General features: G+C 57.7%; 53 protein-coding genes, 1 tRNA gene, 1 pseudogene and 1 riboswitch (1 of these 56 only partly in view). Of the genes and pseudogenes, 27 read left to right on the top strand and 28 right to left on the bottom strand.

From position 1 onward, the window contains the following. Positions 1–282: 282 nt before the first annotated feature. Together ompA and OKC41_RS16475 are read right to left on the bottom strand one after the other, a co-directional pair. On the bottom strand, positions 283–1,302 hold the full coding sequence (ompA, locus tag OKC41_RS16470; RefSeq protein ID WP_010673501.1) for a porin OmpA: 1,020 nt from the start codon (positions 1,300–1,302) through the stop codon (positions 283–285). A 305-nt stretch (positions 1,303–1,607) separates the two neighbouring features. Then, positions 1,608–2,195, bottom strand: a complete 588-nt coding sequence (locus OKC41_RS16475; RefSeq protein WP_113069862.1) for a hypothetical protein — start codon at positions 2,193–2,195, stop codon at positions 1,608–1,610. Between the two features lie 258 nt (positions 2,196–2,453). Here OKC41_RS16475 and OKC41_RS16480 point away from each other — a divergent pair, with 258 nt between their 5' ends. Further along, a complete protein-coding gene (locus OKC41_RS16480) occupies positions 2,454–2,720 on the top strand; it encodes a DNA-binding transcriptional regulator (protein WP_010673503.1) in 267 nt (88 codons plus the stop codon). Positions 2,721–2,915: 195 nt separating this feature from the next. Continuing rightward, positions 2,916–4,277 carry a sodium-dependent transporter gene (locus OKC41_RS16485; RefSeq protein WP_270672165.1) on the top strand — a complete coding sequence of 454 codons (1,362 nt, stop codon included), beginning with the start codon at positions 2,916–2,918 and terminating at the stop codon, positions 4,275–4,277. Positions 4,278–4,342: 65 nt separating this feature from the next. Here the strand turns inward: OKC41_RS16485 and rssA are convergent, their stop codons facing one another. Together rssA and OKC41_RS16495 are read right to left on the bottom strand one after the other, a co-directional pair. Then, positions 4,343–5,212, bottom strand: a complete 870-nt coding sequence (gene rssA, locus OKC41_RS16490; RefSeq protein ID WP_029313973.1) for a patatin-like phospholipase RssA — start codon at positions 5,210–5,212, stop codon at positions 4,343–4,345. A gap of 34 nt (positions 5,213–5,246) precedes the next feature. Beyond that, complete coding sequence (locus tag OKC41_RS16495; RefSeq protein ID WP_201894436.1) at positions 5,247–6,803, bottom strand: sensor domain-containing diguanylate cyclase; 1,557 nt, start codon at positions 6,801–6,803, stop codon at positions 5,247–5,249. 210 nt (positions 6,804–7,013) lie between these two features. On the opposite strand from OKC41_RS16495, the gene OKC41_RS16500 reads away from it, so the two are divergent. From OKC41_RS16500 to OKC41_RS16510, 3 genes are all read left to right on the top strand, one after another. After that, positions 7,014–8,060: an efflux RND transporter periplasmic adaptor subunit gene (locus OKC41_RS16500; protein WP_201894435.1), complete on the top strand. Its 1,047-nt coding sequence runs from the start codon at positions 7,014–7,016 to the stop codon at positions 8,058–8,060. Beyond that, positions 8,060–11,206, top strand: coding sequence for an efflux RND transporter permease subunit (locus OKC41_RS16505; protein ID WP_270672166.1), 3,147 nt, complete (start codon positions 8,060–8,062; stop codon positions 11,204–11,206). Before OKC41_RS16500 ends, OKC41_RS16505 begins: the two co-directional genes overlap by 1 nt. Before the next feature lie 196 nt (positions 11,207–11,402). Further along, positions 11,403–13,808, top strand: coding sequence for a YgiQ family radical SAM protein (locus OKC41_RS16510; RefSeq protein WP_270672167.1), 2,406 nt, complete (start codon positions 11,403–11,405; stop codon positions 13,806–13,808). A gap of 91 nt (positions 13,809–13,899) precedes the next feature. Here the strand turns inward: OKC41_RS16510 and OKC41_RS16515 are convergent, their stop codons facing one another. Beyond that, a complete protein-coding gene (locus OKC41_RS16515; RefSeq protein WP_270672168.1) occupies positions 13,900–16,023 on the bottom strand; it encodes a P-loop NTPase fold protein in 2,124 nt (707 codons plus the stop codon). A 431-nt stretch (positions 16,024–16,454) separates the two neighbouring features. On the opposite strand from OKC41_RS16515, the gene OKC41_RS16520 reads away from it, so the two are divergent. Then, a complete protein-coding gene (locus OKC41_RS16520; RefSeq protein WP_270672169.1) occupies positions 16,455–16,682 on the top strand; it encodes a hypothetical protein in 228 nt (75 codons plus the stop codon). A 1-nt stretch (position 16,683) separates the two neighbouring features. Here the strand turns inward: OKC41_RS16520 and OKC41_RS16525 are convergent. Then, positions 16,684–16,959 (bottom strand): annotated as a pseudogene (locus OKC41_RS16525) (helix-turn-helix transcriptional regulator); the annotation flags it as partial. 115 nt (positions 16,960–17,074) lie between these two features. Here OKC41_RS16525 and OKC41_RS16530 point away from each other — a divergent pair. From OKC41_RS16530 to aqpZ, 5 genes are all read left to right on the top strand, one after another. After that, the gene (locus tag OKC41_RS16530; protein WP_201894430.1) at positions 17,075–18,025 is read left to right on the top strand and encodes a transposase; all 951 of its coding nucleotides are present in this window, start codon (positions 17,075–17,077) and stop codon (positions 18,023–18,025) included. Positions 18,026–18,488: 463 nt separating this feature from the next. After that, a complete protein-coding gene (locus tag OKC41_RS16535) occupies positions 18,489–18,716 on the top strand; it encodes a hypothetical protein (protein ID WP_201894429.1) in 228 nt (75 codons plus the stop codon). Between the two features lie 283 nt (positions 18,717–18,999). Beyond that, positions 19,000–19,908 carry a Gfo/Idh/MocA family protein gene (locus OKC41_RS16540; protein WP_201894428.1) on the top strand — a complete coding sequence of 303 codons (909 nt, stop codon included), beginning with the start codon at positions 19,000–19,002 and terminating at the stop codon, positions 19,906–19,908. 233 nt (positions 19,909–20,141) lie between these two features. Further along, positions 20,142–20,663 (top strand): crossover junction endodeoxyribonuclease RuvC, encoded by a 522-nt coding sequence (ruvC, locus tag OKC41_RS16545; RefSeq protein ID WP_010673515.1) that lies wholly within the window; start codon positions 20,142–20,144, stop codon positions 20,661–20,663. Positions 20,664–20,956: 293 nt separating this feature from the next. After that, the gene (gene aqpZ, locus OKC41_RS16550) at positions 20,957–21,643 is read left to right on the top strand and encodes an aquaporin Z (protein WP_201894427.1); all 687 of its coding nucleotides are present in this window, start codon (positions 20,957–20,959) and stop codon (positions 21,641–21,643) included. A gap of 105 nt (positions 21,644–21,748) precedes the next feature. Here aqpZ and OKC41_RS16555 read toward each other — a convergent pair whose 3' ends face one another. Then, on the bottom strand, positions 21,749–22,489 hold the full coding sequence (locus OKC41_RS16555; RefSeq protein ID WP_201894554.1) for a lytic transglycosylase domain-containing protein: 741 nt from the start codon (positions 22,487–22,489) through the stop codon (positions 21,749–21,751). 324 nt (positions 22,490–22,813) lie between these two features. On the opposite strand from OKC41_RS16555, the gene OKC41_RS16560 reads away from it, so the two are divergent. Further along, positions 22,814–23,272, top strand: a complete 459-nt coding sequence (locus OKC41_RS16560; protein WP_201894426.1) for a GNAT family N-acetyltransferase — start codon at positions 22,814–22,816, stop codon at positions 23,270–23,272. Positions 23,273–23,276: 4 nt separating this feature from the next. On the opposite strand, the gene OKC41_RS16565 is transcribed toward OKC41_RS16560, so the two are convergent. After that, positions 23,277–23,819 (bottom strand): DUF1439 domain-containing protein, encoded by a 543-nt coding sequence (locus OKC41_RS16565; RefSeq protein WP_234921337.1) that lies wholly within the window; start codon positions 23,817–23,819, stop codon positions 23,277–23,279. Between the two features lie 96 nt (positions 23,820–23,915). Between OKC41_RS16565 and cls the strand changes: the two genes are divergently transcribed. Together cls and OKC41_RS16575 are read left to right on the top strand one after the other, a co-directional pair. Then, a complete protein-coding gene (cls, locus tag OKC41_RS16570; RefSeq protein WP_010673520.1) occupies positions 23,916–25,397 on the top strand; it encodes a cardiolipin synthase in 1,482 nt (493 codons plus the stop codon). Positions 25,398–25,506: 109 nt separating this feature from the next. Further along, positions 25,507–26,775 (top strand): DUF945 family protein, encoded by a 1,269-nt coding sequence (locus OKC41_RS16575; RefSeq protein WP_201894425.1) that lies wholly within the window; start codon positions 25,507–25,509, stop codon positions 26,773–26,775. 59 nt (positions 26,776–26,834) lie between these two features. Here OKC41_RS16575 and purU read toward each other — a convergent pair whose 3' ends face one another. Further along, a complete protein-coding gene (purU, locus tag OKC41_RS16580; protein ID WP_029313992.1) occupies positions 26,835–27,671 on the bottom strand; it encodes a formyltetrahydrofolate deformylase in 837 nt (278 codons plus the stop codon). A 209-nt stretch (positions 27,672–27,880) separates the two neighbouring features. Beyond that, positions 27,881–28,038: riboswitch (FMN riboswitch) on the top strand. Between the two features lie 104 nt (positions 28,039–28,142). Here purU and ribB point away from each other — a divergent pair. Together ribB and OKC41_RS16590 are read left to right on the top strand one after the other, a co-directional pair. Beyond that, the gene (gene ribB, locus OKC41_RS16585; protein ID WP_010673523.1) at positions 28,143–28,796 is read left to right on the top strand and encodes a 3,4-dihydroxy-2-butanone-4-phosphate synthase; all 654 of its coding nucleotides are present in this window, start codon (positions 28,143–28,145) and stop codon (positions 28,794–28,796) included. Positions 28,797–29,021: 225 nt separating this feature from the next. Continuing rightward, positions 29,022–29,264, top strand: a complete 243-nt coding sequence (locus OKC41_RS16590) for an Lpp/OprI family alanine-zipper lipoprotein (protein ID WP_010634682.1) — start codon at positions 29,022–29,024, stop codon at positions 29,262–29,264. A 139-nt stretch (positions 29,265–29,403) separates the two neighbouring features. Here the strand turns inward: OKC41_RS16590 and OKC41_RS16595 are convergent, their stop codons facing one another. Both OKC41_RS16595 and OKC41_RS16600 read right to left on the bottom strand, forming a co-directional pair. After that, the gene (locus OKC41_RS16595; RefSeq protein ID WP_041214740.1) at positions 29,404–30,252 is read right to left on the bottom strand and encodes a tetratricopeptide repeat protein; all 849 of its coding nucleotides are present in this window, start codon (positions 30,250–30,252) and stop codon (positions 29,404–29,406) included. Next, positions 30,249–30,971, bottom strand: coding sequence for a 4'-phosphopantetheinyl transferase superfamily protein (locus OKC41_RS16600; RefSeq protein ID WP_201894424.1), 723 nt, complete (start codon positions 30,969–30,971; stop codon positions 30,249–30,251). The genes OKC41_RS16595 and OKC41_RS16600 overlap by 4 nt, the downstream gene beginning before the upstream one ends. A 276-nt stretch (positions 30,972–31,247) precedes the next feature. On the opposite strand from OKC41_RS16600, the gene OKC41_RS16605 reads away from it, so the two are divergent. The 3 genes from OKC41_RS16605 (at position 31,248) to OKC41_RS16615 (ending at position 33,797) form a co-directional block, all read left to right on the top strand. After that, positions 31,248–31,736: a C40 family peptidase gene (locus tag OKC41_RS16605; RefSeq protein WP_039039319.1), complete on the top strand. Its 489-nt coding sequence runs from the start codon at positions 31,248–31,250 to the stop codon at positions 31,734–31,736. A 151-nt stretch (positions 31,737–31,887) separates the two neighbouring features. Beyond that, positions 31,888–32,835, top strand: a complete 948-nt coding sequence (gene rlmF / locus OKC41_RS16610; RefSeq protein ID WP_043152443.1) for a 23S rRNA (adenine(1618)-N(6))-methyltransferase RlmF — start codon at positions 31,888–31,890, stop codon at positions 32,833–32,835. A gap of 236 nt (positions 32,836–33,071) precedes the next feature. Continuing rightward, the gene (locus OKC41_RS16615; RefSeq protein ID WP_010673529.1) at positions 33,072–33,797 is read left to right on the top strand and encodes a MaoC family dehydratase; all 726 of its coding nucleotides are present in this window, start codon (positions 33,072–33,074) and stop codon (positions 33,795–33,797) included. 63 nt (positions 33,798–33,860) lie between these two features. Here the strand turns inward: OKC41_RS16615 and OKC41_RS16620 are convergent, their stop codons facing one another. Together OKC41_RS16620 and OKC41_RS16625 are read right to left on the bottom strand one after the other, a co-directional pair. Further along, entirely contained in the window at positions 33,861–34,844 is a 984-nt protein-coding gene (locus OKC41_RS16620; protein ID WP_201894552.1) for a DUF481 domain-containing protein, read from the bottom strand. A 22-nt stretch (positions 34,845–34,866) separates the two neighbouring features. Further along, positions 34,867–35,784 (bottom strand): L,D-transpeptidase family protein, encoded by a 918-nt coding sequence (locus tag OKC41_RS16625; RefSeq protein ID WP_042878776.1) that lies wholly within the window; start codon positions 35,782–35,784, stop codon positions 34,867–34,869. Between the two features lie 340 nt (positions 35,785–36,124). On the opposite strand from OKC41_RS16625, the gene OKC41_RS16630 reads away from it, so the two are divergent. The 8 genes from OKC41_RS16630 to OKC41_RS16665 all read left to right on the top strand — a co-directional run bounded on the left by OKC41_RS16630 (position 36,125) and on the right by OKC41_RS16665 (position 49,069). Then, positions 36,125–36,214, top strand: a tRNA-Ser gene (locus tag OKC41_RS16630). 222 nt (positions 36,215–36,436) lie between these two features. Continuing rightward, the gene (locus OKC41_RS16635; protein WP_270672171.1) at positions 36,437–36,871 is read left to right on the top strand and encodes a hypothetical protein; all 435 of its coding nucleotides are present in this window, start codon (positions 36,437–36,439) and stop codon (positions 36,869–36,871) included. Positions 36,872–37,056: 185 nt separating this feature from the next. After that, positions 37,057–39,504 (top strand): type I restriction-modification system subunit M, encoded by a 2,448-nt coding sequence (locus OKC41_RS16640; RefSeq protein WP_270672172.1) that lies wholly within the window; start codon positions 37,057–37,059, stop codon positions 39,502–39,504. Continuing rightward, positions 39,504–40,829 carry a restriction endonuclease subunit S gene (locus OKC41_RS16645; protein WP_270672173.1) on the top strand — a complete coding sequence of 442 codons (1,326 nt, stop codon included), beginning with the start codon at positions 39,504–39,506 and terminating at the stop codon, positions 40,827–40,829. The genes OKC41_RS16640 and OKC41_RS16645 overlap by 1 nt, the downstream gene beginning before the upstream one ends. 437 nt (positions 40,830–41,266) lie before the next feature. Then, entirely contained in the window at positions 41,267–43,936 is a 2,670-nt protein-coding gene (locus OKC41_RS16650) for a TrlF family AAA-like ATPase (protein ID WP_270672174.1), read from the top strand. A 48-nt stretch (positions 43,937–43,984) separates the two neighbouring features. Then, positions 43,985–45,205, top strand: coding sequence for an RNA-binding domain-containing protein (locus tag OKC41_RS16655; RefSeq protein ID WP_270672175.1), 1,221 nt, complete (start codon positions 43,985–43,987; stop codon positions 45,203–45,205). Positions 45,206–45,227: 22 nt separating this feature from the next. Continuing rightward, a complete protein-coding gene (locus OKC41_RS16660; protein ID WP_270672176.1) occupies positions 45,228–48,356 on the top strand; it encodes an HsdR family type I site-specific deoxyribonuclease in 3,129 nt (1,042 codons plus the stop codon). Continuing rightward, positions 48,356–49,069 (top strand): M48 family metallopeptidase, encoded by a 714-nt coding sequence (locus OKC41_RS16665; protein WP_005331303.1) that lies wholly within the window; start codon positions 48,356–48,358, stop codon positions 49,067–49,069. Before OKC41_RS16660 ends, OKC41_RS16665 begins: the two co-directional genes overlap by 1 nt. Positions 49,070–49,087: 18 nt before the next feature. On the opposite strand, the gene OKC41_RS16670 is transcribed toward OKC41_RS16665, so the two are convergent. The 15 genes from OKC41_RS16670 to OKC41_RS16740 all read right to left on the bottom strand — a co-directional run. After that, a complete protein-coding gene (locus OKC41_RS16670; protein WP_171269279.1) occupies positions 49,088–50,026 on the bottom strand; it encodes a restriction endonuclease in 939 nt (312 codons plus the stop codon). A 204-nt stretch (positions 50,027–50,230) separates the two neighbouring features. Continuing rightward, the gene (locus OKC41_RS16675; RefSeq protein ID WP_270672177.1) at positions 50,231–50,635 is read right to left on the bottom strand and encodes a type IV toxin-antitoxin system YeeU family antitoxin; all 405 of its coding nucleotides are present in this window, start codon (positions 50,633–50,635) and stop codon (positions 50,231–50,233) included. A 176-nt stretch (positions 50,636–50,811) separates the two neighbouring features. Then, positions 50,812–50,952 (bottom strand): hypothetical protein, encoded by a 141-nt coding sequence (locus tag OKC41_RS16680; RefSeq protein WP_270672178.1) that lies wholly within the window; start codon positions 50,950–50,952, stop codon positions 50,812–50,814. Between the two features lie 85 nt (positions 50,953–51,037). Next, the gene (locus tag OKC41_RS16685; RefSeq protein ID WP_021137998.1) at positions 51,038–51,394 is read right to left on the bottom strand and encodes a hypothetical protein; all 357 of its coding nucleotides are present in this window, start codon (positions 51,392–51,394) and stop codon (positions 51,038–51,040) included. Position 51,395: 1 nt separating this feature from the next. Beyond that, positions 51,396–51,938, bottom strand: coding sequence for a hypothetical protein (locus tag OKC41_RS16690; protein WP_270672179.1), 543 nt, complete (start codon positions 51,936–51,938; stop codon positions 51,396–51,398). 78 nt (positions 51,939–52,016) lie between these two features. After that, a complete protein-coding gene (locus OKC41_RS16695; RefSeq protein ID WP_270672180.1) occupies positions 52,017–52,379 on the bottom strand; it encodes a hypothetical protein in 363 nt (120 codons plus the stop codon). Next, positions 52,376–52,591 carry a hypothetical protein gene (locus tag OKC41_RS16700; RefSeq protein ID WP_021137995.1) on the bottom strand — a complete coding sequence of 72 codons (216 nt, stop codon included), beginning with the start codon at positions 52,589–52,591 and terminating at the stop codon, positions 52,376–52,378. Before OKC41_RS16700 ends, OKC41_RS16695 begins: the two co-directional genes overlap by 4 nt. Further along, a complete protein-coding gene (locus tag OKC41_RS16705; RefSeq protein ID WP_021137994.1) occupies positions 52,588–53,097 on the bottom strand; it encodes a hypothetical protein in 510 nt (169 codons plus the stop codon). The genes OKC41_RS16700 and OKC41_RS16705 overlap by 4 nt, the downstream gene beginning before the upstream one ends. A gap of 167 nt (positions 53,098–53,264) precedes the next feature. Next, positions 53,265–53,603 (bottom strand): hypothetical protein, encoded by a 339-nt coding sequence (locus OKC41_RS16710; RefSeq protein ID WP_238138594.1) that lies wholly within the window; start codon positions 53,601–53,603, stop codon positions 53,265–53,267. 24 nt (positions 53,604–53,627) lie between these two features. Then, positions 53,628–53,819, bottom strand: a complete 192-nt coding sequence (locus OKC41_RS16715; RefSeq protein ID WP_021137992.1) for a hypothetical protein — start codon at positions 53,817–53,819, stop codon at positions 53,628–53,630. Next, the gene (gene radC, locus OKC41_RS16720; protein WP_021137991.1) at positions 53,816–54,313 is read right to left on the bottom strand and encodes a DNA repair protein RadC; all 498 of its coding nucleotides are present in this window, start codon (positions 54,311–54,313) and stop codon (positions 53,816–53,818) included. Before radC ends, OKC41_RS16715 begins: the two co-directional genes overlap by 4 nt. Before the next feature lie 90 nt (positions 54,314–54,403). After that, positions 54,404–54,712: a hypothetical protein gene (locus tag OKC41_RS16725; protein ID WP_021137990.1), complete on the bottom strand. Its 309-nt coding sequence runs from the start codon at positions 54,710–54,712 to the stop codon at positions 54,404–54,406. Positions 54,713–54,956: 244 nt separating this feature from the next. After that, positions 54,957–55,115: a hypothetical protein gene (locus OKC41_RS16730; protein ID WP_270672181.1), complete on the bottom strand. Its 159-nt coding sequence runs from the start codon at positions 55,113–55,115 to the stop codon at positions 54,957–54,959. A 9-nt stretch (positions 55,116–55,124) separates the two neighbouring features. Beyond that, positions 55,125–55,550: a DUF2787 domain-containing protein gene (locus OKC41_RS16735; protein WP_270672182.1), complete on the bottom strand. Its 426-nt coding sequence runs from the start codon at positions 55,548–55,550 to the stop codon at positions 55,125–55,127. 37 nt (positions 55,551–55,587) lie between these two features. Then, positions 55,588–56,049: the 3' portion of a lecithin retinol acyltransferase family protein gene (locus OKC41_RS16740; protein WP_270672183.1), read on the bottom strand. 99 nt of this gene lie beyond the right edge of the window; only the last 462 of its 561 coding nucleotides appear in the window; its start codon lies off the right edge, out of view; the stop codon is at positions 55,588–55,590.

Here is a 56,049-nt window from a genome sequence, read left to right on the forward strand (position 1 = left end):
ATCGATTGGATCGGACATACTGAGTACAGTGAAACCAGAATAGAGCAATTAGATCACATCTTTAATCTGATTGGTATTACAAGCGTTGCTACTGTATTCTTTTGAATCAGCGTGATCAAGTTTCTGCACAGATATGCAGCGCCGACACCGGTGTCGCGGGGCCGCAATACGGGGGTAAAGGGGAGAAAAGGTGAGACAGAGAGTGTCGCTGGGGGGAGGAGAGAGACAGCAAAAGGGGATGCCGTGGCATCCCCTTTTTTACGTTACCTGAGCGAAGTCAGATTACTTTTGAACTTCTTGTACGCCGGATACGCGAACTTCTACGCGACGGTCCGGAGCCAGGCAGGAGATCAGCTGAGCCTTGGCCTTGACGCCGTCACACTTGGTGCCGGTGACCGGGTTGGCTTCGCCGCGACCTTCGATGGCAACCTTGCTGGCAGCCATACCCTTGCTGACCAGGAAGTTGGCAACGGTGCGGGCACGAGCTTCAGACAGCTTCTGGTTGTAAGCGTCGGAACCGATACGGTCGGTGTAACCAACAACAACGGCGTTGCCGTCTTTCGGCTGGAACTCAACGATTTGCTGGTACAGAGCGTTCAGGGCTTGCACGCCTTCGGCCTTCAGGCTGTCTTTGCCAAAGGCGAACAGCACGTCGGAGTTCAGGGCGAAGTTCTTCTCAACGATTTGCGGAGCCGGGGCCGGTGCTTCTTCAACAACCGGGGCCGGTGCAGGCGCTACGTAGGAAGTACGGAACGGGTGGTAAACGGCTTCCAGGGTCGCAACGCTCTGGTTGGACTTGTAGCGTACGTTGTCGGCGTGCAGGTCAGCCACGTCCCACATGTAGCGGTAGCGAGCTTGCAGATCCAGCGCGTCGTTGACCTTGTAGGTCACACCGGCACCGGCCAGCGGGGATACTTTGGTATCGCTGGTGCCCAGACCGTCGGTGTGGCCCCAGTAGGCGCCAGCTTCACCGAACAGGGAGAAATCGTTGCCCAGCGGCAGACGAGCGATACCGGACAGGGTGGCACCCTGGCTCTCGTAACGGTTGCCGTCGGTGTTGCCACGGCCGGTGTACTGGTAGCCCAGCTCGGAACCGAAGTATTCGTTGAAGTTGTAACCAACGAAGGCATTGGCAGCAGCCGCATCTTCTTCGCCAACGTTCACGCCTTCGATCTTGTTCAGACCGTTGAAGTGAGTTGCACCAACACCGGCGCCGAAGTAGATGTCGTCAGCGGCGTGAGCTGCAGTTGCACCCATGGTGGCCATAGCGATGGCGATCAGGGAAGGAGCCATTTTCATCATAAAATAATCCTCGTTGAGATGGCACGTTGTTCACGTGCTTCGCACTTTGTAATTTATGTAAGCTGCTGGCTCTGTCGACCAACGACGTTGGTGCGAACAGGGATCCTAGATCCATCCAGGAGGCACGTATCTGGGTGCACAAGTGCGCGGGTTGCACTGTCGACAATGCATACTCCGCCACGAACAGCCGACGTCATTCCGATGACGTGGCGCACTTTATGCCCATTTCAAAACATGATCAAGCTCACAGATAAGGGATGGGGCAAATTGTGTCGTAGGGATAACTGGCTGTTTCTTGGGATTTATTAGTGATCCAAGTAGGCGCGATGCAGTTTCTTCTCAAGCTTCATATAAGCCTCAGCCCAAGCGTGCCGCGGGGTGGCGTCACCCGCCCTGACCGAGAGGACAGCAAGATAGTCCGCCTCAGTTGCTTCGCACAGCAAGGGTGTGAAACTGAGCAAGAAGTGACGGGCGAGGTAGGGATCGAGAGGCCAGATGTTGAGGATGGCCCGCGCCACGGGCTGGACAGCGGTGTAGCAGATGAAGTGCCGATGACCAGCTTCCAGCCATTGGGCCATCTCGGCGAGGCTTTCTTCCGGCACGATGCCGCCATCGCCTTTCTCCCTGGCCAGCGTCATCGTGTGACCATTGCCCAGCGCCAGGGTGCCGTTTTCTGCCACGACGCCGTCGTGGCTGCGCAGGGGAAGCGTCGCCTGGCCTTCAAGATAGAGGCTGCAGCTGTCCGGGAGGGCCGCCAGCACGGTGGCGGCGTCCCCCTGCATGGCAATGGGCAGCCAGAACGCCTCGGCCCGGGTCTGCAGACCCTGGGCGAGCTGACGGGGGAGGGAGTCCGGGTCGGAATGAAGACGGGAAATGATGCCGGGAAATGCCATGTTGATGACTCTCTTGGAAATAACCGGCGAATTATACGAGGGATGGCCGGGCAACAAGAAAGGTTTCTTTTCGAGACTGTTTACCTGAGGCGACGCAGCGATTACCATCCCCGAGGTTTGTGAAGGGTTGTCGTCGAAAGACGCTGATTATAGATAGAGGCTCGACCATAACGAGTCCGTTCAAAACTGATACACTTGACTACGAGTCGTCGCGAAAAATAAAGGTGGAGTCAATCCGCCGAACGGAGTATGGAACACATGAATTCAAATATCGTAACTGTTGGCAAGAAGATCCGTCAGATCCGCGAAGCGGTAGGCCTGAGCCGTCCCAAGTTTGCCGATCTGCTGGGCGTCCCCCCAACCACCCTGAAGAACTATGAACTGGGTTACCGTGAAGTCGGAGGCGCCTTCCTGGTTGCCCTGGCCCACCACCCCGATCTGCACAAGTTCACCCTCTGGCTGCTGGCTGACAAGAAAGTCGCCGAAATCGGCCAGATCGGTCCGGACGATATTGCCAAGGCTTGATTCAGTTCAACCTTGATAAAAATGCCGCCCTCGAGGCGGCATTTTTTATTTGTCAAAATGGATGATTATTTAATTAAATAATGCGTTGTGTGCGGTCAACGGCGATTTTCACTAAATCATCTTGTCGGGCTGGATTAATCCACGGAACACTCCGACCCTTTTAATTCAGGCGGTGATCCACACAGCGAGACAACGATGAGCCAATCCATTACCAAAGCCAGAGATGGGTTTACCAGCACCTTTGGCGTGCTGGCCGCGACCCTGGGGTCTGCCGTCGGGCTCGGCAATATCTGGAAGTTTCCCTATCTGACCGGTGAGAACGGTGGCGCCGGTTTTCTGCTGGTCTATGTCATCGCCACCCTGCTGGTGGGATTGCCGGTGATGATCTCCGAGATCATGCTGGGGCGCGAGGCCAGGACGGATGCGGTCAGCGGGCTCATCGAGCTGGCTCCGAAGGGGCAACCCTGGTGGCTGATCGCCGCCATGGGGGTGAGCGCGGCCTTCCTCATCATGTCGTTCTACTCCGAGGTGGCGGCCTGGGTGTTTGCCTACATCTTCAAGGCGGCCAGCGGCGAGATCCTCTCCACCGATCCCGCCGTCACGGGGGCTGCCTTCAATTCGCTCATCACGGATCCCTTGCAGAGTCTGCTCTGGCAGTGGCTGGTGCTGGCCCTGATGGGGGGGATCTTGCTGATGGGGGTCTCCAGGGGGATCGAAGCGGTCACCAAGCGGTTGATGCCACTGCTCTTCATCCTGCTGCTGGTGATAGGCGTGCGCAGCCTGACTCTGCCCGGAGCGAGCGAAGGACTGCATTTCCTGTTCTCGCCGGATTTCTCCAAGGTGACCGCAGGCGTCGTGCTGACGGCCATGGGGCTGGCGTTCTTCAAGCTCTCCATCGGGATGGGCTGCATGATGACCTATGGCAGCTATTTTCGCGATGATCAGCACATCCCTCTCACCACGGTACGGGTGATGTGCGCGGATCTCTTCGTCTCCATGCTGGCGGGGATCGCCATCTTCCCGGCGGTGTTTGCCTTTGGCTTCGAGCCGAGCGCAGGCCCCTCCCTGCTGTTCATCACCATACCCGCGGTGTTTGCCAGCATCCCGTTTGGACACCTCTTCATGGTGCTCTTCTTCGTGCTCTCCGCCATCGCAGCCACCGGGGCCATGCTCTCCATCCTGGAGGTGCCGGTCTCGGTGCTCTCCGAGCGCTTTCACATGAGCCGCACAAGGGCGACCCTGATCAACCTGCTGGTGCTGGGGGCGGTCGGCTCGACCTGTGCGCTCTCGAGCAGCACGCTGGCGGATGTGCAGGTTGTCGGGAAAACCTTCTTCGATCTGTTCGACTTCGTCTCTTCCAACGTGCTGATGCCCCTTGGCGGCATCTTCCTCTGCCTCTTTGTGGGCTGGGTATGGGGATTCGAGCGGATGACGACGGCGCTGACCAATGGAGGCAAGCTGGCGCTGCCCATCCTCAGCCCCCTGTTTTTCATCATCCGCTATGTGTCGCCGCTGCTGATCCTGGTGGTGATGCTCAAGGGGCTGGGGCTGTTCTGAGCCGCGTCGCCCGAAACAAAAAAGCGCCTATTGGCGCTCTTTTTGTCTTTTACCCCGATATGCCTTCATATCAGGCAGAGTCGTGACAGCTCCTCCTTGAGCTGCTCCAGGTTGCGCTCGACACAGGCTTCCCCCTCGTTGATGGCGTCGCTCGCGCGGTGAAAATCCATGATGGAGAGGTTGCCAAGGCGCGGGCAGAGCTGGATCTCGGGGGGATCCCCGGCCATCCGGGCACGGGTGATGCGCTCCTGCATGATGTTGATGGAGCCCGTCATCACCCCCCACATGCCGGGGGTACTGGGTTCGCGCTCGCCCCGGTTCAACCACTGGCTGAGCAGCCCCCCCTGCACGGGCTCGTCCGGTTCGTCGGTCCAGGGCTGGTGCATGTCGGTGTTGAGGTTGACGGCGATCACCACCTCGGCTCCCATGGCGCGGGCCAGGGAGATGGGGACCGGGTTGACCACGGCCCCGTCTACCAGCCAGCGATCCTCCACCCGGGTCGGGGTGAGCAGGCCGGGCATGCCGCAAGAGGCGCGCACACACTGGCGAAGCGGCCCTTCCTGCAACCAGATCTCGCGGCCGGTATCGAGTTCGGTGGCGACGCAGGCAAAGGGCAGCGGCAGGCTTTCGATGGCGGGATCCCCCAGATGGCCGGCGGCGATGCCAAATACCTTGTCACCGCGAAACAGGCCACCGGAGAGGGCAGGATCGAGCAGCCCCATGACCTGCAGGCGGCTGAAGCCGCGCACCCAGCTCTCCAGCTTGTCCAGTTCACCAGCGGCATAGGCGGCGCCGACAAAGCTGCCGATGGAGCAGCCAGCCACCAGATCCGGCTTGACGCCCAGTCGCTCCAGGGCACGGATGATGCCGATGTGGGCCCATCCTCGGGCCGCACCGCTGCCCAGGGCCAATCCCAGACGGGGTTTTCGTGACACAGTTGCGTCTCCTGACATGAAGTGGGAGTCCAGCTTACTCCGGCTTCTCCTGTCCGTCATCCCGCCACGCTTCGCTGCGATTGCGGCCGTCGGCCTTGGCCTGATAGAGGGCGATATCGGCGCGGCGGATCACCTCCTGCAAGGAGATGGCCGGTGATTGACGACAGTGGCCCAGGCTGACGGTCACCTTCAGCTCGGCCGCGATGGCGCTCCAGGGATGCTCTGCTATGCACAGGCGAAGCCGCTCGGCCAAGGGGGCCAGAGGGATCGCTTCATCGGCGACGAGCAGCAGGAACTCCTCGCCGCCCCAGCGGATCAGGTGGCACTCCCGTGTCAGCAGGGACTGGCAGAGCTGCACCAGACGGATGAGGACCTGATCGCCCACCCCGTGGCCGAAACGGTCGTTGACCTGTTTGAAGTGATCGCAGTCAAACATGATGGCGCCGATGCGTTGGCGGCCTGCCAGGGCCTGGCGGTGTTCGAAGGCATCGAAGTAGTGGCGGTTGAAGGCGCCGGTCAGGGCATCGTGGCGCGACAGGTAGTTGAGGCGCCGGTTGAGGCGCTGGGCACGCAGGCTGGAGACGGTCGCCACCACCAGACAGAGAATGGTGATGAGCGCCGTCGCCGATTGCCACAACAGCGTCTGCAGCAGAGGCAGCAGCGGGATGCGATGGATGAGGGAGAGCGGTGTCTCCGGGATGGGGTAGACGATCTGCAAGGCGCCCTGTTGCCACTCATATTCCGCTGACTGCGCCCTCCTGACCGGGGGCGGCGCGGTACCGGACTGACTGCTGGCGAGGATCTGCTGATGGGCGTTGAGCAGGAACAGGGTGCCAATCCGGGGGGCGAGGCGGTGCAGGGTCTGCGCCAGCGTGACGGTCTGGATGTCGATGCTGAGCAGGCCAATGATCTGGCCGCCCTGGGTAATGGGCTGGGAGAGGGTGATCATCTGCCCCCGTCCGGCAAAATCCTGGTAGGGGCGCGAGAGCATGGCGTGCTCCAGGTGGGGATGCCCGGCCATCGCCTCCTGCCAGTAGGCCTTGCTGTAAATCACGGGATCGAAGCGAAACTGGCTGGATGGCACCCAGGGATAGAGGTAGATGAAATTGTCCGTACCGGTGAAGTAGATCCAGGCCACGTCCCTGTCCAGCAGCTTGCTGGCCGTGGCGAGCAGGGGGGAGAGGCTGAGGGCGAGATGTATTCTGGCTTGCCGCTCGCTGCCGTCATGGGGCAGCGGGCCCTGCCCGGTCAGGTTGCCGATGAGGGCGGGGGGCAGATCGACGGGGATGCGATCCAGGTTGATGCCGTGCTCCCCGTCGGATTGCAGCGCCTGATAGAGCTGGCGAGAGAGCACGGACTGGGGATTGCTGCGCAGGCGCTCCTCCGCCTGGCCGCGCATGGCCTCAAGGAAGGTCTCCATCCGCTGGTGCTGGCTGCTGAGCTGAGTCGCGGCGTTGATGGTGTCACGCTTGTTGATCTCGGTAACCTGGCGAAACGCATGTTGCAGGGCGAGCAGCAACAGCAGCAGGCCGAGGCCCAGCAGCAGCCACTGCAATCGGTATTTGGCAAAGGCGGGGGAGGGAATGGACATGGGCGTACCGGAAGATGGCGAGAGTCGGCATCAGTGTAAGGCAGAACCCTGACGTGCGTGCTGACAAGATGCGTTTTTGATGATCTTCTCACCGGACTGTTACGTTTTGTCACATTTATACATAGTCACGGCATAGTCAGGGGGTAACATGGTGCCATCCTTGATGAAGCTATCTCTTCTTCCTCTCTCTTTGACTGCATGGATCTTGTGATGAAAACGCGCGTGTGGCTTTTCCCTCTTCTTCTATTGCTGGCGGCGGGCGCCTGGCATCTGCGGCAGGCTGAACCCGCCAGCAAGCCTGCACCAAGAGAGATCAATATCAGGGCCGAAACCGTCAGGCAGAGTCTGGCCGAGCCCTCCATCAAGCTGGTGAGCAAGCTTGCGGCCAATCGCTCCGTGGCCATCAGTCCCGAGGTGACCGGCCGCATTGCCACCATCGCGGTGAGCTCTGGCCAGCAGGTCAAACAGGGGCAGACCCTGATCGCCCTGGATGCGGGCAAGCAGCAGGCGGAGCTGGCCGAGCAGAGCGCCAGCGTGCGCGACGAGGCCCGCAAGCTGCGGGACATGCGCAAGCTGGTGGCGCGAGGTGCCGTCACCACCTCGGAGCTGGAAGGGCAGGAGGCGACTGTTGCCCAGGCCCAGGCCCGGGTCGATGCGGCCCGTTACGAGCTCTCCCTGCGCACCCTGGCCGCCCCCTTCGACGGCACCGTCAGCCTCATCGATCTCAGCGAAGGAGCCCTGGTCAACAGCGGCGACGTGCTCTTGCATCTGGACGAGCTGGCAAAACTGCGGCTCGATCTGGCGGTGCCCGAGCGCTACCTCTCCCTGCTGCGCCCCGGCATGGCGGTGACGGCAACCAGCTCGGCCTGGCCGGATCAATCCTTTTCCGGCGTGCTGGAGACCCTCGACAGCCGGATCTCCAGCGACACCCAGAACATCAAGGCCCGCGTCATCCTGCCCAACACCGGCGGTCAGCTGCGCCCCGGCATGCTGATGAACGTGGATCTCTCTCTGCCACCCCAGAAGATGACCCTGATCCCCGCCCAGTCGGTGGAGTATGCCGGCGAGCAGCGCTTCGTCTATCGCCTGGAGGCGGACGGACGGGTGAAGCGGGTGCCGGTGGAGCTTGGCGACACCCATGGCGAGGCCGTCTGGGTGCTCAAGGGGTTGAACGTCGGCGATCGCATCGCGGTGGAGGGGCTGGTCAATCTGCGCGACGGCGCCCAGGTACGTGATCTGGGCGAGGTGAAAGGCTGATGTGGCTCTCCGATATCTCAGTACGCCGTCCCCTGGTGGCGGTGGTCATCAGTGCCCTGCTCACCGTGTTCGGCCTGGTGGCCTTCAGCAAACTCACCGTGCGGGAGATGCCGGATGTGCAGACTCCGTCCGTCTCCATCACCACCACCTATGAGGGGGCGGCCCCCGAGGTGATGGAGAGCCAGGTCACCAAGCCCATCGAGGATCAGCTCTCCGGCATCAGCGGCATCAAGAACATCAACTCGGTGACCCGCAAGGGGCGCTCCTCCATCACGGTGGAGTTCAAGCTCGGCTGGAACATGCTGGAGGGCACCTCCGACGTGCGTGACGCCATCTCCCGGGCCAGACCCAAGCTGCCAGACGGGGCGGACGAGCCCATGGTGACCAAGGACAACGGCAACGGGGATGTGGCCATCTGGCTCAACTTCAGCAGCACCCAGATGGACCGTACCGCCATGACGGATTACGCCAATCGCATGCTGGTGGACCCCTTGAGCCTGGTGGACGGGGTAAGCGAGGTCTCCCTCTCCGGGGACCTGACCCAGGTGATGTACGTGCGGCTGCGCCCCGCCGACATGGCGGCCCGCGGCATCACGGTGGCCGACGTGCAGGATGCCCTCAAGCGGGAGAACATCGAGCTGCCGGGCGGCGAGATCCGCAACAACACCATGACCATGGCGGTGCAGATCGCACGGCTCTATCACAGTGCGGAAGATTTTCGCACCCTGCCGGTGAAAACCGCCACCAATGGTCAGAGCATCTATCTGGCGGACATTGCGGATGTGGAGGTGGGGGCCAAGAACGAAGACAGCGCCTATCAGCGCAACGGCCGCGAGAGCCTGGGGATTGGCATCGTCGCCCAGTCCACCGCCAACCCCCTGGCGGTGGCCCAGGGCATCGAGAAGAAGCTCGTGGAGATGCAGCGCTTCCTGCCAGAGGGGGCCACCCTTGAGGTCGACTACGACTCCACCATCTTCATCAAGCAGGCCATCGACGAGGTGTATGAGACACTCGCCATCTGCGCCCTGCTGGTGGTGGCCGTGCTCTATCTCTTCCTCGGGCAGGGGCGCACCACGCTCATCCCTGCCATCACGGTCCCCGTTTCCCTGATTTCGGCCTTCATCGGTGCCTGGTATCTGGGCTTTTCCATCAACCTCATCACCTTGCTGGCCCTCATCCTCGCCATCGGCCTGGTGGTGGATGACGCCATCGTGGTGGTGGAGAACATCCACCACCACCTGCAACGGGGCGAGTCCCCCTTGATGGCGGCCTGGCACGGCACCCGGGAGGTGGGCTTTGCCGTCATCGCCACCACCGCCGTGCTGGTGATGGTGTTCGTGCCCATCGCCTTCATGGATGGCATGGTGGGGCGCCTCTTCACCGAGTTCGCCATCCTGCTCTCCTTGGCCGTGCTCTTCTCCTCCCTGGTGGCGCTCACCCTGACCCCGGCCATGGGCTCCTGGCTGATGCGTGCCGTGGACAAGCCCAACGCCCTGACCGCCACCCTGGACAAGGGACTTGGCTGGGTGGAGGAGCGTTATCGCCGCGTGCTGGGGGCCGTGCTGCGCCGCGCCGTCTGGATGCCCCTGGTGTTGCTGCTCTGCCTTGGCGGCATTGGCGTCCTCTTTGGCAAGCTGCCCGCGAGCCTCACCCCGACCGAGGACAGGGGCGTGCTCTATGTGTTCGTGAAAGGGGCGGAGGGCACCAGCATCGAGCGGATGAAGCGCAACATGCAGCAGGTGGAGGCCGCCATCCTGCCGCTGCTCGGCAAGGGGGTGGTGCAGGCCATGAGCTTCAGCACCCCGGCCTTCGGGCGCGGCGGCGATCAGACCGGCATGGCCATCATCCAGCTCAGTGACTGGGCGGTGCGGGACGAAACGGCCACCGAGTTTGGCCGCTCCCTGAGCGGTCGCCTCGCCGGCATCCCCGACGTGATGATCCGCACCTTCCAGCCGGGGTTCAGAGGTGGCTCCACCGCGGCGGTGCAGTTCGTGCTGCAAGGCTCCGATTACGGCGAGCTCAACCAGCAGGGGCTGGCACTCAAGGAGGCGGCGGCCCGGAGCGGGCTGATGCAGAGCCCGGATCTCGACTATGCCGAGAAGACCCCGGAGCTGCAGGTGACCATAGAGCGGGAACGAGCCACCCAGCTCGGCATTCCGGTCTCCACCATCGCAAGCTCCCTGCAGGCCCTGCTCGGCGGCGTCAGCCAGACCACCTATGTGGACAGGGGCGAAGAGTATGATGTCTACCTGCGCGCCAACCAGACCCAGTTCAACGGCATCTCCGACATCAGCCGCATCTATTTGAAGGCCGCGAGCGGCGAGATGGTGAGCCTCTCCACCCTGGCGACCGTCACCCAGGTGGCGAGTCCCCAGCGCCTCAACCACTATCAGCGCCAGAAGGCGGTCACCCTCACCGCGGACGTGGCCCCCGGCCACACCCTGGGGGAAGCGCTTGACTTCCTGGATGGCTGGGCCGCAGATCACCTGCCCACCGGCATGTCGGTGGATTACGCCGGCGAGTCCAAGGACTATCGCGACAACCAGGGGGAGATGGCACTGGTGTTCGGCCTGGCCCTGCTGGTGGTCTATCTGGTGCTGGTGGCCCAGTTCGAGAGCCTGCTGACCCCGGCGGTGGTGATGATGACGGTGCCGCTCGGCATCTTCGGCGGCCTGCTCGGCCTCTGGCTCACGGGGCAGGAGCTCAGCATCTACAGCCAGATAGGCATGATCATGCTCATCGGCATGGTGACCAAGAACGGCATCCTCATCGTGGAGTTCATCAACCAGCTGCGCCAGCGGGGTGAAGGGTTCGAGGAGGCGATCATCAAGGGGTCGGTGCGCCGCCTGCGCCCCATCTTGATGACCTCGCTCACCGCCATCATCGGCGCCGTGCCCCTGATGCTCTCCATGGGGGCGGGGTACGAGAGCCGGATGGCCGTGGGGACCGTGGTCTTCTTCGGGTTGTCGCTCGCGACCCTGGTGACCCTGCTGGTGGTGCCCGCCATCTATCACCTGATCGCCAGACGCGCGGGGATGACGGGGGCGCGGGACCGACTGGTGGACGAGGTACTGGCCACGGCAACCTCGGCCAGCCCCTCCCCGGTGCCGGGGGCCCCCGAGGGGCGGGACAAACCGGCGGCCTAGCGTGCCGACCCGGATGACAGCAAGCAGGGCGCCAATGGGCGCCCTGCTTGTTGATGAGATCTGAGTCTGTCACGCCGACCTGTCGCGCCCGCTCGAAGGCGCCCCTTCCCCTCGCGTTCTGTAGGGGCAAAAAGCCGTCGCCCCCGCCTTGCTCTGCCGGTATAATGCGCGACCCGAATTGTTCCAGGTGGTCAAAATGCAGCCGGTTACCAACCTATTCTCCTATCCCCGTTACTGGGCCGAGTGCTACGGCACGGCGCCCTTCCTGCCCATGTCCCGCGCGGAGATGGACAAGCTCGGCTGGGACAGCTGCGACATCGTGCTGGTGACAGGCGACGCCTACGTGGATCACCCGAGCTTCGGCATGGCGGTGATCGGCCGCATGCTCGAATCCCAGGGTTTTCGGGTCGGCATCATCGCCCAGCCGGACTGGTCATCGAAGGATGACTTCATGCGCCTGGGCAAGCCCAACCTCTTCTACGGGGTGACGGCGGGCAACATGGACTCCATGATCAACCGCTATACCGCCGACAAGAAGCTGCGCCACGACGACGCCTACACCCCGGGGGATGTGGGCGGCAAGCGGCCGGACCGCGCCACCCTGGTCTATACCCAGCGCTGCAAAGAGGCCTATAAAGAGGTGCCGGTGGTCATCGGCGGCATCGAGGCATCCCTGCGCCGTATCGCCCACTACGACTACTGGTCCGAGACCATCCGTCGCTCCATCCTGATCGACGCCAAGGCCGACATCCTCATCTACGGCAACGCCGAGCGCCCCCTGGTGGAAGTGGCTCACCGCATCGCAGGCGGCGAGACCATCGAGACCATGCAGGACATTCGCGGCACCGCCGTGATCCGCAAGGAGCCACTGCCGGGCTGGCGCGGGGTGGATTCGAGCAAGCTCGACCAGATTGGCCGCATCGATCCCATCCCCAACCCCTATATGGAAGGGGCGCCCTGCAGCGATGACGAGGGTACCGCGCCGGTGGAGCAGGAAGCCAAGCCCATCCTGGTACAACCCCCTAAGCAAAAGCCGTGGGAGAAGACCTACGTCAAGCTGCCGGCGTTCGAGCGGGTGAAGGAGGACAAGGTGCTCTACGCCCATGCGTCGCGCATCCTGCACCACGAAACCAACCCGGGCTGCGCCCGCGCGCTCTCGCAGGCCCACGGCGATCGCATCATCTGGGTCAACCCGCCCGCCTTCCCGCTCGAAACCGACGAGATGGACGGGGTGTTTGGCCTGCCGTACCAGCGGGTGCCGCACCCGGCCTATGGCAACGCGAAGATCCCGGCCTACGACATGATCAAGACCTCGGTCAACATCATGCGCGGCTGCTTTGGCGGCTGCTCCTTCTGCTCCATCACCGAGCACGAAGGGCGCATCATCCAGAGCCGCTCGGAAGAGTCGATTCTCAAAGAAATCGAAGAGATCCGCGACAAGGTGCCGGGCTTTACCGGCGTCATCTCGGATCTGGGCGGCCCCACCGCCAACATGTACAAGCTCCGCTGCAAGAGCCCCAAGGCCGAGCAGACCTGTCGGCGCGCCTCCTGCGTCTGGCCGACCATCTGCCCGCACATGGACACCGACCACAGCCCGACCATCAACCTCTATCGCAAGGCGCGCGACCTCAAGGGCATCAAGAAGATCCTGATCGCCTCCGGGGTGCGTTACGACATCGCGGTGGAAGATCCGCGCTACATCAAGGAGCTGGCCAAGTACCACGTGGGCGGCTACCTCAAGATTGCGCCGGAACACACCGAAGAGGGCCCGCTCTCCAAGATGATGAAGCCGGGCATGGGCAGCTACTACAGCTTCAAGGAGCTGTTCGACAAGTATTCCAAAGAGGCGGGCAAGCAGCAGTACCTGATCCCCTACTTCATCTCCGCCCACCCGGGCACCACGGATGAAGACATGGTGAACATGGCGCTCTGGATCAAGTCCAACCGCTTCAAGCTCGATCAGGTGCAGAACTTCTACCCGTCGCCGCTGGCCAACGCCACCACCATGTATTACACCGAGAAAAACCCCCTCAACAAGGTGAGCCGCCAGGGCGGGGACGTGTTCGTGGTGAAAGGGGAGCGTCGCCGTCGCCTGCACAAGGCGCTGCTGCGCTATCACGATCCGGCTGGCTGGCCGATGATCCGCGAAGCCCTGCTGGAGATGGGCAAGGGCCACCTGATCGGCAACGGCCCCGACTGCCTGGTGCCGCCGGAAGGCCGTGGCGAAGCCAAGGCCGAGCGCAGCCGCAGCAAGGGCCTGAAACCTGCCTTGACCCGCCACAGTGCCATCACCCATCAGCGCAGTAACGGGGCTGGCAACAAGGCTGCCCGCAGCGAGGCTGGCGCAGCCAATGCCCCGGCGGCCAGCAGAAATGGTGGCAAGGCGGGCAATGGCAAGCCGGTGGGCTCCCAGCTCCAGAAAGGGGCTGGCAACGGCAAGCCTGTCGCGCAGGGGGCTGGGCAGGGTAAACCTGCCGGAAAACCCGCCCATAAGGGTAAAACCCCGACCCGCGCCGGCTCTGCCAAGCCGGGTGCCAAACCTGCCACCCAGGGCGGCAAGCCCGCGGCAAAAGGGAATGGTGCCAAGCGACCGGCTCGGTGAGTTTTCCTGACTGGAAAGTGATAGAAATAAAAAGGCGACCGGATGGTTGCCTTTTTATATGAGAGAGGTTCTAACAGTGGAGTTTATTTTGTTACCACATTTCTCCCAAACTACCATCTCTTAAATAGTATTTTTTCCCATCAATAATACTCTTTATGACTGCTTGAATATGAATAGGTTGTGTTTCTAAGTTTATATTCATTGCATGTTCTTTTAATTTTTCGATATTGATCATGTCATAAAAGTCATCTTTCTCAATTTTTACATAGGGTCCATTAGTAGAGTCACTACCTGAGTTACCTATAATTTCAGAAACTCTAATAATACCATCATAAGAATTTAAAGTATCAATTATATAATGAGCTGCTTTTGTTTTAGAGGACCGTTTTAGTTCAAAGAAAATATGAGATTCCAAGTGATTATTAATGAATTTTTTAGTTGAAAGGGCGTGAATAGCTACAGATTGAAATATTTCTTCCATCTCTTTTAGTTCAGCCTCACTGATCCATTTTGTTTCATGGTATTCTCCATTATATTGCTCTCTCGCTTTATACAGCACATCCCCACCGAGCGGAGCATTATTTTCTCGTTCGATCAGTTTTTTTATGAGTGAATACTTATTTTCATAATCAGAGATAATTTTATTTGTAAGCCAGTTTATCTGGCGATAAATGTCTTTTGATAGAAATCCATAATTACTTTCAAGAGATGTTTTAAGTTTTTCTGAATTTAGAAAACAGTCATAAATACTAATTAGAATGTCAAAACTATCTTTTTTACATTTTTCTGAATAATTCATCATCATTTCAAAGAAACGTTCATCTGCATCGTCTCTAAGTAATTCATTGATGAATTCAATCCTATCAACATCTCCATTTATGAATTTTAGTATATCCTTGTCAGATATATATCCTATTGGAGTTTTATAATGGAATGCTACATATAATCGCTGTGGAGATGACACCCGTCCAGCAGCATCACCATCTGAAACACTATAATGTGAGTATCTATCGCCATTAATTAAAGGAAATATATCGCCTATTAGTCCAGATATCAGTGTTTGATCGCTTGCATTAAAATTTCCAAGTAAATTATCCCTCTCACTTTCAAATCTCTTTGCTACATCACTTTCTTTATCCATCATCAAACCATCGTTTTCAAATCTCTTTCCTATGTATGCTTCAGGTGTACATTTTATATGCTCGTAAATAGAATTTGCTTTAGTTGCGATAATGGATAAAGAAAATAAGTCTGCAAAACATACTTGGCCCTCAATCTGTTCTAATACAAATCGCAAATGATTAAAACATCTTTTTAGTTCTCTTGGATTTTTAATGAGATGTTTGAAATACATGTGATAAATCCAACTTAGCCTCTCTTGGTCTTGCTCGAAATGCTTGGTTAGATTTATCTGATTGAGATTTTCAAGTTCAAGGCTAGCTAATTCATTCATTCCTTTTTCAGATATTACAGGCAGGGGGACTCTGAGTTGAATAATTTTATTTATATACTCATGAGAATTAATTATATCATTCTTATCTAGCACAGAAGTTAGGTATTTAGGATCAAAGGCTAACAAAAACGATGTACTTGGGAAATCTGCGACTGCTTTGACTAGTCGGAGAACTTGAAATGTTTCTACTGGCGTTAGCCGATCAATATCATCGATAATAACAACGATTGGTCTATCGATCTTTGAAATTGCTTTGATGACACTGTGCTTTTTGCCAAGTAAATCAAGCTTCTTTAGTTCTGCAATTTTTTTCGTTGCATTCCCGAACTTTGAAAAAACATCTCCAATTATTGATGCCCAAGGTTCAGCTCCAGGGACCAGTTTGGCAACATTGAATAAGCTAGAATAAGCAATCAATTCCTTGGATGCTTTTAATGTGTCTTCTGATGCATCTCTAATATTTAATTGGGCAGAAAATTGCAATAAAAAATCCTGAATTAAGGACTCAGGTTTCCCTGCTAGCCATGGATTATATTCAACTATTATTGGGAAACTATCTTTTTCATTTAGGGCACCTTTTACAAGATTTATTACGGATGTTTTCCCATACCCCCATTCACCCTCTAGGGAAACAGTCAGGCTACTTTCTCCATGATTTAATAATAAGATGTTTGCAAGGTTGTTTGCGAAATCAGCCCTGTTCAATAAGTCTGGATCATTATAACCACCATGAATAGGCTGATCGTTGTGATATTTTCCCATGTTTTCGCCTGTATCGGATTGTTGTGACTAGCAATTGAATAATTAAAGCAATAAATCTTGTGGCGGAAATCTGGGGCACCCATCTTTCTGAGCAAAGCTTAACGCCCCCGAATCTCACGCTACCGCCCGTGGATGACAGATTCCAAAATGCTCCATTGACCGGTGAGGGCTGTAACCCATCGCAGTTCAACAGGCTCTGGATGGACATGGTAAGCCAAACGAAACTGCCTGGGCGAGTTTTAAAATGATGTATCCATCAGATTCTCATCGTTTTTTGAACTGGATCAGCAAATGGATTTGAAAGGGCATATGTGGCTATTTTTATCGCTCCAAAAGATGGCAGTGCCCATCGGGGAAGGCTTTGTTATCTTGCCGAGTAGATCGGCTGGGGCGATAGGTACCCCTTATCTCATCTCAACAGGAGCAATCAGATGGCGTTAAAGGTGCGATCCCGCAGGGAGAAGGTGGGCAGCGGCCTTGGGCTGCTGCTCGGGATCATCGGCTTCAATCTGCTGGTGCCTTTTTTCTTTGAAAAGCAGGCGGGCTTTGATGGCAACCAGATGTTCTGGGCCGCCGTGACGGCGCTGCTCTGCTCCGAGCTGGGGGCAAGGATAGGCAAGTGGCTGGATCGCCGGGAGCAAACGAGAGCCGACGACTGACTCAGGAGGCGGCCGACAGATCTCGGGTTGCTCTGAACTGGCTGGGAGTCAGGCCGGTGATGCGCTGAAACTCGCGATTGAAGTTGGATTTGGTTTGAAAACCGGCGCTCATCAAAATCTGGGTGATACTCTCATCCGTGTTCAGCAGGGCCTGCCTGGCATGGGCAATCCGATATTCGTTGATGATCCTGGGGATGCTCTGCTGGCGCACCAGATTGACGGCACTGGAGATCTGCTTGGCGGGAATGCCCAGTTTGCGTGAGAGACGGGCCAGGGTGATGCCCAATGTGGGACATCTACCGCTTGATGACAGAAAATCTGGGACACCCACTTTTTTGACAGCGGCGTAGCCCTGTACTTGGCTTGAGGTGTCACTGCCCAGGGGGTGAGCCATGACCATTGCCCGTTCACGTCAAATCAGTTTGCAGGATACGCCTTACTATCATGTGGTCAGTCGCTGTGTGCGGCGGGCGTTTCTGTGCGGGGAAGATGCCCACTCCGGCCAGAGTTACGAGCATCGGCGCCAGTGGGTGGTGGACAAGTTGGGCCAATTGTCGCGACTGTTTGCCATCGGTGTGTGTGCCTATGCGGTGATGAGCAATCACTATCACCTGGTGCTCAAGGTCGAGTCGGATACCGCTGCCAATTGGAGCGAGCGAGAGGTGGCCGAGCGTTGGTCGGCGCTGTTCCAGTGGCCGCTGCTGGTACGACGCTGGTATCAGGGGGAATCCCTGATTGAGCCTGAACTCGCTGTGGTGCAACAACTGATAGGACAGTGGCGGGAGCGCCTGCATCCCATCAGCTGGTTTGTGCGGTTGCTCAACGAAAACCTGGCTCGGCAGGCCAATAGGGAAGATGGTTGCAAGGGCCATTTTGGGGAAGGGCGCTTCAAGAGCCAGGCCCTGCTCACCGAATCAGCCCTGCTGGCCTGCATGGCCTATGTTGATCTCAATCCGATACGGGCGGCGATTGCCGACCGGCCTGAGCAGAGCGACTACACCAGCCTCAAGCAGCGTCTCGATGGCGAGCAGTCCGCCGCCCCATTGTCGCCGTTGTTGTTGCCATTTGCGCACGACGCGCGACCCGATAGCCTGCCATATGCCTTTGCGGATTACCTGATGCTGGTGGACTGGACAGGTCGCGCCATCCGAGTGGACAAACGGGGCCATATCCCAGTTTGTCTTGCCCCCATCCTGGCGCGGCTGGGGGTGGACGAGGTGCGCTGGCTCAAGCAAGTGACGCTGTTTCGGCGCCAGGGCATCAGAGTGGTGGGTGACAAAGAGCATTGTCAGCAGTTTGCTTGGCACTGTGGCCAGCGACGGTGTCATCAACCATCCCTTTGAGTGATGAATGCTCGCATCATAACAACGTCCGGTATCGCGCCATCACCCCGCCGGTGTGATCGCATCTGAATTGGCGTCATCGATGCCAAGACATTCTCTTTAATCCCCCGAGTTTCACAAATGCCATCGCAAATGCTGGATGACAAGTTGTGCTGGGCGCTGGATGAGGGCTTTCTCCAAAAGATGGCTGTCCTGATAAGGCTGCAGATAAGAAGAGAAGGGTTAAGGAAGATGTACTATCGGCCCTTTGTTATCAGGCCGTTTTTTCACAACGCTGCGCCACCGTGGGTGTTGCTTGAGCAGGTGATTTTTGCATCAGTGAAACAGAGTGGGTGATATGGTTCCTCCAATGGAACAATTCGTACACAAAGATGGCTGTCCCAAATGAAGAAAGGCTTTGTTATCTTGCTGGATACGTTGGCAAGGGCGAGTCACGTGGAACGTTCAAGTCAGGAGCAATCAGATGGCGATAACAACGCGATCCCGAAGAGAGAAGGTAGGCAGCGGGCTCGGGCTGGTGATGGGGCTCATCGCCTTTAACCTGATCGTGCTCCTGCTTCCGGTTGCAACAGAGATGTCGGATATGACCCGGATGATAGGAGCCATGGTCAGCGCCATGCTTTGCGCCGAGCTGGGCGCCAGGATTGGCAAGTGGCGGGATGCCAAAGAGCAGGCCGGATCGGCAGAGTAACTCGACGTGAGAAGAGTGCCAATCGCCTGAGTGCGGCGGTGTGTGCGGGTGTAACAGGCAGGGCGACAGTTGTCTCCCTGCCTGTTTTGCTATCGCGGTTTGCCGCTCAAGCGCCGCGCCGCCGGGGGTCGCTTCGATGGAGGAAGGTGGCCAGGGTGTCGTGGGGCGATGCCGCATTGCATCAGAAGGCACCTGGAGCGAGATGGCGCCAAGGCTAGATCTGCGAGGGAAATCCTGAGATCGTGCAGGCAGTTATCTGGTTATCCCCTTGATAGGAGTGCCCATGCGCATTGCCCTGATTGGCCTTGGCGATATCGCCCGGAAGGCCTATCTGCCGCTGCTGGCAAACGACGAGCGAATCACCCCGCTGCTCTGTACCCGGAGTCCCTCGGTGCTCGGCAAACTGGCGCGCCAGTACCGGATTGGCGAGTGTTTTACCGAGGTCGATGCGCTGCTGGCGAGCCGACCTGATGCGGTGATGATCCACGCTGCCACCGCCGTGCACGGCAAACTGGCGGAGCTGTGCCTGCGTGCCGGCATTCCCACCTTTGTGGACAAGCCGCTGTGTGACAACGCAGGAGAGGTGGAGGCGCTCGCCAATCTCGCCATCGCCAGGGACTGCCCGCTGTTTGTGGGCTTCAACCGTCGCTATCTGCCCGCCATGGCCGCCGCACGTGGCCAGCCGCTGACCGAGCTCCATTGGCAAAAGCACAGGCACGCCCTGCCAGGGGCGCCTCGCCAGTTCCTTTTCGACGACTGTATCCATGTGCTCGACAGCCTCTGCTGTTATGGCGGCGAGCCGGACGGGGAGCTGCATGCGGTGCTCCGACGCAGCAGTGAGCAGCCCGAACTGCTGGCCGGGGTGAGCGTCGCCTGGCAGAGCGGGCAGATGGCAGTGAGCGGCAGCATGAATCGCAGCGCCGGCATGACCGAGGAGCGCATCGATGCCTATGGCGACAACCTCTCATTGCATATCGAGAATTGCACCCGTGGCCTGCTTGCGCGAGACAACACAGTGCAGACCTTGGCACCGGGCGACTGGCAGCCCGTGCTGGCGAGCCGAGGCTTTGTCGCCATGCTCGAGCACTGGTATGGGCAGATTGACGCCGGGCGGGCAGACGGGGCGCTGGTCGAGAGCTACCTGAAAAGCCATCGACTGGCGGAGCGCCTCGTCGCCCTGGCAAAGGGATGACCCGGAGGCAAGGGGCTGGTGACTCCGGCAGGCATCACTGGCCAGAGAAGCGGCAGAGCACTGTATGAGATGGTGGCTCCTTGCGCAGTCAGCCGGGAAAGGTGCCAGCGAGCGAGCCAAGCGAAGGCGGGTTTGTTATCTTGGCGGCCATCAAGCGCTGCAGGGCAAGAGATCGCAATGAAGAAGGTGTCGAAGATGAGATGGCTGACCGCAGTGGGCGGGGTATTCCGTTCATGAGCATCATTCTGGGGATCGATCCCGGTTCGCGCATCACCGGTTACGGGGTCATTCGCATCGTCGCGGGCAAGGCGGAATATCTGGGATCGGGCTGCATCCGTACCGATCTGGGGGAGCTGCCGTCTCGCCTGAAGCAGGTCTATGACGGGGTGAGCGAGATCATTACCCAGTTCAAGCCGGACGAGTTCGCCATCGAGCGGGTCTTCATGGCGCGCAACGCGGACTCGGCCCTGAAGCTCGGCCAGGCCAGGGGAAGCGCCATCGTCGCGGCGGTCAATGCCCTGCTGCCGGTCAGCGAGTACTCGGCCACCCAGATCAAGCAGGCGGTGGTGGGCACCGGTGGCGCCGCCAAGGAGCAGGTGCAGCACATGGTGACCCATCTGCTCAAGCTCTCTGCCACCCCGCAGGCGGATGCGGCGGATGCCCTCGGGGTGGCGCTCTGCCACTTCCACACCCGTCAGAGCCTCATTCGCATGGCCGGGCGGGCCAGCGGATCGGTGCGCGGCCGTTATCGCTGATCCCCGGGGGAGGGCTTCTGGTGTTGGCAGGGGAGCGCGGGGAGCTGCTGGCAAAATCGCTGGTCGGGTCACAATCTGTCGCATCCCTTGATGGGACTCCCATGGAGAAGTGCACCGAGCGGGTGAATATCTTTCTACTTTATCAATAACTTGTGACTTTCATCACATATCCGCGATGAATCGGGTCGGTTTCGTCTTGCTCCGCCACACTCCCATAATATGGCACCTGTTCAATAACAGTGTCCGTATGAGCCTTTCAGGTTCGCGTGTTAGTCATCATGGGAGAGACAAGAGTGAAACCTTTTGCTGCTGAATTTATGGGAACCTTCTGGCTGGTGCTGGGGGGCTGCGGGAGCGCCGTGCTGGCTGCCGCCTTCCCCAATGTGGGGATTGGCCTGCTGGGCGTCGCCCTGGCGTTCGGCCTGACCGTGCTGACCATGGCCTATGCCATCGGTCATATCTCGGGTTGCCACCTGAACCCGGCCGTGACCGTCGGACTCTGGGCCGGTGGTCGCTTCCCGGCCTCCAACGTGCTGCCCTACATCGTGGCCCAGGTGCTTGGCGGGATCGTGGCTGGTGGCGTGCTCTATGTCATTGCCAGCGGACAGGCGGGTTTTGATGTGAGCGCCGGCTTTGCTTCCAACGGCTATGGCGAGCATTCCCCCGGCGGTTACAGCCTGCTGGCCGCGCTCGTGTGTGAAGTGGTGATGACCGGTTTCTTCCTGTTCGTCATCATGGGCGCCACCGACAGCCGTGCACCGGCCGGGTTTGCTCCCATCTCCATCGGTCTGTGCCTGACCCTCATCCACCTCATCAGCATTCCGGTGACCAACACCTCGGTCAACCCGGCGCGCAGCACTGGCGTGGCGCTTTTTGTCGGTGACTGGGCCGTGGGCCAGCTCTGGCTGTTCTGGGTTGCCCCCATTGTCGGTGCCATTCTGGGTGCATTGGCCTATCGTGTGATCGCCACGAAAGAGTGATGTGTTGCTAGTTAACGTGTGGTATCGACACGCCCCCGGGCGTGTTTTTTTATGCCTGAAGGAACACCGGGCAGGGCGCCATGCTGACGATAGGGTGCGGCATGATCACAGTCCCTTGGCGCTCAGCATCTCTTTGTAGCGCTGATGCAGCAGCTTGACTCGTTCCACATAAGCCCGGGTTTCGGCATAGGGCGGTATGCCGCCGTGTTTTTGCACCGCACCGGCGCCTGCATTGTAGGCGGCGGTGGCCAGGGCCACATTGCCGTCATACTGCTTGAGCAGACCCGCCAGGTATTTCACCCCGCCAAAGATGTTCTGCTCCGCCAGCAGGGCGTTGCCGACCCCGAGCTCGCGCGCCGTGGCGGGCATCAGCTGGGTCAGTCCCATGGCGCCCTTGCGGGAGACGGCCAGGGGATTGAAGGCGGACTCGGCATGGATCAGCGCCCGGATGAGGGCAGGCTCGACCTGATAAGCCTTGGCTGCCGCCTGTATGGTGCTGGCGTAGTCATAGAGGAAGAGGCCTGTCGTGCGCCAGTTGACCTTGGACGCCGGATCGCAGGCATAGCAGTCGTTGAACAGCAGCAGTTCGTAGTGACCCTGCTCCGGCATCATGTCGGAATAGCGTATGACCCCGTTCTTTTGTACCGACTTGTAGACCTGGATCTGACGGCTTGCAGGCTTAGCGGGTTCAGGGGAGGGGAGCGGCGCCGTGGTGATCGCCACGGTACGCGGCGTGGGAACCGGGGAGGAGACAGCCGTCTCCGGGGTCAGGATCACCACCTCGGCCGGTGGCGGTATCTGAGCCGGGGCTGCGTGGGAAAACAGAGGCATCATGCCCAGCAACATCCATGCTTTCAACGGCTTGCTCCTTAAGCCTCGTTAGCCACGTTGAGTAAAGCATTCGGGATGGCGCAGAACAAGTTCCCGTGAACAGGGGAGGCTGGAAATGTGATGGCAGAGGGACGTCCCGCCTGTGTGCTCACTCAGGACAAGGGGCGCGGCTCATGGCGTCAAGGAACGCATGGTCGCAACCTCGTCTTTTCCATCTAGTTATTGGCTTTTTTGTAAGTTAAAGGCGTGTTATCTTGCTGTTGCTCCACTCTGGTCAGATCTCTTCGTGGAGCCAGCGAGCGAGCAGGAGAGGGCCGGTATGGCCAGAGCGCAATGGGCATGACAAGCAGGCGAGCGATGGAGCTCACATTCGAAGAGTACTGTGATGCGGATCTTTCCCTCATCAGAGACTATTACGAGACGACGTTTTCCCACTATGTGCCGGATTTGGCAGAACGGATTTTTGTGGTTCGTGATGCGCACTGGCTGGTGGGGGCGGTGCGCCTGCGCGATGAACAGGATTATTACCACTTGTGCGGCTTTCGTCTGCTCCCTCACTACCAGTCCCTGGGGCTGGGGTCCCGCCTGCTGCAGCATGCCTGCCGCGATCTTTCCGACAAGCCCGTGATCTGTCACGCCCTGCCGTTCGAGAAACCCTTCTACCTCAAGGCGGGATTTGACCACCTTCCCCTGCATGAACTCGACGGGCCCCTCCACTCCCTCTATCACCAGCAGCACGAACAGGGTTACCAGATCGAGCTGCTGGTGCGCCAGGCGAAGGCGCCTGTTTTCAACTGACGTCTTATTGGGGTTTGGTCAGCAGGTGGATCTTGCCTGGTGACAGCTCCAGCCCCAGCAGATTTTCCTTGAGCCAGGCCTGATTGGGATCCTTGTTATCCAGCTTGTAGACAGGCTGGGTCTCCAGCCGTTTCTCCATGCTCTGCAGCAGCATCCTCAGCATGAAACCAAACTTCTGTTCCGCCGCGGCAGGCTCCAGCTTGTAATCGATGAGCTTCATGTTGTCGAGGAAGAGCGCACTCCTGGCCTTATCGTAGCGGGGCCTCGCCTCATAGGTCATGTTGAGGCGCGCGTCGTACTCGGTCTGATCCGGGAGCGCGATTTTCAACTTGCCTTTGCCAAACACCCTGGCGGTATCCGGGCTCTGGCGACCAATCTGCACATCGCTCTGCTCGAGTTGCACATGGGCCTTGATGATGCCGGGCAATTCCAGCTGTTTGTCCACTTGCACCTGGGACTGCAGGTACTGATTTATCTGCTGCTCATTGATGTCATATGAGCCTTGACCTAGCATGGCCAGACTCAGCAGCATAGATTGCAGGATCATGCTAACGACCTGATAGAATGGGTGTGCCCCATAGCATACCATCCCGACCCTGTGGGGTCTGCCCGTGCCATCTGTCCAATACACCAAGGAGTCGCCTTGCTCGACGGTCTGGAATACGACATTCAGTTGCTGTTTTCCCGCTTTCTCGGCTGGTTGTTGCTGTTGTTTCACACCGTGATCGTGGCTGGGATCTCCCTGCGGGTGGTGATGAAGCGACGTCCCATCGGGGTATCCCTCGCCTGGTTGGCCCTCATCTATGCCATCCCCTTCGCCGGGGTCGGTTTCTACGTGCTGTTTGGCGAGATTCGTCTCGGTCGCAAGCGGGCGGAGCGGGCCCAGGCCATGTACCGTCCTTACGCCATCTGGATCCGCCAGCTCGCGCGCCTCTTCCCCCAGCACTGCTGCGAGGTGGGCAGCAAGGCACGCCCGCTCCACGATCTGATCCAGGGGCGCTTGGCCATGCCCATGCTCTCGGGCAACCGGATGACCCTGCTGCACAAGCCCAAGAGCATCGTAGAGGAGATAGTGCGCGACATCCGGGGCTCCTCCCAATCCTGTTATCTGGAGTTCTACATCTGGCACCCCGGCGGGGATGTGGACGAGGTGTGCGAGGCGTTGATGGAGGTGGCGGCACGCGGCGTGGATTGTCGTGTTTTGCTCGACTCCATCGGCAGCAAGACCTTCTTCCGCTCCTCCTGGCCCAAAACCTTGCGCGCCGCCGGCGTTAAAGTCGTGGAAGTGTTGCCGGTCGGCGCCTGGCGAATCCCCTTCCAGCGCCAGGACTTGCGCATGCACCGCAAGCTGGTGGTGATCGATGACAAGGTTGGTTATACCGGCTCCATGAACATGGTGGATCCCCGTTTCTTCAAGCAGGATGCCGGGGTCGGCCAGTGGGTCGACATCATGATCCGGGTGCAGGGCCCCGTGGTGCCGTTGATGTGGTCCACCTTCGTCTGGGACTGGGAGATGGAGACCGGCGAGCGGCTGCTCGACAGTCTGCAACATGAGCCGGAAGCCTGGCCACAGACCAACTATCGGGCCCAGCTCATTCCCTCCGGCCCCTTCGTCGGTGGTGACTGTATCCAGCAGAGCCTGCTGCTCGCCATCTACCAGGCTCGTCACCATCTGGTGCTGACCACCCCCTATTTCGTGCCGGACGATCCGCTGGCTGCGGCCCTCTCTTCGGCGGCGGCCCGCGGCGTGCTGGTGCAACTGGTGCTGCCTGCGCGCAACGACTCCCTGATGGCGAACCACGCCAGCAACTCCTTCATGGAGGATCTGCTGGCGGCAGGAGTGGAGATATATCGCTATGATGCCGGGCTGCTGCACACCAAGAGCGTGCTGGTGGACGATGATTTCGCTCTGGTGGGCACGGTCAACCTCGACCGGCGCAGTCTCTGGCTCAATTTCGAGATCACCCTGCTCATCGACAACCCGGTGTTTGTCGCCGAGATGAACCAGCTGGTGCAGGGCTACATGCTGGAGGCGACCCCCATGTCACTGACCAGGTGGCGTGCCCGCCCCTGGTACAAAAAATTGCTTGAGAACATCTTCTACCTGTTCAGCCCCCTGCTGTGACAGCCAGAGCGTGGACCCCAAGCCGTTGTCTGGCTTGTGTTGATGCCCATCCTCCCCGTAGAGTGCGCCCATGCACCCGCCATTGAACCATTGTGGAGAAACAGAACTGATGAAGAAAAAAGTGGCCTTGGCCGTCGGAGCCGTGTTGGTGGTGGGAGGGCTTGGCGCCTGCTGGTACACGGGCAATACGTTCGACCGGATCCTGGCCGAGCAGATCGCCAGGGCGCAGCAGGAGAGCGGGATCGAAGTCACCTGGAGCCCAGAGACGGAGAATCTGTTTACCCGCGACGGCGTACTCAAGGTGGTGGTGCCGCCCCAGACGCTAGCGAGTTTTGATCCCCAACTGGCGGGAAGCGAACCCATCGAGATGCACTTCGCGTTCAACAGCCGCCTGTTGCCGCTCTATATCAAGAGTCACCTCCAGCTTGATACCGCACAGGGCACGCTGGCGCCCATCCTGACCTCCCTGGGGATGCAGCAGTGGCAACTGGGGGCAGAATCGGCGAGCAGCCTCTGGACCATGAGCAACAGCTCCCGCTTCTGGGTGAGTGACTTCAAGGTCAAAGAGGGGCTCAACGAATTCACCTTCCTGCCCCTGAACGGCGACTATCGTGGGGATCTCGACGGCAATGGCCATCTCACCGCCCACTGGCTGGGGATGACGGTCCACGATGCCCAGAGCAAGACAGATCTGGCCTTGGCGGATCTCAAGGGCAGTGCCGACATGGCCGAGATCAGCGGACTCTGGCTCTCTCCCCGCAGCGATGCGACCCTCACGGCCTTCTCCCTGACCCAGCCGGGGAACGTCAAGATCACGCTGGAGGGGCTGACCACGGCCACCGAGCTGGCGGGGGACGATCTTCAGACGCTCTCCACTCGCTATCAGATGAAGGTGGCGACCCTCAACATGGAGAGCGAGGAAGACCGGCTCGCGCTGACTCAGGGTAATCTGGATCTCTCCCTCAAGGGGCTGGATCTCGAGGGGTATCAGACGCTGCAGGAGGCCAGCAGCAAACGGGTGGACGAAGCGGCCATCCAGGAAGCGCTGGACAAGATGCTCCAGAGAGGGGCCACGCTGGAACTGGCGGATCTGAGTGCGCGATTGAACGGTGAGCCTGTCCGCCTGCAAGGGGAGGCCAAGCTGGCGCCCACCACCCTGGCACAGTTGATGGGCAGCGAGGAGGGGATGCAGGCACTCTCCGGTCTGCTTCATGCCCACCTTGGGGAGAAGCTGGGCCAGGCCGTTCCCCAGTTGGCCCCCATGCTGGAGCAATTCACGGCCATGGGATACCTGAAGGCGCAGGAGTCACAGCTTCAGGCCGAGCTCAAGCTCGACAAAGGGGTCGTGACCGTCAATGGTCTGCCGCTGCACCCGTGAGTGCCGCGCAATGAAAAAGGCTCCCTCGGGAGCCTTTTTGCTGGGGGGCGCGCAGCCGCTTACTTGAACACGACGGTCTTGTTGCCGTAGACGAAGACCCGCTCGTTCAGCACCAGTTCCAGCGCCCGGCTCAGCACGGATTTCTCCACGTCGCGTCCGGCCTTGGCCATGTCATCGGCACTGAAGGTGTGATCGACGTGGATCACGTCCTGCTCGACGATGGGGCCTTCATCCAGATCGTCGGTGACGAAGTGGGCGGTGGCACCAATCAGCTTGACCCCGCGGTCGAAGGCCTGACGATAGGGGCGGGCGCCGATGAAGGCAGGCAAGAAGGAGTGGTGGATATTGATGATCTTGCGCGGATAGGCTTCGACGAAGCTTGGGGTCAGCACACGCATGTATTTGGCCAGGATAACGTAATCCGGCTGGTAGCCATCGATGAGCGTGCGCACTTGCTCCTCATGCTCGGTGCGGCTGAGATCCTCGTGGCTCACGCAGTGGAAGGGGATGTCGAACTTGCCGGTCAGCTCGGCGAGGGTGTCGTAGTTGCCGATGACCGCGACGATGTCCATGTCCAGGGCGCCGGCATAGTTCTTCATCAGGATGTCGCCGAGGCAGTGGGTCTCCTTGGTCACCAGGATGACGATGCGCTTCTTGCCCGCCTTGACGAGACGACGCTGGGCGCCGGCAGGCAGGGCATCATCGAGGTCGGCCAGCAGGGTCTCGTCGTTGAAGCGCCCTTCCAGCTCGGTGCGCATGAAGAAGCGGCCGTTTTCGTGATCCACGAACTCGTCGTTCTTGTTGATGTTGAGCTGGTGCTTGTAGCAGATGTTGGTGATCTTGGCGATGAGACCCTTGGCGTCGGGGCAATCGGTCAGCAGTATTTTCTTTTCCATCTCTGTCATGATTCCGTTTGTGATGTTGGCACCCGGTCTGCGCGGGCGCGCGCGTTTTTGCTGGCACTATGCCACAAACGAAATCAGAAAGGACAGCGCGCCGTGTATCGGGTGGTGCTCGCGCGAAAATTGCAGTGCAGCCAGATCCCGGTTTGTCTTTGATGGGTTTTTGGCTGGCATCCTGCGTCTTTTTTCTTTAGGCTGTCTGCGCTTATTCTCAGGGCGGGGCGAAATTCCCCACCGGCGGTATCCCGATGTGACTCGGGGAGCCCGCGAGCGCCCGACCCGGCATTCATCCGGGACGGGGTCAGCAGATCCGGTGAGATGCCGGAGCCGACGGTCATAGTCCGGATGAAAGAGGATAAGACAGATATTGCTGGCCAGACCCTGCCGGGTTGGCCGCCGCATGGCTACTTCTGTCTGCCTTTCCATGCCCTGATTCTGGTCCTTGTCTTTTTTAGGAGTCTTACCATGAATCAGTCTCTACTCAGTGAATTCGGTGATCCCATTGCTCGCGTCGAAGCCGCGCTGGCCGCCCTGCGTGCCGGTCAGGGTGTGCTGGTGGCCGATGATGAAGATCGTGAGAACGAAGGCGATCTCATCTTTGCCGCAGAAACCATGACCAACGAGCAGATGGCCATGATGATCCGCGAGTGCTCCGGCATCGTCTGCCTCTGTCTGACCGACGAGCGGGTTCGCCAGCTCGAGCTGCCGATGATGGTGGAGGCCAACTCCAGCCACTATCAGACTGCCTTCACCGTGACCATCGAAGCGGCGCAGGGGGTGACCACCGGGGTGTCCGCCGCCGATCGCATCACCACCATCCGCGCGGCCATCGCCGACGGAGCCCGGCCCTCCGATTTGCATCGACCCGGCCATGTCTTCCCGCTGCGCGCCCGTACGGGTGGGGTACTGACCCGCCGTGGTCACACCGAAGCGACCGTCGATCTGATGCAGCTCGCCGGGCTCAAACCTTATGGAGTTTTGTGCGAGTTGACCAAGGAAGATGGCTCCATGGCCAGGTTGCCGGACCTGGTGGCCTTCGGTCGTCAGCACCGGATGCCGGTCCTGACCATCGAAGATCTGGTGCAATATCGTCAATTGCTGTCAGAACGTTCAGCCTGAGCCTCATACGAAATTGTAATAAGCCCAAATTTTGGTTACGCTTTGTGCGAACCTCATCCAGGGACACTCATTTTTGCTTAAAGTTTGTACGGAAAGTGTGCAGCTAAAAAAAAATGAGGGTTTTAACGCATTTATCTGTGATGAGGCCTATCCAAACTATGATTTTTTTGTGCCATAATCACGCCGCTTGCTAAACGTCTGGCGAGTTAAAGGGAGCTTTTAAAAATGAAAAAAATGTTGTTGGTAGGTGTTGTTGGTCTGTCCGCTCTGCTGGGCGGTTGTGCAAACACCAGCGAACTGGAAACTTCCGTTCAGAATCTGTCTAACAAAGTTGACCAACTGGCTCAAGATGTTAGCGCTGTTCGTGCTGATCAGTCCAAGATCGCTGCTGATGTTGCAGAAGCCAAGCAAGAAGCTATGCGTGCTAACCAGCGCATCGACAACATGGCTACTTCCTACAAGAAGTAATCCATGCGAAAAAATGGCGCATTTCAATGCGCCATTTTTTTTGCCTCAAATTCATCAAATTACCGCGTTTCCCCGCTGAAACCCGCCTGACAAGGCAATGCCGACGAATCGGCATCCCCTCTTCTGATTTTCCTGTCGCTCAATAGAGCAGGCTGTAGAGCTTGCGACGATAACTCTGCGCCGCCGGGTGCGCGCCCATGGTTGCCAGCACATCGAGATAGATCTTCTTGGCATCGCCAAAGGCGAGATCACGTTTGAGGATGGTGAACAACAGAGCCAATGCCTCCTCTTGTCGACCAACCTGGCTGTAGAGCACCGCTAGCTCCTGGGCGAGGGCATGGTCATCAGGCTGTTCAGCGTGGCGCAGCTCCAGGGCGCGCAGCTCAGGACTGTCGCTGGCCTGCAGCGCCAGCGAGAGGCGGGAGCTCAGGGTCTGGTAATGATCATCCTGTGCCACCATGGGGATGGTCGAGAGCAGGCTCTGCGCCTCGTCAAGGAGATTGAGATCCAGCGCCGCCTGTATCAGCCAGAGCGTGATGTCGTGACGCTCGGGGGCGAGGCGATGGGCCTGGCCAAGATGGGTGTGCGCCACATCGGCTTGCCCGTTCTCCAGCGCCTGCTTTGCCTGATCGAGCAGCAACTCCTCCTCTTTGGGGGCAAAGGCGGCGAAATACTGGCGCAATGTGGCTTCATCCTGCGGCCCTTCCAGAATGGCCTGCTCATCCGGACGTCCCTGATGGAACAGCACCAGCGCTGGTAGTGCGCGCAAGGCAAGCTGGCTGGCCAGAGGCTGCAACTGGGGGTCGTTCATGTCGACTTTGGCCAGGGTCACCGCCGCATTGGCCGGGCCGACCAGCGCTTCCACTTGCGGGGTCATGGCCTGGCACTCCGGCATCTGGGGCGCGTGGAAATAGATGACGACCGGCTTTTTCATGGACGCATCGAGCAATTCTGCGTGGAAGTTCTGGGGAGTGATGTCGACGATCATGAGGCTGACTCTCGAAAAATGGTGTGGATAAACATGGGGTCCAGCGGGGTGGAATTCAAGCGTGCGTCCAGCAGATGGGCATCGACCCGGCGGGTCGGGGCAGCCAGGCTGAGCCATCCGCTGCCCGTGGGCCAGTCACGGATTTCATAGTGGCGATTGTCGAGATGATTATTGAGCTGCCATGCCTGCTCCGGAAGGAAGCAGATCTTGTCGAGCCCGGCGGAAATACCATCGCCATGCGCCTTGAGCACAGCTTCCTTGCGAGACCATAGCCGATAGAAGGCCGAATGTTGCTCCTCTCGGGGCTGGGCGCTCAACCATTGGTATTCGCTTGGCGCATAGAAGCGTTTGGCCAGCGGCAGTATGGGGCGGTGACGCACTCCCATCTCGATGTCCACCCCAAGGGGGCCCTCCTCACAGAGGGCGATCACCAGCCACTTTCCGCTGTGGCTGAGGTTGAACTGCCAGCGATGACTGAGCAGTGTCGGTTTGCCATGCGCACCGATACCAAAAGTCAGGGCATCGGCCCGGCAATGGAGTCGCTCGGCCAGCAGGCGGCGCAGCAGCACCCGGCCGAGCAGGTACTCATGCTGGCGACCCGCCTGGTGGATCTCGTGCCAGTGACGGCGTTCATCCGGGGCGAGTTCGGATGCCAGCCTGATCACCAGGTCTGCATCAACGCTTGCCGTATTTAACAAATAGAGATCCGCAGATAGCATAATATTTCACTTAAAAATGGGGGTGAAATAGTGATAACAGTCCGTTTGATGCGCTCAAAACCGATGCTTTCAAGATTGTATATTGTTTGGGCATGATCACATAAATTGCGCTAAACAGAGCATTTCCTTGCAAAAATGTGAGGTCGATTGGGATTTTCGCTTGCCTCGATAGAATTCTTGGATATAGTCGGGTGCTGTTGCCTTATAAATTGCCCTTTCGGGCTGCATTTTAACAAGTTTCACTCTTTTTGCGGGGATAAAGGATTGCGCCACCTGATGCTACTGCTGGTCGCGCTCGGAATGGTGGGTTGTGCATCGGCACCCCAACCCGAGGTCGCGAGCAAGATCGAGGTTTCCATGATGGAACCCGTGATTGAACCCGAAGTTTCACCAACCCCTGACGTCAACGAAATCCTGACCGTATACAAAGAGTGGCGCGGCGTTCCTTACCGGATGGGAGGCAGCAGCCAGCGAGGCATCGATTGCTCCGCCTTTGCCCGTGAAGTGTTCCGCAATGCCGTCGGCATCGAATTACCCCGTGATACCCGCTCCCAGGTCCATGAAGGCACCCGGGTTTCCAAACAGGATCTGGTCGAAGGAGACCTGGTCTTCTTCAAGATCAACCGCCGCCTCAATCACGTGGGCATCTATGTCGGCAATGGCGAATTCATCCATGCCTCCACCCGCGCCGGGGTGACACGCTCCAAGCTCGACAGCAGTTACTGGCGCAGCAAATTCTGGCAGGCACGCCGGATAGACATCTGAGTCAGGCTGGACAAACGGCTCGCAGTACGGACTGTTTTTCCAACCTCACTTGAACCGGGCCCTCAGGGCCCGGTTTTTTTATGACCCTCGTTTAGACTTTCCCTGGTCGACTCTCTATAGTGTGGCCCCCTTGATCCTCGGCAGGTCCAGCATGACACCCCAGCAGAAAACCGGATTGCACCCGCGCAATCGCCATCAGGCACCCTACGACTTCGACGCGCTCTGCCAGCGTACCCCGGCGTTGACGCCTTTCGTGTTCACCAACGAGCACGGCACCCGAACCCTGGACTTTGCCGATCCGGCCGCCGTCAAGACGCTCAACCGGGCATTGCTGGCACTGCACTATGGCATTGCGCATTGGGATCTGCCCCCCGGCTATCTCTGCCCGCCCATTCCGGGCCGGGTAGACTACCTGCATCGAGCCGCGGATCTGCTGGCCGAGAGCGCGGGATGCGTACCGACGGGCAAGCAGGTTCGAGTGCTGGATGTCGGTGTCGGGGCCAACTGCATCTATCCCTTGCTGGGCGCCCGGGAGTATGGCTGGCGCTTTGTGGGCTCAGACATCGATCCTGTGTCGGTGAAGGCGGCGACCCTGCTGGCCACCAGCAATGGATTGGGCAACCAGATCACATGCCGTCATCAGGGTAACCCCAAGCATGTCTTTCGCGGGATCCTGGGGCCGAAGGAGCACTTTGCCCTGACTCTGTGCAACCCGCCGTTTCATGCTTCTCTGGCGGAAGCGAGCAAGGGGACGGAGCGCAAGCTGCGCAACCTGGGCAAGGGCCAGGCAGTGGCCGGGGCGCCCGTGCTCAATTTCGGCGGTCAGAAGGCCGAGCTCTGGTGCGAGGGGGGCGAGGCGGCGTTTCTGGCGGCCATGATAGAGCAGAGCAAGGAGTTTGCCAGCCAATGCCTCTGGTTCAGCTCGCTGGTGTCGAAAAAGGAAAATCTGCCGGCCGCCCGCAAGGCGCTGGTCAGGGTCGGTGCACGGGAAGTGCGGGTGCTCGAGATGGCGCAAGGCAACAAGGTGAGCCGGATCCTCGCCTGGAGTTTCCTGGACGATGGGCAGCGCAAGACCTGGTGGACAGCCCAGGGGAGATGATCGAGGACGGGGCTCAGTGGCGACACGGGCCCCGTCTCTTTTTCAGATCAGATGTTGATTCGTTTGCAGCCTTCCATTCAATCGTTTTCCTGCCCGTGTTTGCTCGCATGTTAGTGACCACTTTCGCGCCTGGTACAGGTGTACGCCGAGATTTTTTTGTACTTGCTGATGAAACTTTCATAAAATAGGACTGGTTAGACCTCTTTACAGGCTTTGAATCGAATAGGGATCGGTAAATGAAAGTTGTCGATTTTCTGAAGCACAAGCGCGAAATTCTGGCGCAACACCCCTTTGAGCTCAAGGATTGGCTCTCTCCGGCGATCCGCGACTACTGGCGTGAGTTTCAGCAAAAGGCACACCTTCACCCCTTGCTGGGAAGAGTGCTGGATCTGCAGGGGGAGTCCCAGGATGCCCGCCAGCAAGAGGCTGCCAGAGTCACCCAGGTCGCGAATGGCCAGCCTGCCCTGGCGCAGGATCCCGTGGTAGAGCTCGAAGGCGAAGCGGCGGCACTCTATGCCGAGTTGCAGACCCGCATCGGTGAAGAGACCCATGTAGGTGAGTGGTTGCAGGTCACCCAGGCGTTGATCAACCAGTTCGCGACCGTGACCGGCGATCATCAGTGGATCCACACCGATCCCGAGCGTGCGGCAGCCGAGTCTCCCTTCAAGACCACCATTGCCCATGGCTTCCTGACTCTGGCCCTGCTGCCCCAGTTGACCGGTTCGGTGGACGAGAGCACGCCGGAGTTCCCGACCGCCCGCATGGTGGTGAATTTCGGCCTGGAACAGGTCCGCTTCCCTTATCCTATCAAGGTGGACAGCAACATCCGCGCCCGTACCAAGCTGTCGCGTGTCACGCCCATCAAGGGAGGCATCGAGCTCCTCAAGGAGATCAAGATAGAGATCGAGGGGATCCGTCGCCCTGGCTGCGTCATCGAGTCGGTCACCCGGATCTATTTCTGACGCGCTCGTCTTGCACCCATGAACACAGGCCCACTTCGGTGGGCCTGTGTCGTTTCTGGCGGGTTAAAAACTCGCCCCCAGGGTGATGAGGTGACGCCACTCCTTCTCGCTCACATCCATGTTCAGGCCATGGTAGTCGAGCCAGGCATCGTCCCAATCCAGTTCGCTTGACCAGGAGAGGCGCAAATGATCGCTGAAGTAATACCTGAGGCCCAGGCTGCCGCTGACGGACTGCTTTCTGGTCAGATAGGGGGATGGTTGGTCGACGAACCTTTCATAACTGCCCTTGCCAAACAGCTCGAACTTCTCTTCCCAGAGTGCCAAGGGCTGCCGGTAGTCCCAACCCAGGCTGACGAAGGGATAATTGATGATCCTGTCGTCAAACAGGTCTGAGTTGCTCCACACCTCCGGCCTGAAATAGGCCCGCTCCAGGCCGAGCTGGCTGATGATCTCCAACCGGCGTTGTCTGTCATTCCAGAAGCGGTAGCCGGGACCGGAGGCATAGTCAATCTCCAGATAGCCTGCCTCGATCATGTTGTAATCGATGTCGACGGAAGATCGCAGGAACCAGTGATCGTCGAAGAAGAAGTCGAGCTTGGGTTTGAGCTTGTACTCGTGGCTGTCGGTGATGTTGTTCGCCGTTTCGTAGATGTACTCGCCATCCAGGCTGTAACGCCAGTCCAGATTGGCAAACTCGGTGGAGACCTTGAGATTGACGTTGTTGGTCTTCTTGGTGTTCTCCTTGAGCTTGATGTTGAGATCCCCGTTCCCCGTCAGCAGCCAGGCATTGGCCTCATCAGGAGAGTCCAGCAGGGGGATCCCCGTCTTGGTGAGCGGCTTGGGTTTCTCCTGCTTGTCCAGACGCCATCGTTTGATGGCGTGGCGCGGGACCGTCATGGCCTGACTGTAGGCGGGCTTGATGCGGATCTGCTCGTCCGTGATCTCCTCTATGGTCCCGCTCACTCGATCGCCGTTGTGCATCCAGAGGATGTCCGCCATCGCCGCGGAGCCAGGCAGCAGAAGCAACAGGCAAACCACATGACTGATTCTGTTCATGGTGGTCAGGCCTTCAGCCGCTCACGGGTTTGGGCAGCCCGCTCTTGCGCTCGAGCAGGGCGGTCACCCGGGCACTGTCGATGTCGGGTGCGGCGATGAACTGCTCGGCCTCGGGGGAGAGCACTAGCGGCGCCCCCTGTGCCATCTCCGCTTCGGTGCGGGAGAGGGGGGAGTGTACCTCCAGCCAGCGACGACCGTCGGGTTCTACCGCCATCTTGACCGGCTGGTTGATGACCCGGACCGGGGTGCCGACGGGAACAAGACCAAACAGGGTTTCGATGTCATCCGGGCGCAGCCGGATACAACCCGCGCTGACTCGCAGACCGACCCCGAAATCCTTGTTGGTGCCGTGGATGAGGTAGTCCTTGTTGCCATAGCCAAGACGCATGGCGAACTTGCCGAGGGGATTGTCGGGGCCGGGGGGGACCACGGCGGGCAGATCGATCCCCTTCTGCTCCAGCCAGGACTTGCGGACCATGGGGCCGGGCACCCAGGTCGGGTTGGGATTTTTCGCGATGACGGTGGTGGTCATCTCCGGCGTCTCGCGGCCGATGTCACCGATCCCGATGGGCAGCACCATCACCTCCTGCTTGCCCTTGGGGAAGTAGTAGAGGCGAAGTTCAGGCAGGTTGATGACGATGCCTTCTCGCGGCACGTCGGGCAGCAGCATCTGGGTCGGCAGAGTGAGCCGGGTGCCCGGGGTGGGCAGATAGGGGTCTACGCCGGGATTGGCTTCGAGCAGTGCCAGAAAGCCTGTCCGGGTATGCTTGCCGACCAGTTCCAGATGATCGCCAGGCTGTACGATGTAATCTTCCAGGGCGCCGATGAGACGGCTGTCCGCTGGCGGCAGGGGATAGGTGTTGGACCAGACAGGTGCGGCCCAGAGGCTGGCGGCGGCCAGCAGCAGTGAGACGATACGAGTGTTGAGCATGGTTGTTCCTATCGGCTGGGGCGAGGGACGGGTTCCCTTCCAAAAAATGAGCAGAGATTGTCAACGAATCCCGCGGGGATTACCAGTCCGGCACCATGACTGCCGGGAGGGCGGTGGCGAGCGCGTCACAGGGTGTCACTGGCCCATCAGGCTCGCCGTATTCACCCACCCGGAACCGGGCACAAAGTGGAGGCCGTGAGTGGGGAGGCGCTGCCGGGTGAAAGTCACTGGCGTTGGGAGGGGCGGGATCGCCGGATGGCGGTTTTATCGCCAGTCGTCTGATCTGCAACGAGATTTACATTGATTTCCCGGCTAGGGTTGGGTCAATATGAGTGCCCGTGGAGAGATGCCGGAGTGGCCGAACGGGATTGACTCGAAATCAATTGTGGCAGCAATGCCACCCAGGGTTCGAATCCCTGTCTCTCCGCCATTCATTAAGCCCAACCTATTGATTAGGTTGGGTTTTTTATTTTTGTGTGTTTTTCAGTATGCCATTGGGTATGCCATTACATGTTGGCTGGGGTTACACAAATCTGGCTTTCTTTGGACAGGAACAGGGGCAAGTTCCTGTTGCGATAAGATAAAGAATCGTGGGACGGGTAATGTTAGTCTGAAGTTCTCAGTTCCCTTACCTGTGAGAGCCGGAGACTCTATGCCGCGTCGGTCAACATCCACGCTATGGCCATTGGCCTTGATCGTGATAGTCCTCTCCCCATTTTCGGTTCATGCAACTGATTGCACCTATCGCAAGGACAGTCTCGGTACTACCCGTTATCAGTGTAAGGAAGGCAAAACGGGCACCCTGCGAACCGACAGTCTCGGCAATGTCAGGGATTCGGGTACCGGCACCACTTGGCGCAAAGACTCTCTGGGCAATGTCAGGGGCAGTGACGGCACCACTTATCGGCAGGATAGCCTGGGCAATGTGCGCGGTAGCAACGCCACGTCGGGTGAACGGGTGACATGGCGTGAAGATGCACTTGGTCAGTTGCGTGCATCTGATGGCACCGTCTGTCGAACCAACGCGCTGGGACAACTCAAATGCCGTGGCGAGAGCACACCGCCGGCCTTGCTGGAAGGCAAATGATGGCTTTTGCAGCAAACGATCTGCCTATCCGTCACTGATGTGATATCCACCATGGTTGCCACGGGGTCAAGTGGGTAAACTCGTTGGCAATCTCTGGCATGCTCACCCGTATGGGTGCAAACAATCGCCTCTTTTCGTTTTCCATGCGCCCTTGGCGCAAACTGACTCTTATTGGAACCCTTTCCATGGCTATCAAGAAAAACGAACTCTACTCCTCCCTGTGGGCCAGTTGCGATGAACTGCGCGGTGGCATGGACGCCTCCCAGTACAAGGACTATGTGCTCACCCTGCTGTTTGTGAAGTACGTTTCCGACAAGGCCAAGGGTAACCCCTACGCCATGATTGAGGTGCCGCACGGGGCGAGTTTTAGTGACATGGTGGCGCTCAAGGGGACCGCGAATATCGGCGAGGCGATCAACCTCACCATCTCGGCGCTGGCCGAAGCTAATGATCTCAAGGGCGTCATCGACATCGCCGACTTCAACGATGAGGACAAGCTCGGCAAGGGCAAGGAGATGATCGACCGCCTGACCAAGCTGATTGGCATCTTCGAGGGGCTGGATCTCTCCGCCAACCGCACCGAGGGCGATGATCTGCTAGGCGATGCCTACGAATACCTGATGCGCTACTTTGCCACTGAATCGGGCAAGTCCAAGGGGCAGTTCTATACCCCGGCCGAGGTGTCGCGCATTCTGGCCAAGGTGATCGGCATCAGTCGCCAGACGCCGCAAGATGCCACCGTCTACGACCCCACCTGCGGCTCCGGCTCATTGCTGCTCAAGGCCAGTGACGAGGCGGGACCCAAGGGGCTCACCATCTACGGTCAGGAGATGGATAACGCCACCAGCGCCTTGGCGCGCATGAACATGATCCTGCACGACAATCCGACCGCCAAGATCTGGAAGGGCAATACCCTGGCCGCGCCCCAGTGGAAGGAGGGCAACAACCAGCTCAAGTGCTTCGACTTTGCCGTCGCCAACCCGCCCTTTTCCAACAAGAACTGGACCAGCGGCCTGGATGCTGAGCACGATGAGTTTGGCCGCTTTGTCTGGGGGGTACCGCCGGAGAAAAACGGCGATTACGCCTTCTTGCTGCACATCATCAAGAGCCTCAACAGCCGTGGCAAGGGGGCGGTGATCTTGCCCCACGGCGTGCTGTTCCGTGGCAATGCCGAGGCGCGCATCCGCGAGAATCTGCTCAAACAGGGCTTTATCAAGGGCATCATCGGCCTGCCTGCCAACCTCTTCTACGGCACCGGCATTCCGGCCTGCATCATCGTCATCGACAAAGAGACGGCGCACCAGCGCGCCATCCAGGCCAACGGCTATACCAGCCAGCGCCTGTTTATGATCGATGCCAGTAAAGGCTTTATCAAAGATGGCAACAAGAACCGGCTGCGCGAGCAGGACATCCACAAGATTGTCGATACCTTTACCCGCGAGCAGGTGATCCCCCGTTACAGCCGCGCCGTGCCGCTCTCCGAGATCGCCGCCAACGACTACAACCTGAATATTCCGCGCTATATCGATGCCAGCGAGCCTGAAGATCTGCACGATCTGGCCGCCCACCTTAAAGGCGGCATTCCCAATCGGGATATCGACGCCCTGGGCGCTTACTGGCAGGTGTTTCCGACCCTGCGGGCCGATTTGTTTGCCCCGGCCCATGCGGGTTATAGCCATGGGTTGGTGGAGGCCGCCCAGGTCAAGGGCACCATACTGGCGCACCCCGAATTTGTCCGTTTTGCCACTGCTTCGCTTGAACCCTTCTCACGCTGGTTTACCGAGTGCCATCTGGCGGAGATAAAGCCGGGTGAATCGCCCAAGGCATTGATCGAGGAGATCAGCGAATCGCTGCTCGCCGCCTATGCGCCGCTGCCGCTGCTGGATAACTACGATATCTACCAACTGCTGATGGACTACTGGCATGCCGTGATGCAAGACGATGTCTATGTGCTCTGCCAGGATGGCTGGGCGGCGGGCAAGGTGCTGCGCGAGCTTAAAGTCGACAAGGGCGAAAAGCTTAAAGAGACGCCGGATCTGGTGCTGGGCAAGAGCAAGTACAAGGCCGAGCTGTTGCCACCGGTACTGCTGGTGGCCCGCTTCTTTAGCGATGAGCAGGCCGACATCGACGCCCTGCAGGCCGCCGCGGATGAGGCAAGCCAAGCCTTGGAAAGCTATCTGGAAGAGCAAGGGGGCGAGGAGGGGCTGCTGAGTGACGCGGCCAACGACGCAGGCAAGATCAACGCCGCCAGCCTGAAGGCGCGGCTCAAGCAAGCCAGTGATGCCGAGGAAAAGGCGGCACTAAAAACCGCCATCAAGCTGTTCGAAGCCGAAAGCCAGGCTAAAAGGGCGGTAAAAGAAGCGCAAGAGGCGCTGGATCTGGCTGTCTTTGCCCGTTACCCCAAGCTTCTTGATGCCGAAATCAAGCAACTGCTGGTGGAGGATAAGTGGCGCGCCAGTTTGCAGGCCGCCATCGAGGCGGAGATTGAGCGCATTACCCAGCAACTGGCCAACCGCGTCAAGGAATTGGAGGAGCGCTACAGCGCCACCTTGCCGCAACTGACCCAGCAGGTCAGCACCCTGGAGGCCAAGGTGGCCGCGCATCTCAAAAGCATGGGGCTGGAGTGGGCATAATGGCAGAGCAGATGATGCAAGACGCAGCAGGCAAGGCGATCCCGGCAGGCTATAAGCAGACCGAGGTGGGGGTTATTCCGGAGGATTGGGGGGTTTCATCGCTAAAGGATGTGGCATTCTTCGGTGGTGGTACTACTCCATCCCGGAGTCAATATGATCTTTTTTATAAAGATGGTCATCATCCTTGGGTGAAAACTTTAGATTTAAATAATGGACCTATTTTTGAGACGGATGAATATGTAACAGATGCTGCTTTGACTAATACAAGCCTGAGAAAGCATAAAGCAGGCTCTGTCCTCGTGGCCATGTACGGTGGTTTTAATCAAATTGGACGAACTGGTTTGTTGAGAACAGATGCTGCAATTAATCAAGCATTGTTGGCAATAATTCCAGATGGTTCAAAGCTTTATTCTGGTTTTCTATTGAGCCAACTGAATTACCATGTTGATTATTGGAAGTTAGTTGCTAGTAGCAGTCGGAAAGACCCGAATATAACAAGTACAGATATAAAAAATTACGAATTACCCCTTCCATCGGTGAAAGAACAAACCGCCATTGCCAATGTGCTGTCGGATAGCGATGCGCTGATCGATGCGCTGGAGCAGCTGATCGCCAAGAAACAGGCCATCAAAAGCGCCACCATGCAGCAACTGCTGACCGGCCGCACCCGCCTGCCCGCCTTCGCCCTGCGCCCCGATGGCACCCCCAAAGGCTATAAACCCAGCGAACTGGGAGAAATCCCGGAGGATTGGGAGGTTACTTATTTGCTGGATGTTGCAACTCTAATCCATGGTAAGGCCCACGAACCTTATGTCACGGAGGCGGGTAAATATATCGTAATTAACTCGAAGTTTGTTTCGACTGGAGGGGAAGTACGGAAATATTGCTCACAGAATGATTGTGCGGCAAGAAATGGCGATGTCTTGATGGTGTTAAGTGACCTTCCGAATGGGAAAGCATTGGCAAAATGCTTCTATGCCGATCAGAACAATGTTTACGCAGTTAATCAACGAGTCTGCATTTTTAGAACAAACATTATTGTTCCCAAGTATCTGTATCTTGTTCTGAATCGTCATAAATATTTTCTGGCGTTAGATGATGGCGTGACCCAAACGCATATTCTGAATGGCGATATTGCCAATTGCCAGTTATACGCTCCAGTTAACAAAGCAGAACAAACCGCCATCGCCACTATTTTATCCGATATGGATAACGAGCTGCAGGCATTGACCCAAAAGCTGGACAAGGCCCGCGCCTTGAAGCAAGGCATGATGCAACAACTGCTGACCGGCAAAATCCGCCTGCCGCTGACGGCGGGGGCATAGACAGGGCATAAGTGTAGCCCAGCCAGATGACCGCCTCTGCAGTGAGCTTTGCAACGAGCCCACCCTACACTGGATTTGCTTGAGCGTTGCTTGACTGGAACGGTTGTTTTGTCGTACTGATTTTATTATGTTGTTGATATATAAAAATTAATTTAATTCGGGTTGTTTGATGGTTGATTGCTAAACGTGATTGGCTGTCAAACCGCAAGAGCAGCCCGGCATAACGCGCCAAGCAAATACCAGCCTATAGCTTGGTTGCCTTCTGGGGCTAAAAATGAAAACAGGCTGCAGGTTAGCAGCCTCCAAAACTGAACCTCGGGATAGTGGTATGAACGCCGAAAGCCTGCGAACACCAGAAGTCATTGCCACCATGCAAACATTGCCGACTGGCATAAACCGTCTGGTGAAGCCCAACGATATCGATAGGGAGTGTGCTCATGATTGATCAAGATCTGGCTCCGGTTTATACCCAGGCCCGTTTTTTTAAATGTGCCTTGCAGGTTAACCCCGCTGGCTATATCGCCTATCGTGGGCAGTTGCAGGATCTATCTGAGGCCGAATACAACCAGCAGTTACTGGCGGCGGCACTGGAAGTCGGAGTCATGGTGATTGGGTTGGCGGATCATGGTTCTGTTGATGGGATGGAATCGTTGCGGACCTTGTTTAATCAGCATGGGATTGTGGTATTTCCGGGTTTCGAGATTGCCTCCAGCGAAAAGATTCACTTTGTATGTTTGTTCGATGAGAGTCTTTCGAGTCAAACGCTATATGGCTACCTGGGGGCATTAGGCGTGGATAGGACCCATCCTGCCGCACCGGTGCAAAAATCCGCGGCGCAAATTATTGAGTACATCAATGATCAGGGTGGTTTTATTTTTGCGGCTCATAGCACTAACGATGACGGCGTACTTAAACGCCGGATGGATCATGTCTGGCAACACAAGGGGCTGTTGGCGGCGCAGATTCCGGGATCTGTAGAGGATCTCAAAAGTGTAGAGAGTGATTTCTATCGCAAGGTATTTCTGAACAAAGAGCCTAACTACCGGCGAGAGCGGGAGATGGCGGCTATCAATGCCGCCGATGTGGCCAAACCGGACGATATTAAAGCCGATGGTGCATCCTGCCTTATCAAGATGACCCGCCCTTGTTTTGCTTCGTTTAAACAGGCCTTTTTAGATGCAGGATCCCGCGTGCGCTTGAATTCTGATAAGCCTGAAAATTTTGCATCGGGCATTGAGCGGGTGCGTGTTGTGGGGGGGTATCTGGATGGTGTGGATATTTCGTTTTCTGACCACCTGAATGCGGTGATCGGGGGCCGGGGCACTGGTAAATCGACCCTGCTGGAGTGCATCCGTTTTGCGCTAGCGTTGGAGCCATTTGGCAGATCGGCACAGCAACAGCACGATGCCATCGTAAAAAACAATTTGGGGCGGGAAAAGGGGCTGGTTGAAATTCAACTGCGTTCGGCCGCTATGAATGGCCGTAGGTTCAAGATCAGTCGCAAGTGGGGTGATCAACCTGTCGTACAGGACGAGCAAGGTAATATCTCGCCCTATCAACCGCGTGACTTGCTGCCAGGTATCGAGTTGTATGGGCAGAACGAAATCTACGAGATGACGCGTGATCCTCTCAGTCGTAATCGGCTTATCGAGCGTTTTTTGGATGGCGAACATGAACAATACGATGCCACCATTTCCAAGGCGTTGAATCGACTTAAAGATAACCGAGAATCCATCATCCGGGCTCTAGCGCAAAAGAACGAGATAGAGGGCGATGTCGAACGGTTGCCAAAACTCCAAGATCAAGCTAGTCAATTCCATGCTCTGGGGCTGGATGAAAAACTTAAAGTCATACCCAAGTTAGAGAAAGAGAAACAGTTAGATCTCCGGGTACGAGAAGAAATCCATCGCTTGCAGGAGGCGGTGACCAATCTCAAAGACAGTCAGCCAGATCTGGCTTTTTTGAGTGACAGTGCGCTGGAATCTTTGCCTCACTCTGCACTATTACAGCAACAACGTGAGGCGTTAGAACAGTTGGCTCACGCTGTGATGCAGACCATAACTCATTTTGAAGTGCAAATCCGACAGTCAGGCGAGACATTAGCACCCCTACAGCTACAGCTTCAGGAGGGCATTGCAGCCGAGGAACAAGCGCTTGAGGCTGCATTTAAGGAGATCCCTGCTGCGCAGGGTAAATCCGGCCGCCAGATTGGTGCCGAATATCAATCCTTGCTCAAACAGATTGAACAGATCCGCCCTAAACAAAGTGCATTGCAAACCCGTCAGGCACAGATCGATGAGCTTTATATTCAACGAAAAAAAATGCTGCTGGAGTTGGCTGAGGCGATCAGTGAACGTTCCAGCGCAATGCAAAAATCTGTAAAACGGCTGAACAAAAAGCTGGAGCAGAAAGTCAGGCTTGAATTGCAAAACGAAGGGGATCGCCAGCCGTTAATGCAGTTTCTTGACCAATGTAACCTGGATGGCGTGGGTTCCAAGCGTCTGGCTTGGGTGATGGAGGGGGAATTCTCTTCGGCTAATCTGGCTGCAACTATTCGGTTGGGAGAAGAGTCGTTAAGAGCGTCCAATTGGGGAATCACCCCTACGGTTGGTCAAGCGTTGTGCCGGTTGCCTGAGAGTTCTTTGCTGGAGATGGAAGAGCTGACTTTACCCGATACCATGGCCATATCGTTGAATGTGACTCATGGCGCTAGTGATGCGCACTTTAAATCGATAGATGAGCTTTCCACTGGACAGCAATGCACTGCGGTTTTGCATCTATTGCTTTTGGATAATCAGGACCCGCTGATCCTGGATCAGCCCGAGGACAATCTGGACAATGCTTTTATTGCTGAACGCATTGTGTCGGAATTGCGACGGGCCAAACTGACCAGACAGTTCCTGTTCGCTACGCACAATGCCAATATCCCGGTATTTGGTGATGCCGAATGGATTGGTGTACTCAGCGTCGAAGAGAACCGAGGACAGATCTTGCCTCATGAGCAGGGGGCTATCGATGTGCCCGAAATCCAGCGGCTAGCGGCCGATATTCTTGAAGGCGGTAAAAGTGCTTTTAATCAGCGCCGGGAAAAATACGGGTTTGAGTAAGCCAAATATGACGCTCGGAATTTTCCGATGTCTGGAGAGTAAATCGACATGTTAAGAACAGAATTGTTAGAAATCATCGCCAGCGGGGAAAACTCAGGGATTGAGTTTAAACGCGATGATATTCGCCCTGAGCAACTGGCGATTGAGGTTGTGGCCATGGCGAACTTTCAGGGGGGTAAGGTGCTGCTGGGTGTTGAGGATGACGGCACCATCAGCGGCATTCAAAGAGCGGATCTGGAAGAGTGGGTGATGAATGTTTTTCAAAGCAGAATTCACCCGATGATTTTGCCTTTCTACGAGATAGTTCGACTAGATGACGAAAAGGCCGTTGCTGTCATCAGCTTTCCCCAAGGCATTTCGAAACCCTATGTGGTTCGGGACCGAGGGCGGGAAGATGTATATATCCGTGTCGGCTCCACTTCGCGAATTGCCACTCGTGAGCAGCAAATGAGGCTCTTCGAGCTGGGAGGCATGTTGCATACCGAGGTAATGCCTGTTCCTCGCACGGACATCAGTTGTTTGGATGATGCGCGGCTGTCGGACTACTTCCGGAACATTTTGCGTGATCCAGATGTTCCCGAAACCCAGGAACAATGGCAGACCCGTTTGCTTGGTTTGAGCTTTTTAACCGAAGCTGGGGGTAACATCTGCTGCACAGTAGCCGGTCTGGTACTGTTTGGCAAAAATCCGCGCCGCTATCTGAAGCAGTCAGGCCTGAGAGTGATGGCATTTAATGCCCCCGACAAAGAGTATCAGGCAGTGCTTGACGATATTCTGGATGGCCCCATGGTTGGCCGCTGGGATATTGAGGAGGGGGAACGGTGTCTAGTGGATGGTGGGTTGATTGAGCGATTTATTGAACAAATGAAGCCATTTATCTCTCAGGAGGCTGATCAGATCGATGCGGGGCTACGTCGGGAAACTCAATGGTTTTATCCCCTTGAAGCGGTGCGTGAATCTTTGATCAATGCCCTTGCGCATCGTGACTGGACCCGGTTTGTTGAAATCGAAGTAGTCAATTATTCAGACCGCTTTGAAGTGATTAGTCCGGGTGCTCTTAATAACTCAATGACGGTGGATAAGATGAAGGCGGGTCAGCGTTCTCCTCGCAACACCATAATCATGGAAGTGCTTCGTGATTACGGCTACGTCGATTACCGCGGCATGGGCGTCAGAACCAAGATTGTGCCTCTCACCAGGCAACTGACCGGCAAGGATCCCGAGTTTGTTGTGACGGATGATTACCTTAAAACCGTTTTGTATCGTTAGTGAAAACAAAAGGATTGTTAACGTGATAGTCGGCCAACGGGAGCGGGCAACCCAGAACCGCGTCATCAAGTTATTTCAAGCGGAGCTGGGCTATCGCTATCTGGGGGATTGGCATACACGGGAGAACAACCGGAATGTCGAGCCGGAACTGCTGACCGCTTGGCTGGTGGGACGGGGAGTGGACGCGGTGCTTATCCCTAAGGTGCTAAGGCAACTGGATCGGGCGGCGAGCCTGGGCGAAGGGCGCATCCTCTATGACGCCAACAAGGAGGTCTATCGCCTACTGCGTTATGGCGTGAAGGAAAAAGTAGGGGCAGGCGAGCAAAACCAGACCGTCTGGCTTGTTGACTGGACCAATCCGCAGGCCAACGACTTTGCCATTGCCGAGGAGGTCACGGTCAAAGGCGAGAATAAGAAACGGCCGGATCTGGTGCTCTATGTCAACGGCATTGCCCTTGGCGTCATTGAGCTCAAGCGCTCTACCGTCTCTGTCTCTGAAGGTATCCACCAGAACCTGGATAACCAGAAGAAGGATTTTATCCGTAACTTCTTCACCACCATGCAGCTGGTGATGGCGGGCAACGACACCCAGGGGGTGCGCTACGGCACCATTGAAACCCCCGAGAAGTACTATCTGGAGTGGAAAGAGCCAGCCGATCCAATTCATTCCGACCATGTCGAGCAGCCGGGTGCCAATCTGCTGGACCAGCATCTGGCGCAGTTGTGCAGTAAGGCGCGCTTTCTGGAGCTGATCCACGACTTTATCGTGTTTGATGCGGGCACCAAGAAGACCTGCCGCCATAACCAGTATTTCGGCATCCGTGCCGCCAAGGCCTATATCCGCCGCCGGGATGGCGGCATCATCTGGCACACCCAAGGCAGCGGCAAGAGCCTGACCATGGTCTGGTTGGCCAAGTGGATCCGCGAAAATGTGACCGACAGCCGGGTGCTTATCATCACCGACCGTACCGAACTCGATGAGCAGATCGAGAAGGTATTCAGTGGGGTGGAGGAGGAGATCCTGCGCACCAAAAGCGGTGCCGATCTGGTGACCCGTCTGCATGCCCATAACCCTTGGCTTATCTGCTCGCTGGTACACAAGTTCGGTCGCACGCCAGAAGGCGAGTCGGATGACGAAGATGATGGCAGCTCGGATGATTTTATTGCTGATATGCGCCGCAGTTTGCCCTCGGACTTCAGCCCCAAGGGGCAGCTGTTTGTGTTTGTCGATGAGTGCCACCGAACTCAGTCCGGCAAGCTGCATGGGGCTATGAAGAGCCTGTTGCCAGAGGCGCTGTTTATCGGTTTTACCGGCACACCGCTGATGAAGCAGGACAAAAAAAAGTCCATCGAGGTCTTTGGCCCCTACATTCACACCTACAAGTTCAACGAGGCGGTGAGTGATGGCGTGGTGCTGGATCTGCGCTACGAGGCGCGGGATATCGATCAGCGGGTCAAATCCCAGAAAAAAGTGGATGAGTGGTTCGATACCAAGACCAAGGATCTCTCGCGGCTGGGCAAGCAGCAGCTTAAACAGAAGTGGGCCTCAATGCAGAAGCTGCTCTCCAGTCGTTCGCGGCTGGAGCAGATAGTGGCCGATATTCTGCTCGACTTCGAGCGCAAGCCCCGGCTGGCCGATGGTCGTGGCAATGCCATGCTGGTCTGCGCCAGCGTCTATCAAGCCTGCAAAAGTTACGAGATGTTCAGCCAGGCCGGTTTTGCTGGCAAGTGCGCCATCGTCACCAGTTACCAACCCAATGCCAGCGAGATCAAGGGCGAGGAGACGGGCGAGGGGCTGACGGAGAAGCTGGCCAAGTACAACATCTATCGCAAGATGCTGGCCGACTATTTCGAGCAGCCGGAGGATGAGGCGGCTAAGCGGGTCGAAGAGTTTGAAAAACTGGTCAAGCAGCGTTTTATCAAAGAGCCGGGCCAGATGCGGCTGCTCATTGTCGTGGATAAGCTGCTGACCGGTTTTGATGCCCCCTCTGCCACCTACCTCTATATCGACAAGAAGATGGCTGATCACAACCTGTTCCAAGCCATCTGTCGGGTGAATCGGCTGGATGGTGACGACAAGGAGTACGGCTACATCATCGATTACAAAGACCTGTTCAAGTCGCTGGAGAAGACGGTCAACGACTATACGGCCGAGGCCTTCGCGGGTTATGACAAGGAGGATGTGGCCGGGCTGCTCAAGGATCGACTGGCCCAGGCCAAAGAGGATCTGGATAACGCTCTGGAAGCCGTTCGTGCCTTGTGTGAGCCGGTGAAGGCGCCCAAGTCGCAACTCGATTATCAGCATTATTTCTGTTGTGAGCCGGGAGCCGATGAAGAGACGTTGAGCGAGAAAGAGGCATTGCGGCTGACCCTCTATCAGTTGGTGGCCAAGTTGATCCGCGCCTTTACCAATCTGGCGGGTGAGCTGGAGGAGGCGGGTTACAGCGCCTCGCAGGCCGCCTCGATCAAGCAGGAGGTCGAACACTTCGCCAAGGTCCGGGATGAGATCAAGCTGGCCAGTGGTGATCTGGTGGATATGAAGCAGTTCGAGCCGGGCATGCGCCAGATGCTGGATCTGTGGGTGGATGCCGACCCCAGCGAGACGCTGATGGACTTTGAGGAGCTGGGGCTGCTGGAGCTCATTATCCAGCGCGGCCCCGAGGCGCTGGATGGGTTGCCCAAGGAGATGCGCGACAATCAGGAGTCGATGGCCGAGGCGATTGAAAACAACGTGCGCCGGACCATCGTCGATGAGAACCCGGTCAACCCCAAATACTACGAGAGGATGTCGGTGCTGCTCGATGAGCTGATCGATCTGCGCCGCCAGCAGGCCATCTCCTATCAGGAGTATCTGGAAAAGGTCCGCGAGCTGGCCAAGCAGGTGAAATATCCACAGAGCCATAGCCAGAGCGCCTACCCAGAGAGCATAGACACGGCAGCCAAACGGGCACTCTATGACAATCTGGGCAAGGATGAGCTGCTGGTGGCCAGGATTGATACCGCCGTGCGTTATACCAAGAAGGCCGATTGGTATGGCGATCGCTTCAAGGAGCGGGAGATCGCGTTTGCCATTGCCGAAGAAACCAAGGGATACGATGTGACCGTTGCCGAGGTGATGGAGCTGGTGAAAGCGCAGCAGGAGTACCACTGATGCCCCTGATCACCATTGGTGAGCTCACGCTGGAGTTGCAGCATAAGGGGATCAAGAACCTGCACATCAATGTGCTGCCCCCTGATGGTCGCGTGCGCGTCTCGGCCCCGGCGTCGCTGTCACAGACGGCCATCAGAATGGCCGTGGTCAGACGCTTGCCGTGGATCCGGCAGCAACAGGCCCACTTTCAGGCGCAGCCACGTCAGAGCGAGCGCCAGATGTGCAGCGGCGAGACGCACTACCTTTGGGGACGGGGCTATCGATTGGAGGTGATCCCGGTTGAGGGAGCGCACAGCGTCAAGCTACAAGGGGGGTGGATCCGGATGCGGGTTCCCGCTCATTATGACGCCGCGAAGCGAGAAGCCTTGCTACTGGGCTGGTATCGCCAATTGCTACGCCAGCGGCTGCCGATATTGATGGCCAAGTGGCAGGCCTTGCTCAACGTCACCCCTTCGTTTGTCGGTATCAAACGGATGAAGACCATGTGGGGGAGCTGCAAAACAGATACATCCCGCATCTGGATCAACCTCGAATTAGTCAAGAAGCCCCCTGAATGCCTGGAATTTATTGTGGTGCACGAGCTGGTTCACCTGTTAGAGCGCAAACATAACCAGCGATTTATCACACTGATGGATACCCATCTGCCCAACTGGCGCGAGCATCGCGAGAAGCTCAACAAGATGCCGCTGGCATTTAATCGGTGGGGGTATTAGGGCTGGTTTAGCCACGATTTATTCTTCCAAAAAGTAATCTGAATCCAGGGTTTTAATGGTGAGGGTCTGGCGGGTAGTGACGCCGACGCCGTATTCGATCATCAGGGCGGCAAGACGGGCACCGTCGATCAGCACGATGCGCTTCTCAATCAGTCCGACATACTCCTGCGCCTCACGGCTAAAGCTGGAGGTGGTGATAAAGACCCCCTTGCGGGCCTTGTGCAGATCCAGCGCCCCCGCGAAGGACTGGATCTCGGGACGCCCCACGGTTTTGTCGGTGTAGCGCTTTGCCTGCAGGTAGATGGAGTCGAGCCCCAACCGGTCTTCCTTGATGATGCCATCGATGCCGCCATCGCTTTGGTAACGGGTGGTGCGGGCGGCATCCTGCTGGCTGCCGCCATAGCCCATGGCCACCATCAGATCGACCACCAGCTGTTCAAAGAAACGAGGGGAAAGGCCCAAGATCTCGGCAAGCAGGTCATCGGCAAGGGAGCGATTGATGGCAGATAGTGCCTGCTCAATCTGCTCTTGAGGGGTGCTGGCCTGCTCTGGTGTTGGCGTGTCTGTCGGGATCGCTATGGCTTGTTGCGTATTGCCTGCGCTCTCACTGGAGGCCAGGGTAAACGCCACGAACTCGTTGAATTGGGCCAGATAGCGGTTGTCGATAGTATGTCCCGAGACTAGCGCCGCCTTACCCCGTTCGGTGATAAGGCAAATGCCCCGCTTGGGTTGCTCGATGAGTCCTGCCTTGACCAGATAGGTCTTGGCCCAGCCAACCCGGCTGCGCAGCGTGGTTTGGCGACCACTGGGCAAGGTGTCAGCCAACTGCTCCGGAGTAAAGGCGTAGTGCTGGCAAACCCGCTCGAATACCTCACGTAGAGAGCGGGCGACACCATCGGCCAATACCTTGAGCACGGCAGGCATCATGGCTTCATAGCTGGGCAGGGTTTCTTTCATCGGGCAACCAGATCGAGATAAAACAGGGGCTTATCTTGTCACAGCGACCTACTTGGGGCCAGTTGGTATCGAAGTCACTGGGAGCAACCTCAAAAAAAACAGCGTCACCAAAAAAAGGGAAGGTCATGAATTGGCCTTCCCCAAGACCCACCCACTTATCACGGACGAGTAGGTTTAAAAATGTTACCACAAGCGGATGTGTGGTCACGCCTTGCGGTCAGGATTGGCGTCCATGCTCGCCGCAGGGTAAATACAGATATAGACATAGCCATGGCTACCGAGGGTGTCGGCTTCGCAGGTAAAGCCGCCGTGCTGGATAGTGATGCAGTGCTGACGTTGAGCATCCAGCTCGCCGGTTAGCAGCTTGGCTTCCAGAGCCTTGATGACCTCCGGGAAAGCCAGGTCGAGCTTGGCTATCTGCGTCTCACTCCATTCACCGATCAGACTGGCCCGATCGGATAGAAAATCGAGCCGGTAGCGACTCTGTATCAGACGAGCGCCAAAGCGTGGCGTCACGGTATGGGGCAAACCCCACTGTGCAAAAATCCGAGTGGGGTGGTCTGGCGCTACGGGGTGTTGGTTGTTGGTGTGGGTGGTTGTCGTGGTCATGATTAGCGATACCTCAGTTGAATGTCGATGCAGGTGCCGGGCACGTTGTGGCGCTGGCGTAGTCTGGTCAGGTGCTCAGGGAGTTCGGTCAGGTTTGTCAGCCGCCCCCGGTAGAGCCGAGAAAGATTGATGTAGTCGGGATGGCTCACGGTGATGGTCACCTGATGCCCAGGTTGCTAACGAGCAAACAGGCGGGCTTTGGCTTGCTTGATGGTGGTGATGCCGGGAGCGGGTAGTGTCTGACGGTTTCGCAGGTGCAGTTTGTTGAGCTCGGGGGCATAGCGATGCACCTCGAGTCCGGTGATAAGACGGGTCATGTTCGGTGACTCCAATGATGCAAGGGGCCAGCCTTTGAGGGCTGGCCCTTTATGTTGTTTGTGGATGAGCGGAGACAGTAGGGCGTCAACGAGCGCAGTCAGCCATCTCATTGATAACCGGCTTGCAATTGAGCCGGTCTAGCAGGTGCCGCGAGCCGTATTGAGCCACCAGCCGGGCGATGGCCATTTGAGCGCAGGTCGCTCTGCTGGGCTTATTCTCAGGGATTGCGTAACGCGCAGTGAGCCAGCCGCCGAGCAATGCGATGCGGTAGCCGCTTGGGATGTGAGTGAGCGACGTACCGATGCCCCTCCCGTGAATGAGAAAGGGCACAGCTTGTCCGCCGATGTCGATATCCATGCGCTGCCCCTTGAGCTCGAAGGTAGTGAGCTCGCCGGTTTGCGGATGTTTGCCGGGCACCTTGATGGTGATGTGTTTGGCCATTTCATACCTCCGGCTTGCTTTCAACGTGGTGGGTCACAGTGTTGGCCTCGGGGTCGATACTGATAAACGCCGGGGCTTGTGGGTGGTAGTGGTATAGCCGCGCCAATTCAGCGCGAAACGCCTCGACGTTTGGCGCAATCACATGGCTGGTATCTCCCTCGGCATAGGTAAAGGTCTCCAGCTTCTCGGTATTAATCCAGATACCGAAGTACCAGGCGTCTTCCTCGGTATCGTATTGCTGCCAACCTTGAGCCAGTAGCGTCCGGTCGTAGTAGTAGCGGTCAGCCTGATGGCTACCCCGGTCGATGCGGCAACCCGTCACAGTGAGCTCGAACGGGATACGCCCCGCTTGGTGAGCCTTCTTGACTCTGCGCAGCAGCTTGAGGGCTTTGGTTCTGCTGCGGCCATTACCGAGCGGTTGCGGCTGCCTGGCCCGCAATCCCAGGTGGGTCATTATCTTCGGCGCGGTGCTGTGGTTGAGCTGACCGATGGCTGTGGTTATCTGCCGAGCGGTCAGGGTTTTGTAATCACTCAGGTCGTGCATGGGTGGGGTCCTTAAAATGCAAACAGCCCCTCGGTGTGAGGGGCTGCATGAGGTCTTGTTTGTACTGGTGGCCGTGACTCAGGTATGACTACTCCAATCCGGCGTGTCGTTACTGCCGTGGTTGACGTAGGCTCCAACAATCACCCGTTGCCACTCGCCGACCGGTTGACCCGCTGCATTACAGGCGCAGCGAAAGCGGGCGAAGTGAATCTCTCGTGGCAGGTGTTCACGCATATCCCGTGGACTGACAAAGAGCGTGGTCTTGTGCAACACAGGGTTGGGGGCCACCAGCGGGCCACCAATACGTCGCCCCTCCACATCGTGGGCATAGGCAAAGCCCGGCAGCATCAACTGCTGACTGATGAGCTTGGCAAGCCCTGAGTGAGCACACATGGCCTCCGCTACGGAGGCCTGGCTAAAGCTGTCGTTGAATTCGATCATGGGTGTTTCTCCATTTCTGCAGGTGCACGGTAAGCCGCTGCCAACACCGCAAATTTTTCGACCAGGTAACTGATGCTGATGCCCAGTTCATCACTGGCCCCATCACGCAGACGGTGATGCAGGTGTGCCATGTCCTCGGCGATACGTTGGGCTAGCACGGCTGTGCTGTCCGGCTGTGAACTCGTCATGGTCAGGGTGGTGGAGAGATTCATCGCATCTCCCCCCAGGGGGCTTGCTCCCACAGTGACAGGCGGGTCAGCACGTCTTGCGCCATGGCCTGCTGCAACTGCTGTATTACCTTTACCAACCGAGGTGCCTGCTCTGGACTCCCGGTCCATTCGCTCGATTGGTACAGGGCGCAGCAGGTGAATTTGTACAGAGCCACCAGCTCGGTATCGGTGAGTGGTGTCTGGTGGTAATGGTGGGCAGGTTTAAATGGACTTAGCTTGGTAGAGGCATGTTGGCGTGACTCCTTACGCTCCTGCTGACGCCCCAGCTGATAGCGACGCCAGACTGCACGGTGGTTGGCGAGCATCATCAACCGTACCAGCCTGTCTATTCGCCACGTCCAGGTACTGGTCGTATCTACTGGCGGGTTCCACCAGAGGGTGCGCAACAACTCAAGGGTGTAATGAGGTGGCATGGGTGCGTTGCAAAAGCGGTGCAACTGCACGGCAAAGGCCAGGTAATCCTTGCGGTCGATCATAAAAGCAGACATGTGGATGAATCCTTGAAATGAACAAGGCCACCTTGGTGAGGTGGCCTTGGGGGTTGTGTCGGGATATCCGGATCATGGTGTTGGACCTGATGATCCTGGTTTGATGACCCAGGTTATCTGGTGGAAATGTGATCGGTATGCATGTTATTCGGCGATCGTCATGCATGTTATTGCTGTGCCCGCGCTGCGTCTTGGTAAGCCGCATCGAACAGGATGGCGTAGAGCGCACAATCAATGCCGTTGACGGCGTCGTGGTGCGGGTAATAGGGCGGTGTGTCGCTGGAGCATTCGAAGTAGTCGCCAAAACAACTGAGGCACTCGCGGATCTCGATGGTGGATCCCCGCAGCAAGGTCTCTTCAAACTGCTTGGCATAACCCTCGTCGTCACGGGCCTTGGTGACGGCCTTTTCCAGCAACGTCAGCGCATCCTCGTTGCAGGCGGTTGTCAGGCCATGGCGTAGCTTGCCCAGGGTTTCCTCAAGGGCATAGGGATTGGGTAATCGCATGGTGCGTGTCCCTTCTTGGATTGGCTAACGGCGCAGATGATGCAGCAGCGCATCGATGGCCTCGACACAATCGCTCTGGGTGAGTTGGTAGCCGCTCGGCAGGTGAGCCACGATGGCGGGCTCGGCCTGCATCTCGACGTTGTCAGCAAGCCAGCAACGCAATTCGAGGATGATATCGAGGGCGGTGAGGTGGGTTTTGTCTGGAGTAAGGCTCATAGCTGACCTCTTTCGGCCAGGGATACCATGCCCTCAGCGCCAACTACCAGATGGTCGAGCAGTCGCACATCCACCAGCGCCAAGGCCTCTTTGAGGGCTTGGGTAAAGACCCGGTCAGATTGACTGGGTTCCGGGTCACCGCTGGGGTGATTGTGGACGGCGATGATGGCCCCGCAGTTGAGTAGCAAGGCCCGCTTGACCACTTCCCGTGGGTAGATGCTGGCACTGTCGAGAGTGCCGCGAAATAGCTCCTCAAAGGCCAGTACACGATGTTGGGAGTCGAGGAACAGTGCACCAAACACTTCGTGCTCCCGGTCCTGCAGCAAGGTTTGTAACCGTTCGGCGGCCTCAGTGGTACTGGTGATAGCGGTGCCTTTGGCCAGGCGTTTGCGGGCAATCTGGTTGGCGATGCGCAGCAGGTCTTGCTCGGTCACTGGTTCGGTGACGACATAGGTGCCGGGGCATTCCCCAGCTTTCAGTTTGTGGTAACGCATGTAGGGTTCTCCAAATAAACAAAACCCCGGCACGCATGAAGCATGTCGGGGTTAAAGGTAGAGCGGTTGTTGGTTCACTTTGAGGGTAGTTCAGTTGGTCTTGGTGGCGGCTTCTGCTCCTGCTCCGGCTGTAGGGGCACGCTTCACCGGCATCAGCAATCCGGGGACCTGCAGGGTGAGCGGGATAGCGAGCGCAACGCTCAGCCGTTCCGCCAGCTCATAGGCTTGGCCGATAGTGTCGTAGTCAGCTATCCAGGTAGCCAGCGCCAATCCACTGGCTTCTACCGCTCGCAAGTAAACGCCGTAGCCGTGCACGGGCAGGGCGCTGCCCCGAACCACTTGCGTCTCGCCATTACGATTGATGGCTTCAAGTTCAACGGCTACCGGTTGTTTTGGCATCTTGTGCCTCCTCTTGGGGTAAGGGGCCACTCTCCACACGATAGCCGTGATGGATGCAGGCACGCTGCAGGTCACTCATAAAGCTTCCCAGCACGCGGGGCTGCTCAGAGAGTGGGACGGGTCCTGCCTGGCTGCGCCAGAAACAGCGACGCTTAGGGTCCACACAGATTTCATCCACGGGCTGGCTCATGGTGTGCCAGTCCTCGGCATTGGTGAGGGAGAGCAGTTGCCACTGCACGCCAGATCAACGCACTTGCAAGGTGACTGTGCGGGCTGGTGGGCTATTCGGTGTCAGGTGCAGCAGCCAACGCTGACCACTGCGAGTGGGGGTTAGCTTGGCGCTGGTGGCGACTCGTCCCAGCCACTGGCGTGAGTAGTGGGAGAGAGCTAATTCTTGGGTCATCGTGACCTCCTAATCTCCTGCGACCGTGACGCTGAAGCATTCCAACCGGCAGTAGGCAATGAAGTTGCTTTGCCAGATATCGAACAATTCCCGCGCTTCGGCCAGCCGCAGCGGTCCCCAGCCCAACATGGTGTGTTCCCCATCGAGGAAGTTGAAGTCGATCTCCTTGCAGAGCTCGGCATCATGGCCGAGCCCCTGGTAGCTGAAGTCGGTGACGTAATCGAACAGCCAGTCGTCAAGACCGCGCACCAAGCGTATCTCGACCGGATGTATGCCGCCTTGCTCGGCGCTGTAACCGGGGTTACGGAAGTTGAAGGTCAGCTGGGTGCAGCGCCCCAGATCGAGATCGGTTCGTTCGGCTTCCTGACTGAGCAGAGCCAGCAGGGCGGGGGTGACGGGCAGGGCAAAGCCGTCCCGGTAGAAGGGAATAGTCATAGGTTGTGCTCCTTGTTGTGCGAGGGTAGGCAGTGGCTCAGTCGGTGAGCCAGGACCAGAGGCGGCTGACTGCGTGAAGGGCTAATGCGCCGGTTGCCAGGGGGACCCAGCTTGGCGATGTCGCGAGGGTGGTCAGGGTGATAGCAGAGGTGGCGAGCGTTATGTAATCAGACGTGGTGCGCTCGCGGCTCAACACAGTCATAGCTGGGGGAATGATAGTAGTCTGTGGAGTACGAAGGGCCGCTTTCGCCACCGCCGTTGCTACCTGACTAACCTGTGTCGAGTGGTGGATACCGTGGATGCACCACATCACGAAGTGTTCACAGTTACTGAACAACACATCGTATCGATGCTCGCCCAGCCGTGTGCGGGCACGTTTGAGGCTCGCTGTTCGGTCATACCGCCTGACAGGGCAAAATTTGCACCAGACCGGCTTACCATCGGAAAACGCATCCAGAGAGGTCATCACGATTTCACCGGGTAGGCCGAGATTAGGCCC

The organism is Aeromonas sp. QDB17 (genome assembly GCF_027705305.1).
Taxonomy (GTDB): Bacteria; Pseudomonadota; Gammaproteobacteria; order Enterobacterales; family Aeromonadaceae; genus Aeromonas; species Aeromonas caviae.

What these genes read in the sequence shown, in the direction of transcription:
- OKC41_RS16535 (WP_201894429.1), top strand. Translation starts at nt 18,489, where the DNA reads ATGGCGATAACAACGCGATCCCGAAGAGAGAAGGTAGGCAGCGGGCTC.
- OKC41_RS16500 (WP_201894435.1), top strand. Translation starts at nt 7,014, where the DNA reads ATGAAAACGCGCGTGTGGCTTTTCCCTCTTCTTCTATTGCTGGCGGCG.
- OKC41_RS16635 (WP_270672171.1), top strand. Translation starts at nt 36,437, where the DNA reads ATGCCGCGTCGGTCAACATCCACGCTATGGCCATTGGCCTTGATCGTG.
- OKC41_RS16735 (WP_270672182.1), bottom strand. Translation starts at nt 55,550, where the DNA reads ATGACTATTCCCTTCTACCGGGACGGCTTTGCCCTGCCCGTCACCCCC.
- radC (WP_021137991.1), bottom strand. Translation starts at nt 54,313, where the DNA reads ATGCGTTACCACAAACTGAAAGCTGGGGAATGCCCCGGCACCTATGTC.
- OKC41_RS16505 (WP_270672166.1), top strand. Translation starts at nt 8,060, where the DNA reads ATGTGGCTCTCCGATATCTCAGTACGCCGTCCCCTGGTGGCGGTGGTC.
- OKC41_RS16495 (WP_201894436.1), bottom strand. Translation starts at nt 6,803, where the DNA reads ATGTCCATTCCCTCCCCCGCCTTTGCCAAATACCGATTGCAGTGGCTG.
- OKC41_RS16650 (WP_270672174.1), top strand. Translation starts at nt 41,267, where the DNA reads ATGATTGATCAAGATCTGGCTCCGGTTTATACCCAGGCCCGTTTTTTT.
- OKC41_RS16665 (WP_005331303.1), top strand. Translation starts at nt 48,356, where the DNA reads ATGCCCCTGATCACCATTGGTGAGCTCACGCTGGAGTTGCAGCATAAG.
- OKC41_RS16695 (WP_270672180.1), bottom strand. Translation starts at nt 52,379, where the DNA reads ATGATCGAATTCAACGACAGCTTTAGCCAGGCCTCCGTAGCGGAGGCC.
- OKC41_RS16675 (WP_270672177.1), bottom strand. Translation starts at nt 50,635, where the DNA reads ATGACCACGACAACCACCCACACCAACAACCAACACCCCGTAGCGCCA.
- OKC41_RS16640 (WP_270672172.1), top strand. Translation starts at nt 37,057, where the DNA reads ATGGCTATCAAGAAAAACGAACTCTACTCCTCCCTGTGGGCCAGTTGC.
- OKC41_RS16595 (WP_041214740.1), bottom strand. Translation starts at nt 30,252, where the DNA reads ATGATCGTCGACATCACTCCCCAGAACTTCCACGCAGAATTGCTCGAT.
- OKC41_RS16510 (WP_270672167.1), top strand. Translation starts at nt 11,403, where the DNA reads ATGCAGCCGGTTACCAACCTATTCTCCTATCCCCGTTACTGGGCCGAG.
- OKC41_RS16540 (WP_201894428.1), top strand. Translation starts at nt 19,000, where the DNA reads ATGCGCATTGCCCTGATTGGCCTTGGCGATATCGCCCGGAAGGCCTAT.
- OKC41_RS16520 (WP_270672169.1), top strand. Translation starts at nt 16,455, where the DNA reads ATGGCGTTAAAGGTGCGATCCCGCAGGGAGAAGGTGGGCAGCGGCCTT.
- rlmF (WP_043152443.1), top strand. Translation starts at nt 31,888, where the DNA reads ATGACACCCCAGCAGAAAACCGGATTGCACCCGCGCAATCGCCATCAG.
- OKC41_RS16530 (WP_201894430.1), top strand. Translation starts at nt 17,075, where the DNA reads ATGACCATTGCCCGTTCACGTCAAATCAGTTTGCAGGATACGCCTTAC.
- OKC41_RS16700 (WP_021137995.1), bottom strand. Translation starts at nt 52,591, where the DNA reads ATGAATCTCTCCACCACCCTGACCATGACGAGTTCACAGCCGGACAGC.
- OKC41_RS16670 (WP_171269279.1), bottom strand. Translation starts at nt 50,026, where the DNA reads ATGAAAGAAACCCTGCCCAGCTATGAAGCCATGATGCCTGCCGTGCTC.
- OKC41_RS16685 (WP_021137998.1), bottom strand. Translation starts at nt 51,394, where the DNA reads ATGGCCAAACACATCACCATCAAGGTGCCCGGCAAACATCCGCAAACC.
- OKC41_RS16605 (WP_039039319.1), top strand. Translation starts at nt 31,248, where the DNA reads ATGCTACTGCTGGTCGCGCTCGGAATGGTGGGTTGTGCATCGGCACCC.
- OKC41_RS16725 (WP_021137990.1), bottom strand. Translation starts at nt 54,712, where the DNA reads ATGCCAAAACAACCGGTAGCCGTTGAACTTGAAGCCATCAATCGTAAT.
- purU (WP_029313992.1), bottom strand. Translation starts at nt 27,671, where the DNA reads ATGGAAAAGAAAATACTGCTGACCGATTGCCCCGACGCCAAGGGTCTC.
- ruvC (WP_010673515.1), top strand. Translation starts at nt 20,142, where the DNA reads ATGAGCATCATTCTGGGGATCGATCCCGGTTCGCGCATCACCGGTTAC.
- ompA (WP_010673501.1), bottom strand. Translation starts at nt 1,302, where the DNA reads ATGATGAAAATGGCTCCTTCCCTGATCGCCATCGCTATGGCCACCATG.
- OKC41_RS16560 (WP_201894426.1), top strand. Translation starts at nt 22,814, where the DNA reads ATGACAAGCAGGCGAGCGATGGAGCTCACATTCGAAGAGTACTGTGAT.
- OKC41_RS16625 (WP_042878776.1), bottom strand. Translation starts at nt 35,784, where the DNA reads ATGCTCAACACTCGTATCGTCTCACTGCTGCTGGCCGCCGCCAGCCTC.
- OKC41_RS16555 (WP_201894554.1), bottom strand. Translation starts at nt 22,489, where the DNA reads ATGTTGCTGGGCATGATGCCTCTGTTTTCCCACGCAGCCCCGGCTCAG.
- OKC41_RS16730 (WP_270672181.1), bottom strand. Translation starts at nt 55,115, where the DNA reads ATGACCCAAGAATTAGCTCTCTCCCACTACTCACGCCAGTGGCTGGGA.
- OKC41_RS16600 (WP_201894424.1), bottom strand. Translation starts at nt 30,971, where the DNA reads ATGCTATCTGCGGATCTCTATTTGTTAAATACGGCAAGCGTTGATGCA.
- OKC41_RS16475 (WP_113069862.1), bottom strand. Translation starts at nt 2,195, where the DNA reads ATGGCATTTCCCGGCATCATTTCCCGTCTTCATTCCGACCCGGACTCC.
- OKC41_RS16615 (WP_010673529.1), top strand. Translation starts at nt 33,072, where the DNA reads ATGAAAGTTGTCGATTTTCTGAAGCACAAGCGCGAAATTCTGGCGCAA.
- OKC41_RS16565 (WP_234921337.1), bottom strand. Translation starts at nt 23,819, where the DNA reads ATGATCCTGCAATCTATGCTGCTGAGTCTGGCCATGCTAGGTCAAGGC.
- OKC41_RS16485 (WP_270672165.1), top strand. Translation starts at nt 2,916, where the DNA reads ATGAGCCAATCCATTACCAAAGCCAGAGATGGGTTTACCAGCACCTTT.
- OKC41_RS16645 (WP_270672173.1), top strand. Translation starts at nt 39,504, where the DNA reads ATGGCAGAGCAGATGATGCAAGACGCAGCAGGCAAGGCGATCCCGGCA.
- OKC41_RS16480 (WP_010673503.1), top strand. Translation starts at nt 2,454, where the DNA reads ATGAATTCAAATATCGTAACTGTTGGCAAGAAGATCCGTCAGATCCGC.
- OKC41_RS16680 (WP_270672178.1), bottom strand. Translation starts at nt 50,952, where the DNA reads ATGACCCGTCTTATCACCGGACTCGAGGTGCATCGCTATGCCCCCGAG.
- OKC41_RS16710 (WP_238138594.1), bottom strand. Translation starts at nt 53,603, where the DNA reads ATGCGATTACCCAATCCCTATGCCCTTGAGGAAACCCTGGGCAAGCTA.
- ribB (WP_010673523.1), top strand. Translation starts at nt 28,143, where the DNA reads ATGAATCAGTCTCTACTCAGTGAATTCGGTGATCCCATTGCTCGCGTC.
- OKC41_RS16575 (WP_201894425.1), top strand. Translation starts at nt 25,507, where the DNA reads ATGAAGAAAAAAGTGGCCTTGGCCGTCGGAGCCGTGTTGGTGGTGGGA.
- OKC41_RS16690 (WP_270672179.1), bottom strand. Translation starts at nt 51,938, where the DNA reads ATGCACGACCTGAGTGATTACAAAACCCTGACCGCTCGGCAGATAACC.
- OKC41_RS16715 (WP_021137992.1), bottom strand. Translation starts at nt 53,819, where the DNA reads ATGAGCCTTACTCCAGACAAAACCCACCTCACCGCCCTCGATATCATC.
- OKC41_RS16590 (WP_010634682.1), top strand. Translation starts at nt 29,022, where the DNA reads ATGAAAAAAATGTTGTTGGTAGGTGTTGTTGGTCTGTCCGCTCTGCTG.
- OKC41_RS16515 (WP_270672168.1), bottom strand. Translation starts at nt 16,023, where the DNA reads ATGGGAAAATATCACAACGATCAGCCTATTCATGGTGGTTATAATGAT.
- OKC41_RS16655 (WP_270672175.1), top strand. Translation starts at nt 43,985, where the DNA reads ATGTTAAGAACAGAATTGTTAGAAATCATCGCCAGCGGGGAAAACTCA.
- OKC41_RS16705 (WP_021137994.1), bottom strand. Translation starts at nt 53,097, where the DNA reads ATGTCTGCTTTTATGATCGACCGCAAGGATTACCTGGCCTTTGCCGTG.